General features: G+C 19.4%; 56 protein-coding genes, 1 tRNA gene and 1 other RNA gene (2 of these 58 cut by a window edge). 20 read left to right on the top strand and 38 right to left on the bottom strand.

The features are described 5' to 3' along the window. Positions 1-590: the final stretch of a molecular chaperone DnaK gene (gene dnaK / locus D9V81_RS00565; protein WP_158349380.1), read on the top strand. It extends 1,324 nt beyond the left edge of the window; only the last 590 of its 1,914 coding nucleotides appear in the window; its start codon lies beyond the left edge, outside the window; it ends in the stop codon at positions 588-590. Positions 591-685: 95 nt separating this feature from the next. Continuing rightward, a complete protein-coding gene (dnaJ, locus tag D9V81_RS00560) occupies positions 686-1,828 on the top strand; it encodes a molecular chaperone DnaJ (RefSeq protein WP_158349379.1) in 1,143 nt (380 codons plus the stop codon). Positions 1,829-1,916: 88 nt separating this feature from the next. Here the strand turns inward: dnaJ and rpsT are convergent, their stop codons facing one another. Further along, on the bottom strand, positions 1,917-2,180 hold the full coding sequence (gene rpsT, locus D9V81_RS00555; RefSeq protein WP_158349378.1) for a 30S ribosomal protein S20: 264 nt from the start codon (positions 2,178-2,180) through the stop codon (positions 1,917-1,919). Between the two features lie 179 nt (positions 2,181-2,359). On the opposite strand from rpsT, the gene ileS reads away from it, so the two are divergent. From ileS to carB, 5 genes are all read left to right on the top strand, one after another. Next, positions 2,360-5,161: an isoleucine--tRNA ligase gene (gene ileS, locus D9V81_RS00550; protein ID WP_158349377.1), complete on the top strand. Its 2,802-nt coding sequence runs from the start codon at positions 2,360-2,362 to the stop codon at positions 5,159-5,161. Next, positions 5,130-5,627: a signal peptidase II gene (gene lspA, locus D9V81_RS00545; protein WP_158349376.1), complete on the top strand. Its 498-nt coding sequence runs from the start codon at positions 5,130-5,132 to the stop codon at positions 5,625-5,627. Before ileS ends, lspA begins: the two co-directional genes overlap by 32 nt. 89 nt (positions 5,628-5,716) lie before the next feature. Further along, complete coding sequence (dapB, locus tag D9V81_RS00540) at positions 5,717-6,505, top strand: 4-hydroxy-tetrahydrodipicolinate reductase (RefSeq protein ID WP_158349375.1); 789 nt, start codon at positions 5,717-5,719, stop codon at positions 6,503-6,505. Between the two features lie 110 nt (positions 6,506-6,615). Next, positions 6,616-7,761 carry a glutamine-hydrolyzing carbamoyl-phosphate synthase small subunit gene (carA, locus tag D9V81_RS00535; RefSeq protein ID WP_158349374.1) on the top strand — a complete coding sequence of 382 codons (1,146 nt, stop codon included), beginning with the start codon at positions 6,616-6,618 and terminating at the stop codon, positions 7,759-7,761. 13 nt (positions 7,762-7,774) lie between these two features. Continuing rightward, positions 7,775-10,999 (top strand): carbamoyl-phosphate synthase large subunit, encoded by a 3,225-nt coding sequence (carB, locus tag D9V81_RS00530; protein WP_158349373.1) that lies wholly within the window; start codon positions 7,775-7,777, stop codon positions 10,997-10,999. Positions 11,000-11,051: 52 nt separating this feature from the next. On the opposite strand, the gene D9V81_RS00525 is transcribed toward carB, so the two are convergent. Further along, positions 11,052-11,867: a symmetrical bis(5'-nucleosyl)-tetraphosphatase gene (locus D9V81_RS00525; RefSeq protein ID WP_158349372.1), complete on the bottom strand. Its 816-nt coding sequence runs from the start codon at positions 11,865-11,867 to the stop codon at positions 11,052-11,054. A gap of 45 nt (positions 11,868-11,912) precedes the next feature. Continuing rightward, the gene (gene rsmA / locus D9V81_RS00520; RefSeq protein WP_158349371.1) at positions 11,913-12,716 is read right to left on the bottom strand and encodes a 16S rRNA (adenine(1518)-N(6)/adenine(1519)-N(6))-dimethyltransferase RsmA; all 804 of its coding nucleotides are present in this window, start codon (positions 12,714-12,716) and stop codon (positions 11,913-11,915) included. Between the two features lie 143 nt (positions 12,717-12,859). Here rsmA and D9V81_RS00515 point away from each other — a divergent pair, with 143 nt between their 5' ends. Next, a complete protein-coding gene (locus tag D9V81_RS00515; RefSeq protein WP_158349370.1) occupies positions 12,860-13,474 on the top strand; it encodes a DedA family protein in 615 nt (204 codons plus the stop codon). A gap of 103 nt (positions 13,475-13,577) precedes the next feature. Here the strand turns inward: D9V81_RS00515 and rplY are convergent, their stop codons facing one another. Continuing rightward, entirely contained in the window at positions 13,578-13,871 is a 294-nt protein-coding gene (gene rplY, locus D9V81_RS00510; protein ID WP_158349369.1) for a 50S ribosomal protein L25, read from the bottom strand. 189 nt (positions 13,872-14,060) lie between these two features. Between rplY and D9V81_RS00505 the strand changes: the two genes are divergently transcribed. Both D9V81_RS00505 and glyS read left to right on the top strand, forming a co-directional pair. Further along, positions 14,061-14,951, top strand: coding sequence for a glycine--tRNA ligase subunit alpha (locus D9V81_RS00505; protein ID WP_158349368.1), 891 nt, complete (start codon positions 14,061-14,063; stop codon positions 14,949-14,951). A gap of 25 nt (positions 14,952-14,976) precedes the next feature. Continuing rightward, positions 14,977-17,046, top strand: coding sequence for a glycine--tRNA ligase subunit beta (gene glyS / locus D9V81_RS00500; RefSeq protein WP_158349367.1), 2,070 nt, complete (start codon positions 14,977-14,979; stop codon positions 17,044-17,046). A gap of 3 nt (positions 17,047-17,049) precedes the next feature. On the opposite strand, the gene pheT is transcribed toward glyS, so the two are convergent. The 7 genes from pheT to D9V81_RS00465 all read right to left on the bottom strand — a co-directional run bounded on the left by pheT (position 17,050) and on the right by D9V81_RS00465 (position 24,836). After that, positions 17,050-19,425: a phenylalanine--tRNA ligase subunit beta gene (gene pheT / locus D9V81_RS00495; protein WP_158349366.1), complete on the bottom strand. Its 2,376-nt coding sequence runs from the start codon at positions 19,423-19,425 to the stop codon at positions 17,050-17,052. Continuing rightward, positions 19,425-20,444 carry a phenylalanine--tRNA ligase subunit alpha gene (gene pheS, locus D9V81_RS00490; RefSeq protein WP_261978187.1) on the bottom strand — a complete coding sequence of 340 codons (1,020 nt, stop codon included), beginning with the start codon at positions 20,442-20,444 and terminating at the stop codon, positions 19,425-19,427. Before pheS ends, pheT begins: the two co-directional genes overlap by 1 nt. Positions 20,445-20,532: 88 nt before the next feature. Beyond that, positions 20,533-20,889: a 50S ribosomal protein L20 gene (gene rplT, locus D9V81_RS00485; protein WP_158349365.1), complete on the bottom strand. Its 357-nt coding sequence runs from the start codon at positions 20,887-20,889 to the stop codon at positions 20,533-20,535. A 56-nt stretch (positions 20,890-20,945) separates the two neighbouring features. Beyond that, positions 20,946-21,143: a 50S ribosomal protein L35 gene (gene rpmI / locus D9V81_RS00480; protein ID WP_158349364.1), complete on the bottom strand. Its 198-nt coding sequence runs from the start codon at positions 21,141-21,143 to the stop codon at positions 20,946-20,948. Positions 21,144-21,177: 34 nt separating this feature from the next. Next, entirely contained in the window at positions 21,178-21,717 is a 540-nt protein-coding gene (infC, locus tag D9V81_RS00475) for a translation initiation factor IF-3 (protein ID WP_158349363.1), read from the bottom strand. A gap of 21 nt (positions 21,718-21,738) precedes the next feature. Beyond that, the gene (thrS, locus tag D9V81_RS00470; protein WP_158349362.1) at positions 21,739-23,652 is read right to left on the bottom strand and encodes a threonine--tRNA ligase; all 1,914 of its coding nucleotides are present in this window, start codon (positions 23,650-23,652) and stop codon (positions 21,739-21,741) included. Positions 23,653-23,789: 137 nt separating this feature from the next. Then, a complete protein-coding gene (locus tag D9V81_RS00465) occupies positions 23,790-24,836 on the bottom strand; it encodes a 3-deoxy-7-phosphoheptulonate synthase (protein WP_158349361.1) in 1,047 nt (348 codons plus the stop codon). A gap of 210 nt (positions 24,837-25,046) precedes the next feature. Here D9V81_RS00465 and D9V81_RS00460 point away from each other — a divergent pair, with 210 nt between their 5' ends. Continuing rightward, positions 25,047-25,430 (top strand): iron-sulfur cluster assembly accessory protein, encoded by a 384-nt coding sequence (locus D9V81_RS00460; RefSeq protein ID WP_158349360.1) that lies wholly within the window; start codon positions 25,047-25,049, stop codon positions 25,428-25,430. A gap of 2 nt (positions 25,431-25,432) precedes the next feature. On the opposite strand, the gene tyrS is transcribed toward D9V81_RS00460, so the two are convergent. Next, positions 25,433-26,695, bottom strand: coding sequence for a tyrosine--tRNA ligase (gene tyrS / locus D9V81_RS00455; protein WP_158349359.1), 1,263 nt, complete (start codon positions 26,693-26,695; stop codon positions 25,433-25,435). Between the two features lie 85 nt (positions 26,696-26,780). After that, complete coding sequence (locus D9V81_RS00450) at positions 26,781-27,401, bottom strand: riboflavin synthase subunit alpha (RefSeq protein ID WP_158349358.1); 621 nt, start codon at positions 27,399-27,401, stop codon at positions 26,781-26,783. A gap of 92 nt (positions 27,402-27,493) precedes the next feature. Between D9V81_RS00450 and D9V81_RS00445 the strand changes: the two genes are divergently transcribed. Together D9V81_RS00445 and tilS are read left to right on the top strand one after the other, a co-directional pair. Next, positions 27,494-27,567 (top strand) — tRNA-Val (locus tag D9V81_RS00445). 48 nt (positions 27,568-27,615) lie between these two features. Then, a complete protein-coding gene (gene tilS, locus D9V81_RS00440) occupies positions 27,616-28,911 on the top strand; it encodes a tRNA lysidine(34) synthetase TilS (RefSeq protein ID WP_158349357.1) in 1,296 nt (431 codons plus the stop codon). Here tilS and metG read toward each other — a convergent pair. The 11 genes from metG to smrB all read right to left on the bottom strand — a co-directional run bounded on the left by metG (position 28,906) and on the right by smrB (position 39,809). Further along, positions 28,906-30,513, bottom strand: coding sequence for a methionine--tRNA ligase (gene metG / locus D9V81_RS00435; RefSeq protein WP_158349356.1), 1,608 nt, complete (start codon positions 30,511-30,513; stop codon positions 28,906-28,908). The two genes, tilS and metG, sit on opposite strands and share 6 nt — an antisense overlap. A gap of 146 nt (positions 30,514-30,659) precedes the next feature. Further along, positions 30,660-32,060, bottom strand: coding sequence for a decarboxylating NADP(+)-dependent phosphogluconate dehydrogenase (gene gnd, locus D9V81_RS00430; RefSeq protein ID WP_158349355.1), 1,401 nt, complete (start codon positions 32,058-32,060; stop codon positions 30,660-30,662). Positions 32,061-32,127: 67 nt separating this feature from the next. After that, positions 32,128-32,739, bottom strand: a complete 612-nt coding sequence (gene hisIE / locus D9V81_RS00425) for a bifunctional phosphoribosyl-AMP cyclohydrolase/phosphoribosyl-ATP diphosphatase HisIE (protein ID WP_158349354.1) — start codon at positions 32,737-32,739, stop codon at positions 32,128-32,130. Further along, positions 32,736-33,509 carry an imidazole glycerol phosphate synthase subunit HisF gene (gene hisF, locus D9V81_RS00420; RefSeq protein WP_158349353.1) on the bottom strand — a complete coding sequence of 258 codons (774 nt, stop codon included), beginning with the start codon at positions 33,507-33,509 and terminating at the stop codon, positions 32,736-32,738. Before hisF ends, hisIE begins: the two co-directional genes overlap by 4 nt. Then, the gene (locus tag D9V81_RS00415; protein ID WP_158349352.1) at positions 33,473-34,225 is read right to left on the bottom strand and encodes a 1-(5-phosphoribosyl)-5-[(5-phosphoribosylamino)methylideneamino] imidazole-4-carboxamide isomerase; all 753 of its coding nucleotides are present in this window, start codon (positions 34,223-34,225) and stop codon (positions 33,473-33,475) included. The genes hisF and D9V81_RS00415 overlap by 37 nt, the downstream gene beginning before the upstream one ends. Before the next feature lie 4 nt (positions 34,226-34,229). Further along, positions 34,230-34,820, bottom strand: a complete 591-nt coding sequence (gene hisH, locus D9V81_RS00410; protein WP_158349351.1) for an imidazole glycerol phosphate synthase subunit HisH — start codon at positions 34,818-34,820, stop codon at positions 34,230-34,232. Further along, entirely contained in the window at positions 34,821-35,888 is a 1,068-nt protein-coding gene (hisB, locus tag D9V81_RS00405; protein ID WP_158349350.1) for a bifunctional histidinol-phosphatase/imidazoleglycerol-phosphate dehydratase HisB, read from the bottom strand. A 27-nt stretch (positions 35,889-35,915) separates the two neighbouring features. Then, positions 35,916-36,986, bottom strand: a complete 1,071-nt coding sequence (hisC, locus tag D9V81_RS00400) for a histidinol-phosphate transaminase (RefSeq protein ID WP_158349349.1) — start codon at positions 36,984-36,986, stop codon at positions 35,916-35,918. Further along, positions 36,976-38,289 carry a histidinol dehydrogenase gene (hisD, locus tag D9V81_RS00395; RefSeq protein ID WP_158349348.1) on the bottom strand — a complete coding sequence of 438 codons (1,314 nt, stop codon included), beginning with the start codon at positions 38,287-38,289 and terminating at the stop codon, positions 36,976-36,978. The genes hisC and hisD overlap by 11 nt, the downstream gene beginning before the upstream one ends. A 3-nt stretch (positions 38,290-38,292) precedes the next feature. Then, positions 38,293-39,192 (bottom strand): ATP phosphoribosyltransferase, encoded by a 900-nt coding sequence (hisG, locus tag D9V81_RS00390; RefSeq protein ID WP_158349347.1) that lies wholly within the window; start codon positions 39,190-39,192, stop codon positions 38,293-38,295. A gap of 80 nt (positions 39,193-39,272) precedes the next feature. Further along, the gene (gene smrB / locus D9V81_RS00385; RefSeq protein ID WP_158349346.1) at positions 39,273-39,809 is read right to left on the bottom strand and encodes an endonuclease SmrB; all 537 of its coding nucleotides are present in this window, start codon (positions 39,807-39,809) and stop codon (positions 39,273-39,275) included. 247 nt (positions 39,810-40,056) lie between these two features. On the opposite strand from smrB, the gene aroC reads away from it, so the two are divergent. Both aroC and dapA read left to right on the top strand, forming a co-directional pair. Continuing rightward, positions 40,057-41,142 carry a chorismate synthase gene (gene aroC / locus D9V81_RS00380; protein WP_158349345.1) on the top strand — a complete coding sequence of 362 codons (1,086 nt, stop codon included), beginning with the start codon at positions 40,057-40,059 and terminating at the stop codon, positions 41,140-41,142. Between the two features lie 115 nt (positions 41,143-41,257). Next, positions 41,258-42,139 (top strand): 4-hydroxy-tetrahydrodipicolinate synthase, encoded by an 882-nt coding sequence (gene dapA, locus D9V81_RS00375; RefSeq protein ID WP_158349344.1) that lies wholly within the window; start codon positions 41,258-41,260, stop codon positions 42,137-42,139. A gap of 60 nt (positions 42,140-42,199) precedes the next feature. On the opposite strand, the gene dapE is transcribed toward dapA, so the two are convergent. The 4 genes from dapE to D9V81_RS00355 all read right to left on the bottom strand — a co-directional run bounded on the left by dapE (position 42,200) and on the right by D9V81_RS00355 (position 47,682). After that, the gene (gene dapE, locus D9V81_RS00370) at positions 42,200-43,330 is read right to left on the bottom strand and encodes a succinyl-diaminopimelate desuccinylase (RefSeq protein ID WP_158349343.1); all 1,131 of its coding nucleotides are present in this window, start codon (positions 43,328-43,330) and stop codon (positions 42,200-42,202) included. 62 nt (positions 43,331-43,392) lie between these two features. After that, entirely contained in the window at positions 43,393-45,387 is a 1,995-nt protein-coding gene (gene tkt, locus D9V81_RS00365) for a transketolase (protein ID WP_158349342.1), read from the bottom strand. Between the two features lie 41 nt (positions 45,388-45,428). Then, positions 45,429-46,379 carry a transaldolase gene (gene tal, locus D9V81_RS00360; protein WP_158349341.1) on the bottom strand — a complete coding sequence of 317 codons (951 nt, stop codon included), beginning with the start codon at positions 46,377-46,379 and terminating at the stop codon, positions 45,429-45,431. Between the two features lie 118 nt (positions 46,380-46,497). Beyond that, the gene (locus tag D9V81_RS00355) at positions 46,498-47,682 is read right to left on the bottom strand and encodes a beta-ketoacyl synthase N-terminal-like domain-containing protein (RefSeq protein WP_158349340.1); all 1,185 of its coding nucleotides are present in this window, start codon (positions 47,680-47,682) and stop codon (positions 46,498-46,500) included. 136 nt (positions 47,683-47,818) lie between these two features. On the opposite strand from D9V81_RS00355, the gene rsmI reads away from it, so the two are divergent. The 5 genes from rsmI (at position 47,819) to rpmG (ending at position 50,099) form a co-directional block, all read left to right on the top strand. After that, positions 47,819-48,682: a 16S rRNA (cytidine(1402)-2'-O)-methyltransferase gene (gene rsmI / locus D9V81_RS00350; protein ID WP_158349339.1), complete on the top strand. Its 864-nt coding sequence runs from the start codon at positions 47,819-47,821 to the stop codon at positions 48,680-48,682. A gap of 22 nt (positions 48,683-48,704) precedes the next feature. Continuing rightward, an RNA gene (rnpB, locus tag D9V81_RS00345) (RNase P RNA component class A) lies at positions 48,705-49,066 on the top strand. A 77-nt stretch (positions 49,067-49,143) separates the two neighbouring features. Beyond that, complete coding sequence (gene ppa, locus D9V81_RS00340) at positions 49,144-49,668, top strand: inorganic diphosphatase (RefSeq protein WP_158349338.1); 525 nt, start codon at positions 49,144-49,146, stop codon at positions 49,666-49,668. Positions 49,669-49,698: 30 nt separating this feature from the next. Continuing rightward, entirely contained in the window at positions 49,699-49,908 is a 210-nt protein-coding gene (rpmB, locus tag D9V81_RS00335; protein ID WP_158349337.1) for a 50S ribosomal protein L28, read from the top strand. A 23-nt stretch (positions 49,909-49,931) separates the two neighbouring features. Beyond that, on the top strand, positions 49,932-50,099 hold the full coding sequence (rpmG, locus tag D9V81_RS00330; protein WP_158349336.1) for a 50S ribosomal protein L33: 168 nt from the start codon (positions 49,932-49,934) through the stop codon (positions 50,097-50,099). 72 nt (positions 50,100-50,171) lie between these two features. Here the strand turns inward: rpmG and D9V81_RS00325 are convergent, their stop codons facing one another. The 10 genes from D9V81_RS00325 to fliF all read right to left on the bottom strand — a co-directional run. Then, a complete protein-coding gene (locus D9V81_RS00325) occupies positions 50,172-50,939 on the bottom strand; it encodes a flagellar biosynthetic protein FliR (protein ID WP_158349335.1) in 768 nt (255 codons plus the stop codon). Next, positions 50,933-51,211, bottom strand: coding sequence for a flagellar biosynthetic protein FliQ (locus tag D9V81_RS00320; protein ID WP_158349334.1), 279 nt, complete (start codon positions 51,209-51,211; stop codon positions 50,933-50,935). The genes D9V81_RS00325 and D9V81_RS00320 overlap by 7 nt, the downstream gene beginning before the upstream one ends. Before the next feature lie 35 nt (positions 51,212-51,246). After that, on the bottom strand, positions 51,247-52,260 hold the full coding sequence (fliP, locus tag D9V81_RS02145; protein WP_187306089.1) for a flagellar type III secretion system pore protein FliP: 1,014 nt from the start codon (positions 52,258-52,260) through the stop codon (positions 51,247-51,249). Positions 52,261-52,325: 65 nt separating this feature from the next. Continuing rightward, positions 52,326-52,697, bottom strand: coding sequence for a FliM/FliN family flagellar motor switch protein (locus tag D9V81_RS00310; RefSeq protein ID WP_158349332.1), 372 nt, complete (start codon positions 52,695-52,697; stop codon positions 52,326-52,328). After that, positions 52,694-53,602, bottom strand: a complete 909-nt coding sequence (locus tag D9V81_RS00305; RefSeq protein WP_158349331.1) for a FliM/FliN family flagellar motor switch protein — start codon at positions 53,600-53,602, stop codon at positions 52,694-52,696. Before D9V81_RS00305 ends, D9V81_RS00310 begins: the two co-directional genes overlap by 4 nt. A gap of 27 nt (positions 53,603-53,629) precedes the next feature. Continuing rightward, a complete protein-coding gene (locus D9V81_RS00300) occupies positions 53,630-54,085 on the bottom strand; it encodes a flagellar FliJ family protein (RefSeq protein ID WP_158349330.1) in 456 nt (151 codons plus the stop codon). Between the two features lie 26 nt (positions 54,086-54,111). After that, a complete protein-coding gene (locus D9V81_RS00295) occupies positions 54,112-55,461 on the bottom strand; it encodes a FliI/YscN family ATPase (RefSeq protein ID WP_158349329.1) in 1,350 nt (449 codons plus the stop codon). Continuing rightward, positions 55,458-56,075, bottom strand: coding sequence for a FliH/SctL family protein (locus D9V81_RS00290; RefSeq protein WP_158349328.1), 618 nt, complete (start codon positions 56,073-56,075; stop codon positions 55,458-55,460). Before D9V81_RS00290 ends, D9V81_RS00295 begins: the two co-directional genes overlap by 4 nt. A gap of 4 nt (positions 56,076-56,079) precedes the next feature. Then, entirely contained in the window at positions 56,080-57,063 is a 984-nt protein-coding gene (locus tag D9V81_RS00285; protein ID WP_158349327.1) for a FliG C-terminal domain-containing protein, read from the bottom strand. Then, positions 57,060-57,671, bottom strand: partial view of a flagellar basal-body MS-ring/collar protein FliF gene (fliF, locus tag D9V81_RS00280; protein ID WP_187306088.1) — the final stretch only. The gene runs 855 nt beyond the window's last position; only the last 612 of its 1,467 coding nucleotides appear in the window; its start codon lies beyond the right edge, outside the window — the gene reads right to left on this strand; the stop codon is at positions 57,060-57,062. Before fliF ends, D9V81_RS00285 begins: the two co-directional genes overlap by 4 nt.

Here is a 57,671-nt window from a genome sequence, read left to right as displayed (position 1 = left end):
AAGGAGAAAGAAAAAAAGCTACTGATAATAAATCTCTAGGTCAATTTAATTTAGATGGAATTCAACCAGCTCCACGAGGAATACCTCAAATTGAAGTAACATTTGATATTGATGCTAATGGTATATTACATGTATCTGCAAAAGATAAAAAAACAGGTAAAGAACAAAAAATTACTATTCAAGCATCTTCTGGATTAAATGAAGAAGAAATTAAAAAAATGATATCAGATGCGGAAATTAATTCTGAATCTGATCGACAATTTGAAGAATTAATTAAAATTAAAAATCAAGGTGATCAAATTACACATAGCACAAAAAAACAATTAGAAGAAGTAAAAAATCAATTAAGCTCTGAAGAATATAAAACAATAAATTCAAAAATTAATGAATTAGAAAATGCTTTAAAAACAGATAATAAACCTGATATAGAAAATAAAATACAAGAATTAATAAAAACATCTTCAAAATTAATAGAATTATCACAAAAAAACGCACAACAAAAAGATGTAAATAAAAATACAACATCTGAAAAAAAAGAAGATAATGTAGTTGATGCAGAATATGAAGAAGTTAAAGAACCAAAAAAATAAATAAAATAATAAATTTTTAATTATATTATAAACACGGGCGTATAAAAATAATATCTTACGTCCGTTAAATCCTAGTAATATTTAGGAACAATAGAATGATAAAAAAAAATTATTATACAATTTTAGGAATTACAAAATCAGCGAATGATCGAGAAATAAAAAAATCATATAAAAAATTAGCAATGAAATATCATCCTGATCGAAATCAGGGTAATAAAAATGCAGAAAAAAAATTTAAAGAAATTAAAGAAGCATATGATATATTAATAGACCCTCAAAAAAGAGCAGCATATGATCAATATGGAAATGCTGCATTTGAACAAGGAGGATATTCTAATTATTCTTCTTTTGATACAAATTTTTCTAATAGTGCAGATTTTAGTGATATATTTGGAGATGTATTTGGAGATATTTTTGGAAATAATAAAAAACGTCAAAATCAAAGAGGATCAGACTTACAATATAATTTAGAATTAACACTTGAAGAGGCTGTTCGAGGAATAAATAAAGAAATATTAATTTCAAAATTACAAAAATGTAATTTTTGTTATGGCAGCGGTTCCAATTCTGGAGAAAAACCACAAAAATGTCATAATTGTAAAGGAAGTGGTCAAATACATATTAGACAAGGTTTTTTTTCCGTACAACAAACATGTTCTCATTGTTATGGAAAAGGTGAAATTATTGCAAATCCATGCTTACATTGTAAAAGTACTGGAAGAATAAAAAAACAAAAAAAAATATTAATAAAAATTCCAGCAGGAATTGATAGTAATGATAAAATTAAATTAAATAATGAAGGTGAAGCTGGAGAAAATAATGCTCCTTCAGGAGATTTATATATTAAGATTTTTGTTAAAAAACACCCTATTTTTCAAAGAAAAAAAAATGATTTATATTGTGAAATTCCTATCAATTTCTGTATAGCAACACTAGGTGGAGATATTAACGTACCAACTTTAGATGGTAAAATAAAATTAAAAATTCCTCCTGAAACACAATCAGGAAAATTATTTCGAATTAAAAATAAAGGTGTTAATTCTATTAGAACTTATCAAACCGGGGATTTATTATGTAGAGTTATGATAGAAACTCCAGTTAATTTAAATAATTATCAAAAAAAATTATTAAAAGAATTACAAAATAGTTTAAGTGAAAAAAATATAGAAAAAAGTAATCCAAAATCAAAAAAATTTTTTGAAGGAGTGAAAAAATTTTTTGATGATTTGACAAAATAAATTTTTATAATATTGCTTCATTTAAAATAAAAAATGAAGCAATATTTTTATAATAAAATATTATTTATATTATATATTAATAATAAAATTAATCTAAATTTTTTATTTTTAAATAAAATTTAGATTTATATCTAGCAGCTGTATTTTTATGTATTAAACCTTTTTGAGCAAATTTATCTAAATTAGATTGTAATTTTAACCAAATATTCTTTACTAATATTTTATTTTTCTCATTAATAGCTATAGAAATTTTTTTCATTAATCTACGAAGAATAGTTCTTCTACTAGAATTAATTTTTTTTAATTTTTGTGATTTAATAGCATATTTTTTAGAAGATTTAATATTTGACAATTAAAAAACTCCTATAATTTATATATTAAAAATATAAAAAATATTATTTAATAATATTTAAAAAAATTAATAAATTAAATTATTATAATAAAATATTTTATTATATCAAAAAAAATATAATAAATATAATATAATATTTTAAATTATAAATATTTAAATTTAAAAAACATTGGAATCAAATGAAATCATATAAACAAACTTTAAATTTACCAAAAACACAATTTCCTATGAAGGGAAATTTATCTCAAAAAGAACCAGAAATTTTAAAATATTGGGATAAAAAAAATATATATAAAATTATTCAAGAAAAAAAAGGAAAAAAAAAATTTTTAATACATGATGGGCCACCATATGCTAATGGAAATATCCATATTGGTCATGCCATGAATAAAATTTTAAAAGATATAATTATAAAATCAAAAACATTATCTGGATTTAATGTTCCATATATTCCTTTCTGGGATTGTCATGGATTACCCATTGAACATCAAATTGAAAAAAAAAATAAAAATATTATTATTAATAAAGAAAAATTTCGAAAAAAATGTAAAAAATATGTAATAGAACAAGTAAAAAAACAGAAAAATGATTTTATTAGATTAGGTATATTTGCTGATTGGAAAAATTCTCAATTAACTATAGATAAAAAATTAGAATTTAATGTATTAAATGTATTAAAAAAAATAATTAAAAAAAAATATTTATATAAAGGATTAAAACCTGTACATTGGTGTATGAAATGTCAATCGGCTTTAGCAGAAGCAGAAGTAGATTATCAAGATGAAAATACAAATTCCATTATTGTAATGTTTCAAGCTATACAAACAGAAAATTTAAAAAAAATATTTCCAATATTTAATGTAACGTCAAAAATTCATATCATTATTTGGACAACAACACCATGGAGTTTACCAGCCAATCGTGCAATTGCAGTAAATCCTAATATAAAATATCAATTAATTGAATATGAAAAAAATTATATTATTATAGCAAAAAAATTAGTTAAAAGTATTATGAATAAAATACAAATTAAAACATGGAATATTATTCAAACAATTATTGGAAAAAAATTAGAAAATTTAAAATTTATACATCCATTTTTAAATTTTCAAATACCAATTATATTATCTAAACATGTAAATTTAGATATGGGAACAGGAGCTGTACATATTGCACCAGATCATGGAGAAGACGATTATTTAATTAGTAAAAAATATAAAATTAAATTAACTAATATTATTGATTCAAAAGGATATTATAAAAATAATATACATAATGAACTAAATAATAAAAATATTTTTCAATGTAATAAAAATATTATTAAAATAATTAAAAATAATAAAAAATTATTATATAGTGATATTATTCAACATTCTTATCCTCATTGTTGGAGACATAAAACACCAATTATATATCGAGTTACAAAACAATGGTTTATTAAAATAGATGAAAAATTAAAAAAAAAAATAATTCATAAAATTAAAGAAATAAATTGGATACCTCAGTGGGGATATAAAAAAATGTATACCATGTTAAAAAATAGACCTGACTGGTGTATTTCAAGACAAAGAACATGGGGAATACCAATAATATTATTTACTCATAAAAAAACAGGAGAATTACATCCTAAAACTATTGAAATAATAAAAAAAATAAATAATATGATCAAAAAATCAGGATCAGAAATATGGTGGAAAATAGATAAAAAAAATATTTTAGGAAAAAATTATAAAGAATATAAAAAATCCAAAGATATATTAGATGTATGGTTTGAATCTGGATGTATAAATGAATTAAATATATATGATAAAAATAAAAATAATCAATATATTAACATGTATTTAGAAGGTACCGATCAATATCGGGGATGGTTCATGTCATCTTTAATTATTTCAATGATTGTAAATCAATCAGCACCATATCAAGAAATATTAACCCATGGATTTGCAATAGATCAAACAGGAAAAAAAATGTCTAAATCTATTGGTAATATAATTACACCAAATGAAATTATTAAAATATTTGGAGCTGATATTTTACGATTATGGGTTGCATCAACTAATTATTCTAATGATGTTATAATATCAAAAGATACATTTAAACAAATTACAGAACACTATCGTAGAATTAGAAATACTAGTAGATTTTTATTAAGTAATCTTTATGATTTTAATCCTAAAATTCATAAAATTAATTTTAATAATATGATCCTTTTAGATAAATGGATGATTGAAAATATCAAAAATTTACAAAATAAAATTATTCATTTATATGAAGAATATAAATTTCATGAAATAATAAAAAAAATTATTAAATTTTGTTCAATAAAATTAGGCTCATTTTACTTAGATATTATAAAAGATAGACAATATACAACACAAAAAAATAGCATTGCAAGAAGAAGTTGTCAAACTGTAATGTATTATATTATACATTCATTAGTAAGATGGATTACTCCAATTTTACCATTTACAGCACATGAAATTTGGCAATATATACCAAAAAAAAATCATAATCAATCAATTTTTATAAAAAATTGGTTTAAATTAAAATTTAATTATTTAAAAACTGAAATTATTCAAAAAAAAGATTGGAATACATTAAATAATATAAAATATGAAATAAATAAATTAATTGAAAAAGAAAAAAAAATAAAAAAAATAAATACATCTTTAGAAACAAAAATTATTTTTTATGCAAAAGATAATATATATCATTTATTAATAAAATTAAAAAAAGAATTAAAATTTATGTTATTAGTTTCTCAAACAAAAATTAAAAAATATAAATACGCTTTAAAAAATACTCATAATAGTATTATTCCTGGATTAAAAATATTAATAAAAAAATATTTAGGTATTAAATGTCCAAGATGTTGGCATTATTTTAATAAAATAAAAATTATTAATCAAGATAAAAATATATGTAATCGATGTAATAAAAATAATCATGAAAATGGGGAAAATCGTATATTTTTATAAAAAATTTTATATTATATTAATAATATTTACTATAGATACTTTAAGTAAATTTTTTATTATAAAATATTTTAAATTATATCAATATAAAAAAATATTTTTTATTATAAATATTTTTTATATAAGAAATTATGGTTTAATATTTAATATATTTAATATACAATATAAAAATTATAAATATTTATTTTTAATTTTAAATATAATATTAATATTATATTTTATAATACAAATTATTTATAATAATTCTTTAGGTTATAAATTAATACTAGGAGGAACTATTAGTAATATATTTGATAGATTATATCATAAATATATTATTGATTTTATAGATATTAATTTAAATAATTATCATATTATTATTTTTAATTTTGCAGATTTAATTATTTTATTTGGAATAATATTTATATTACTTAATTTTAAAATTAATCATAAAAAATATAAATTTTCAACAATTAATACTATTTTATAAATAAAATTTTTTCATTCAATTATTTATTTTTTAAAAATTAATTTTATTTTAAATAATTCAAAATACTTATTGTTTATTATACAAAAAATATGAAAAATATAATTAAAATAGCAATTACTGGAGCATATGGACGTATGGGTTCCAGTTTAATAAAAACAATACAAAAATATAAAAATATTAAATTAGCTTGTGTAATTGTAAAACAAAAAAAAAAAGATCTTTTTAATATAAAAGAAAAAAAAATTAAAATTTATGAAAATATAAAAGAAACAATAAATTTATTTGATATATTAATAGATTTTACGAATCCTGAATCAACATTAAAAAATTTAAAAATTTGTGCACAATATAATAAAAATATTGTTATTGGAACTACAGGTTTTAAAAAACAAGAATATGATATTATTAAAAAACATTCAAAAAAAATAAGTATTGTACTTTCTTCAAATTTTAGTATTGGAATTAATTTAATTTTTGAATTACTAAAACATACATCAAAAATTTTAAATGATTCTTATGATGTTGAAATTTTAGAATCACATCATAGAAATAAAATAGATTCTCCTTCAGGTACTGCTTTAAGTATAGGTAAAATTATTGCAAAAAATAAAAAATGGAATTTTGAAAAATGTAGTATATACAGAAAAAAAGAAATAACTAATATTAGAAAAAAAAATCAAATCGGATTTTCAATAATTCGAGGAGGAAATACAATTGGTAAACATAAAATTATGTTTTTAGGATCTGAAGAAAATATTGTAATATCTCATCAAGCAAATAGCCGAAATACATTTTCAGATGGTGCTATAAAAGCAGCTATATGGTTAAAAGATAAAAAACAAGGATTATTTAATATGAAACATGTTTTAAAAATATAAAAACAAAATTACACTTAAAAATATAATTTATAAAATTATAGATTATATTTTTATAATAAATAAATTAAAAAATATTAAAAATATAGTTATAAAAATAAATTTTATTCATTTTGGAGAAAAAATTGAAAGAACATGCATTTTTAATTTTAGAAGATAAAACTATTTTTAAAGGTATAAAAATTGGAAGAAAAGGAATTACTGTTGGTGAAATTGTATTTAATACTTCAATGACTGGATATCAAGAAATATTGACCGATCCTTCATATAACAATCAAATAATTACATTTACATATCCACATATTGGTAATACAGGAATTAATAATATAGATAATGAATCTAATAAAATACAAGTCAAAAGTGTAATTATTAATAATCTTGCTTTAATATCAAGCCATTATGAAAATAATATTACTTTATCTAAATATTTAAAAAATAATAATATTATAGGAATTATGAATATTGATACAAGAAAATTAACAAAAATAATCAGAAACAAAGGAATCCAATTTGGATGTATATTAAGTGATTCAAATATTAATATTAATACAGCATATAAATATATTAAAAAAAAAAAATATCAATTAACAGAAAATATAGTAAAAAAAATTAGTACACAAAATATTTATTCTTGGAAATCAAAAAACAATAAAAATTATATAATGAAATTTAATAAAAAAAAAACGTTATTTAATATTATTGTATATGATTTTGGAGTAAAAAAAAATATATTAGAATTACTTATTAAGTATGGATGTAAAATAACTATCATTCCAGCAGAAACATCAGCTGAAAAAGTAATATCATTAAAACCACATGGAATTGTATTATCTAACGGTCCAGGTGACCCTAGGTCATGTATTAAAATTATTAATAATATAAAAATATTATTAAAAACTAAAATACCAATTTTTGGAATTTGTTTAGGACATCAATTATTAGCATTATCGAATAATGCAAAAATTTTAAAAATGAAATTTGGACATCATGGAAGTAATCATCCAGTTCAAAATTTAAAAACAAAAAAAGTAATGATTACAAGTCAAAATCATAATTTTACTATTGATCCAATAAATTTACCAAAAAATATTAAAGTAACACATAAATCATTATTTGATAATACTATACAAGGAATAAAAATTATTAATACTAATGCTTTTGGTTTTCAAGGACATCCAGAAGCGAATCCAGGACCAAAAGACTCAGAAAAATTATTTAAAAAATTTATTAAAAATATAAAAAAAAATCAAAAAAAATAATATAGGAATAAAAATGCCAAAACGTACTGATATTAAATCTATTTTAATTATTGGAGCAGGTCCAATTATTATTGGACAAGCATGTGAATTTGATTATTCTGGAACTCAAGCATGTAAAGCATTAAAAGCAGAAGGTTATAAAATTATTTTAGTAAATTCTAATCCTGCAACAATCATGACTGATTCTGAATTAGCAGATTCTACATATATTGAACCAATTCATTGGAAAATTATTAAAAAAATAATTCAAAAAGAAAAACCAGATGCAATATTACCAACTATGGGAGGACAGGTTGCATTAAATTGTACATTAGAATTATATAAAAAAAATATTTTATCAGATTATAAAGTAAAAATTATAGGTGCTAGTATTGATGCTATTAAAAAATCAGAAGATAGAAATTTATTTAAAAAATCAATAGAAAAAATTGGATTACAAACAGCAAAATGTAAAATTGTTAATAATATTAAAGATGCATTAAAATTTTCTAAAAAAATTGGTTTTCCTTGTATTATTCGTCCATCATTTACAATGGGAGGAACAGGTGGAGGTATTGCATATAATTATGAAGAATTTCAAAAAATATGTAAGAAAGGATTTGACTTATCTCCACAACAAGAATTATTAATTGATGAATCTTTAATAGGTTGGAAAGAATATGAAATGGAAGTAGTTCGAGATTGTAATAATAATTGTATTATAGTATGTAGTATTGAAAATATTGATCCAATGGGAATACATACAGGTGATTCAATTACAGTAGCTCCAGCACAAACTTTAACTGATCAAGAATATCAAAATATGAGAAATGCATCTATAAAAATTTTAGAAGAAATTGGTGTAGAAACAGGAGGATCTAATGTACAATTTGCAATAAATCCTAAAAATGGACGTATGTTAGTTATCGAAATGAATCCTAGAGTTTCTCGATCATCAGCTTTAGCATCTAAAGCAACTGGATTTCCTATTGCTAAAATTGCAGCTAAACTTGCTATTGGTTATACTTTAAATGAATTAAAAAATGATATTACTAAATCAAATATTCCTGCTTCTTTTGAACCTACTATAGATTATGTTGTTACTAAAATACCAAGATTTAATTTTGAAAAATTTTTAGGTTGTAACGATCGATTAACTACTCAAATGAAATCTGTTGGTGAAGTCATGGCTATTGGGACAACATTTCAAGAATCTATACAAAAAGCAATGCATGGATTAGAAATAAATTCTAGTGGATTTGATTCAAAAATAAATATTAATAATACTAAAAGTATTAAAAAAATAAAATATGAATTAAAAAATCCTGGTTCAGATCGATTATGGTATATAGCAGATGCATTTAGAATGGGTAAATCTATAGAATATATACATAAATTAACATATATTGATCCATGGTTTTTAAAACATATTCAAGATATTATTAATATAGAAGAAAAGATTAAAAAAAAGAATATTTATAATATAAATTATGAATTTTTAAAAAAAATAAAAAAAAAAGGATTTTCAGATTTAAGAATTTCTATTTTAATGAATATTTCAGAAAATGATATTAGAATAATACGATATAATTTTAATTTACATCCTATATATAAAAGAATTGATACTTGTGCTGCAGAATTTCATACTGAAACAGCATATATGTATTCTACTTGGGGAGAAGAATGTGAATGTAAACCAAATAATAAAAATAATAAAATTATAATTTTAGGTGGAGGACCAAATCGTATTGGACAAGGAATAGAATTTGATTATTGTTGTGTACATGCTGCTCAAGCATTAAAAGAAGAAGGATTTGAAACTATTATGATAAATTGTAATCCTGAAACAGTTTCTACTGATTATGATACGTCTGATAGATTATATTTTGAACCTATTACATTAGAAAATATATTAGAAATTACTCATATCGAAAATCCATTAGGAGTAATTATACAATATGGTGGACAAACTCCATTAAAGTTAGCTAAAAAATTAAAAAAATTTAATGTACCAATTATTGGTACTGATCCTAATAATATTCATAAAGCAGAAGATAGATATCAATTTCAAGAAATTGTATCATCATTAGGATTAAAACAACCTAAAAATGCTACTATTAATACAATAAAATCAGCAATATTACAAGCAAATATTATTAAATATCCAATTATGGTAAGACCTTCTTATGTATTAGGTGGAAGATATATGAAAATTGTATATAATGAAAATCATTTAAAACAATATTTTCATGAAATATTAAAACCTTCTAAAGAAAACCCAATACTATTAGATCAATATTTAGAAAACGCAACAGAAATTGATGTTGATATTATTTGTGATTCAAAACATGTATTAATTGGAGGAATTATGGAACATATTGAACAAGCAGGAATTCATTCAGGAGATTCTTCATGTTCCTTACCAACATATACATTAGATAAAAATATAAAAAATAAAATTAAAAAACAAGTTAAAAAATTAGCTTTCTCTTTATCAATAAAAGGATTAATGAATATACAAATTGCTGTTCAAAAAGATCAAATATATATTCTTGAAGTTAATCCAAGAGCATCTCGAACTATTCCTTTTGTATCAAAGGCAACAGGAATACCATTAGCAAAAATTGCAGCTAAGGTTATGATAGGGAAAACATTAAAAAAACAAAAATATTATGATATTAAAAATAAAATATCATATTTTTCTGTTAAAGAAGCTATATTACCATTTAATAAATTTCCAGGAGTTGATCCAATTTTAGGTCCAGAGATGAAATCAACAGGAGAAATAATGGGTATTGGAAAAACATTTTATGATGCTTTTTCAAAAATAATGGCAAATATAAAAACAAAAATTCAAAAAAAAAATAGAATATTATTATCAATATCAAAAAAAGATAAAAAACATATTACTAACTTAACAGTATTATTAATACAATTAGGTTTTAAAATAGATACAACAGAAGAAACATATCATTACTTTAAAAATTATGGAATATTTTCTCGAATTATTAATAATATTAATGAAGGTAGACCAAATATTAAAGATCACTTAAAAAATAAAGAATATTCTTATATTATAGATACTACAAGTGAAAATAAAAATAATAAACATTATTCTCAAATTAGATCTATTGCATTAGAAAATAATATTCATTATGATACTACAATTAATGCTGCATTTGCTACAATTATGTCATTAAATATTAATCCATATGAAAAAATTATAAAATTACAAAAAATAAAAAATAAAATAATATAAATATGAAAAAAATAAATAATTTTTTTAAAAAACATTACACATAAATATTTTTTTATTTTTGTTTAAACCATTTTTTATCATCCCATCGAAATATACTTAAATATTTACCCCAACAACATCCACTATCTAAAAGTACAATATTTTTATATGTATTAATAATTCCAGTTAAAGATGCCCAATGACCAAAAAAAATAGAATATTTTTTATTGATAGAATTTTTAAAAAAAAACCAGGGTTTTAATTTTTTTAATTCAGATTTATAAGAAGGAGCATCTTTATAATTTAAATTTAATGATTTATCATAAGATAAATAACGCATTTTTGTAAATATATTAATACCAAATTTTAATTGATCAAATATATTTAATTTTTTATTCCATACAGTATAAGAATCAAAATTTATTATTTCTTTTAAAAAATTTAAAAAATTATGTGATGATAAATATAAATGTATTTTTTTTGAAAAATATTTTAATTCTTTTAAATTCCAATATGGATATATTCCAGCATGAGTAATAATAATTTTTTTATTTTTATCAATATAAAAAACAGGTTGTTTTCTTAACCAATCCATTAATTGATTTACATATTGAGATTTAAACAAATTATCTAAATTATCTTGTATATTATTCTTTTTAAAACCATAATATATTAATAATGCTTTTAAATCATGATTACCTAAAACTATTTTTATATTATTTCCTAAAGATTTTAAATATAACAAAACTTCTAAAGAATTTGGACCTCTTCCAATTAAATCACCAGCAACTAATAAAATATCATATTGAGAATTAAATTGAACTTTTTTTAATAAAAGTTCTAATTGTTTAAAACATCCATGAATATCACTAATTAAATATGTACTCATATTAAAATCCTTATTTTTTTTAAATAAAATATAAAATAATAAAAATTATTGCAAAGAATATAAAAAATCAGCAAGTTTACAATATTCATATATTGATACATTTTCTGCACGAATATTAGGATTAATATTTAAATTTAATAAAGAATTTTCATCACAAATACCCATTAAACTATTTTTTAACATTTTTCTACGTTTTTTAAAAGCTAAAAAAGTTATTTTTTTTAAAAAATTTATTTTATTTAATGGATATAATACTTTTAATTTTGGAGTCATTTTTATAAAACTAGAATTCACTTTTGGAATTGGAAAAAATGATTTTGAAAATATATTAAATCCTATATTAATATCATAATAACATTGAGTTATTATACTTAATCGACCATATAATTTATTTCCTGGTTTAGCAATTAATCGATCTGCTACTTCTTTTTGAATCATAAAATTAATATCCAAAATATACTTTTGAAATTGAATTAAATATAATATTAATTGTACAGAAATATTATAAGGTATATTTCCAAAAATTCTTAATATATTATTTTCCTGAATAAACAATTTTTGAAAATTAAAATGCATAACATTCATATTAAAAACAATTAATTTTTTATAAAAATCAAATTTTTTTAATAAAATTATTATATCTTTATCTAACTCAATAACAAATAATTTATCAACAAAATGACATATTGGTTTAGTTAATGCTGCTAATCCAGGACCAATTTCTATTAATGTATCTTTTTTTTTTGGATTAATAAAATTAATAATTTTATCTATTATATTTTTATCATGAAGAAAATTTTGTCCTAAATATTTTTTAGGAGTATATTTTTTTGATAAAATACAATGCATATATTTTTAAATACCAATTTTAAAATATAAAATAATATGTTATTATATAATAATTATTATAATAATATTTATAAATTAAAATAAATAAATCATATAATAATTAAAAAATTAAATAAAATATTCATTTATTAAAAAGAGAAATTATGAAGGCTTGGTTATCATATTTGTTGACACAGTTTTCATCACATCCTTTATTATTAGTAATTATAGTAACATTTTTAGAATCATTAGCATTATTAGGATTAGTATTACCAGGAATGGTTTTAATGGCAACAATAGGTACTCTTATTGGAAGTGGGAAATTATCACTTTATACAGCATGGATTGCTAGTATTATTACTTGTTCTTTAGGTGATTATTTATCATATTATATTGGATGGAAATTTAAAAACTGGATATATACAATAAACATATTTCAAAAAAATATTACTTTATTTAATAAAGTAAAAAAAATATTACATCAATATAGTATGATTACTATTTTTTTTGGAAAATTAATTGGACCAACTAGACCACTGATTCCTATGATGTCAGGAATGGTTGAAATACCAATAAAAAAATTTATATTACCAAGTTTTATGGGTTGTATAATATGGCCTATATTATATTTTTTACCAGGAATATTTACAGGAATATTAATAAATCATCCAGAATATATAAAAAAATGTTTTCCTTTATGGTTTTTAATACCTATTTTATTAAGTATAATAATAATTATTTTTATAGTATGGATAATATATAAAAAAAAAATAATATAAAAAATATTATTTTAAATTTTATTAATTATATAATTATTTTATTTATCGGTACGAAAATTTTTTCATATAAATTATTACGTACCGACAAAATTTTTATATAAAATTAATGTTTTTTATATAAAAAATCAATATGTAATATTTTTTTTTTAAAACAATGTCTTTGTACAGATTGTACAGAGACTAAATATTTTTTACCTAATATTCTTAACATTAAAGGGTCAGTATAAAATTTTTCATTTTCTTGAAGATTGAAAACAACATCATGATCCAAAGATATATGTAATATATTTTTTTTTAAACCATAAATAATACCAGGAATTTTATTATCAATTTTTCTTAATTTTCTACTAGCACTTTTTCCTATTTTTAAACGTTCTTCTCCATTAATTATAATCACACTCTACCTCAAATAAAAATATTTATATTTAATTAAAATTATATAATAAAATTTTTTTATAAAAATATCATTATATAATTTTAATTTAAAATATAAAAATATAATTAATTTTATTAATTATAATATAAAATATAATTAATAATAAAATAAATTAAATAAAATATTATTTTATAAATACAAATAATTATTATGAAAATAGAAAATATTTTAACATGTTGTGATTTAATTGAAAAATTAAAAAAATTTTGGTCAAAATATGGTTGCATAATTATACAACCAATTGATATACCAGTAGGTGCAGGTACATTTCATCAATGTACTTTTTTTAGATCTATTGATCCTAAACCATTACGAATGGCATATTTACAACATTCTAGAAGACCAACAGATGGAAGATATGGAAATAATCCTAATAGATTACAACAATATTATCAATTTCAAGTAATTATGAAACCAGCACCACATAATATTCAAAAAATATATTTAAAATCATTAAATGAAATTAATATAAATATACAATTAAATGATATACGTTTTATAGAAGATGATTGGGAAAATCCTACATTAGGTGCTTGGGGAATTGGATGGGAAGTATGGTTAAACGGAATAGAAATTACACAATTTACATATTTTCAAAAAATGGGATCATTAAAATGTAATCCAATTTCTGTAGAAATAACATATGGATTAGAAAGAATTGCTATGAATATTCAAAATAAAAATAATATATATGATATTATTTGGGATAAAAATAAAAAATTTACAATTTACTATAAAGATTTATTTCAAAATAATGAAATTCAGCAATCATTATATAATTTTCAAAATTCAAATATTGAAATTTTAAAAATATTATTTAACCAACATTTATTTGAGGCAAAAAGATTAATATCATTAAAAAATCCTTTAATAATACCCTCTTATGAACATATTTTATATGCAACACATAATTTTAATTTATTAGATTCAAGACAAATTATTTCTAGTACAGAACGACAAAAATATATTTTAAATATTAGATCTATAATAACAAAAATTGCAAAAAAATATTATCAAAATGAAAAAAATACATTATTATAAAAAAAAGGATAATATATAATAAAATATGAATTATAAAACATGTTTAGTAGAATTAAATATTGAAGAAATTCCATCAAAACAAATAAGAAATATTGCAAATCAATTTTATGAAAATATTAAATTTCAACTTGAAAAATATAAAATTCATTTTTATAAAATAAATATATTTGATACTCCAAGAAGAATTGCAATTATAATCAAAAAATTAAACACATCATTAATTATAAAAAAAAAAAAATATCGAGGACCTTCAATTAAAGAATCTTTTGATATTCATGGTAAAATAACTACTCCAGCATTGAAATGGTTAAAAAAATTTAATATTAATTTAAAAGATACAACAATATTAAGTAATAAGAAAGGAAAATGGTTATTATATGAAAATATAAAAAATACCATATCTATAAAAAATATTTTATTAAAAATTATTACTTTTACTATTAAAAATATATATACATCAAAAAAAATGAAATGGAATCAATATGATATACAATTTATTCGACCAATTCGAAATATTATTATATTAATAGATAATAAATTAATTAAATTTAATCAATTTGGAATTCCTTCTAAAAAATATTTATATGGAAATATATTTACAAAATTTAAAAAAATTAAAATTAAACATGCAAAAGAATATGAAAATTTATTATATAAAAAAGGTAAAGTAATATCAAAATTTAATATTAGAAAAAAAAAAATTAAATATCAAATTCAAAAAAAAATATTTAAAATAAAAGGTAAAATTCAATACTGTAAAAATTTATTAGAAGAAATTACTTGTTTAGTAGAATGGCCAAAAATATTATTAGCAAAATTTGAAAAAAGTTTTTTAAATATTCCACAAGAAATAATAATATATATTATGAAATCAATACAAAAATATTTTCCAATATATAATATATATAATAATAAATTAACTAATTATTTTATTATTGTCGCTAATAATAATTCTAAAAATAATGAAAAAATTATATTAGATAATGAATTTATTTTAAACTCTAAATTTTCAGATATAATCTTTTTTATGAAACAAGATTATAAAATAAAATTAAAAGAATATTTTCCACTATTAAAAAAAATTATTTTTCATGAAAAATTAGGAACTATGTTAGAAAAATCAGAAAGAATAATTTATTTAATAAAATATGTTTCAAAATATACAAAATCTAACTTAAAAGAATCATTAAAAGCAGCTTATTTATCAAAATGTGATCTTAATACTTATATGGCATATGAATTTCCAGAATTAAAAGGTATTATTGGTATGTATTATGCCTTAAAAGATAATGAATCAAAAGATATTGCTTTATCAATAAAAGAACAATATAAACCTAATTTTTCAAATGATACATTACCTTCAAATATATTAAGTTGTACTTTGGCTATTACTGAAAAAATTGATACTATAGTTGGATTATTTTTAATTAATAAAATCCCTAAAAATAATAAAGATCCATTTTTTTTAAGAAGATTAACAATTGGAATAATACGAATTATAATAGAAAAAAAAATTAATATTAATATTTACAAAATTATTAAAAAATCAATTAATACTTATTATTTTTTATATCCTAAAAAAGAAATTTTAAAAAAAATTATAAAATTTATAAAAGATCGATTATATATTTGGTATAAAAAAAAATATGAAATAAATGTTATTAAATCAGTTTTTTCATGTCATAAAAATAATTTATTAAACATAGATATATTATTAAAAACTATTCATAAAATAAAAAATAATATAAATTTTCAAAATACAATTATTACATATAAAAGAATATTTAATTTACTTAAAAAAATAAAAATTAATGAAAAAAATAATCATTTAAATTATCAATTAATTCAAAATGAAGAAGAAAAACAATTATTTATAAATATGAACAATAACGATTGTATGTTAAAAATATTAAATAAAAAAAGAAAATATAAACAAGCATTTAAATTATTATTTCAATTTAATAAATTTATAAATAATTTTTTAAATAAAAATTCTATTAAATATACTTCTCAAGAAATTCAAAAAAATAGAATTACATTATTATTAAAAATTAAACATATATTTCTAATAATTATTAATCTTATTAAAATATAAAAATTACATTCTTAAAATAGCATGAAATTTATAATATATTTTTTTAACACAATCATTAATCATATAATCAATTTCTATATCTTTAAATGTTTTATACATACTTTGAAAAATAAAAGTTAAAGTAACACTTTTTTTTCCTTTTACGATAGGATTTCCTGTATATATATCAATTATATAAATTTTAACTATTTCTGAAATAAACTGTTTTTTACAAAATAAAATTATATCTTCAACTAATATTTTCTCATCAATAATAATTGAAATATCTCTTTTACTATATGGAAATTCAGATACTTTATTTATTAAATTTAATCTTTTAAAATGTATTTTATACCAAAATATTTCAAATAAAAAAGTTGAATAATTTATATTAAAATAATTTAATAAAAATGGATCTAATTCACCCATGTAACCAATAAATATATTATTAAAAAAAATTTCAACACTATTACTAATATGTAAACCTGATATAATTGATTTTTTAAATTTAATACTTTTTAAATAACCTATAGAATCAAAAATTGATTCTACATGACCTTTTAAATCATAAAAATCAAATTTTTTTGCAGAAACATCCCAGTGATATTTATAATTTAAATTTCCAATAATTCCTGAAAAATACAAATTTTGTTTAACAAATTTTTTTTTTTGTTTAATAGGAAAAAAACATAAACCACTTTCAAATAAACAAACTTCTTCATATTGACGATTTTGATGATATAATAAATTTTTAATTAATCCAGGCCAAAGTGAAATTCTCATACAAGACATATCTTTTGATATAGGATTTTGTAAAAATAAAAATTTTTTATTTGGATAAATTACTTTTTGAATATCAGGATCAATAAAACTATAATTAATTACTTCATAATATCCTAAATCAACTAATGTATATTTCACTCTTTTTAAATAATTTTCTAAAATATCATCTTTAACAAAATTATTATAAGTGATTAAAGGAGTAGATATAATTTTATCATATTGATATATTCTCATTATATCAGATAATATATCTTCTTCAAATAACAAATCAGATCTCCAAGATGGAGGAATAATAATCCAGAAATCTTTCTTTCTAAAAAAAGTATATCCTATTTTCTTTAAAATATTTTCAATAAAATAATAACAAATATTAAATCCTATAATTTTTATTATATTTTTATAATATAATTTTATTTCTCTATTTATATATTTAAAATATTTTTCTGATTGAATATTAGTAATATTACTAGTATAACCACCACAAATTTTTAAAAATAAATATGTTGCATATTCAATAACTTTAAGTTGATTTTCCGGATCAACAAAATAATCATTTAATTTTATTTTATTATTAATTTTAAATTGATAAATAGAATTATTTAAAATATTAGGATCAATAAAAAATGAACCAAGAAATAAATTATTTTCATTAATATTTATAGGAAACAAATTATAATCTATATTACCCAATAATGATAAAATTTTATTTTTATTTTTTAAAATTAATATTTTATCATTTAAATAAATATCTTTATTATTCTTTAAAATTATATGAGATTTTAAAAAACATACATTGATATTATCAAAATCATTTAAAAAACTAAACGTATATAAAGATTGTCCTAATTCTATAAATATATAATTAATAATATCAACAACAATATTAACATTATTAATATGATATTTTCTTAATTTTTCTTTAATCCATATTGGAGTTTTTGTTTTTAAATTAATATTTTTAATAATTCTACCAAAACAGTTATAATTTATATTTTTATTTATCAAAATTTTAATATCTTTTTTAAAATTAATTGGTATTTTAATATTTTTTAATTTAGGAAATTCTAAATTATTTAAAATAGCTACTTCTCTAGCAATTCCAAAAGCACCAAATGTATCAGTTCTATTAAAAGTCGTATTAATTTTAATTATTTTATCTTTATAAAAATTAAAATCTTTTAACTCTATTCCAATTGGAGCAAAAAAAGGTAATTTAATAATTTTATTTATTTTATTAAATATTCCTATATCATGAAATGTGCATAATTTACCTTCAGATATTATTCCTTTAATATTTAATGATATAATTTTTTTATTATAAATAATTTCTGAACCAATACAAGCAACTAATACTTTTATATTTTTTTGAATATAATTTTTATTATTTATGATATTTATTATTTTTTTTCCAATATTAACCTTTAAAACTAATAAATTATCATTATATGGATGTATTTTAAATGAAATAACTTCACCAATAAAAATATTTTTAAAATTATTAATATTAAGTTTAATTTCTTCAACTTCTAATCCAGAATTAGTAATTTGTTCACAAATCACCTCAATAGATAATTTTGTATCAATCCAATTTCTTAAAGAATGTTCACTTAATTTCATTAAAAATACCTATTTTTTTTAAATTGTTTTAAAAATCGTAAATCATTTTTTAAAAATAAACGTAAATCATTTATTCCATAATATAACATAATCATTCTTTCTACTCCCATACCAAATGCAAAACCAGAATATATATTAATATCAATATTAAATCGTTTTAAAATATTAGGATGAACCATACCACATCCTAATATTTCTAACCAAGTATTATTTTCATCCATAACATCTACTTCAGAAGATAATATAGTAAAAGGAAAATAAGAAGATCGAAATCTTATTTTCATTTTTTTATTAAAAAAAATATCTAAAAATATATTAATAATCCATTTTAAGTGTGAAAAATTAATATTTTTATCAATTATTAAACCCTCAATTTGATAAAACATTGGACTATGAGTTTGATCATAATCTTTACGATATACTTTTCCAGGAACAATAATTTTAATTGGTAATTTTTTTTTTTTTATTTCATGAATTTGCATATTTGAAGTTTGAGTTCTTAATAAAAAATCTGAATTAAACCAAAAAGTATCCTGCATATTACGAGCAGGATGAGAAATAGGTATATTTAAAGCATCAAAATTATAATATTGATGCTCTATTTCAAATCCATTTTTTATAATATTAAAACCAAATTTAGAAAATATTGATTCAATATAATAAATAAAACTTGTAATAGGATGAATAGCACCTAATTTTTTTTTACGTCCTGGCAAAGATATATCTATTTGTTTAAAACGATTTTTTTTATTTATCTCTAAATTATCAAATTTTATTCTTTCATTATCAAAAATATTTTTAATATATTTTTTTACATAATTAATTTTTTTTAAAAAATATTTACGTTTTTCTAATTCTAAAATCTTAAATTCTTTAATATAATTTGAAATTAAACCCTTTTTTCCAAGATATTTAATTTTTAAAATATTTAATTGATTTTTTGTTTTAATAAGTTTTAATTCTAATTCAAAATTTTTTAAAAATTGAATTTTATCAAAATAAATTTTTAATTTATTCAAAATTATACCTAAATATTTTATCTAATAAAAGCTCCCAAAAAAAGGAAGCTTATATTAAAATATATTTTTATATTAAAAAATAAAAAAATTATTTTATACTATTTTTTATATTTTTTACTAAAAAAGAAAAAGAATTATTATCCATAATAGCTAAATTTGATAATATTTTACGATTAATTTGAATATTATTTTTTTTTAAACCAAATATAAAATTACTATATGAAATATCATGTAAACGAACAGCAGCATTAATACGAGAAATCCATAATTTTCTAAATTGTCTTTTTTTTTGTCTTCTATCACGATATGCATATTGTCCAGATTTAATTACAGCTTGTTTTGCAACACGATAAACACGTGATCGAGCTCCATAATATCCTTTTGCTTGTTTCAAAATTTTTTTATGTTTTTTATGAGCAACTACACCCCGTTTTACACGAGCCATTTCAACCTCTTAATAAAAATATTTCATATCATTATAATAATTATATGAATAATAAATTAAATATATGGAAAAAAAAATCGAACATGATTTTTATCTGATTTTGAAACTAAATTTTTTGATCTAAGATGTCTTTTTCGATGAGATGTTTTTTTAGTTAAAATATGTCTTAAATTAGATTTTTTTTTTTTAAATTCTCCAGAAGATGTACTTCTAAAACGTTTTACAGCACTTTTTAATGTCTTCATTTTAGGCATAAAATTACCATATAAATTAAAAAATGATAAAAAATTATTTTTTTTTAGGAGATAAAATCATAATCATTTGACGACCTTCAATTTTTAAAGGGAATGATTCTACAAATGATATAATACTTAAATCATCCCGAATTCTTTTCAACATTACAATTCCAAGATTTTTATACGCCATTTCTCTTCCTCGGAATCTTAAAGTAATTTTTACTTTATGTCCCTGCATTAAAAATCGATTTAAATGTTTTAATTTAACTTGATAATCCCCTATATCAGTATTAGGTCGAAACTTAACTTCTTTAATTTGTATAATTTTTTGTTTTTTTTTTTGTTCTTTAAGATTTTTACTTTTTTTATATAAAAATTTTCCATAATCCATTATACGACATACTATAGGATTTGCATTAGGACTAATTTCTACTAAATCTAATTTTAGTTTTTTTGCATATTGTAAGCCTTGATTTAAATTTACAATTCCAATTAATTCATTATTTACACCAATTAATCTAATTTCATTTGATTTAATTTCATCGTTAATACGATTATGTTTAATTGAATAAATACGTTTACTATATTTAATACTTTATTCCTCCAAAAAAAATTATAAAATATGGTATTTTATTTCATATTTTATTTTTCTTATAAAATTATCAATACTCATAATTTTAGTAACATTATTATTTCTATTACGTACACTAACTTTTTTAATATTAATTTCTTTATCTCCACAAATTAATATATATGGAATTTTTAAAATAATATATTTTCTTATTTTAGAATTAATTTTTTCATTTTTTATATCATATTTTACTCTAATATTTAATTGAAATAATTTCTTAAATAAATTTATAACATATTGATTATGATTACTATTTACATTAATAATGATAACCTGAATAGGAGATAACCAAACTGGTAAATTACCTGAATATTCTTCTAATAAAATTCCAATAAATCGTTCTATTGAACCTAATATTGCACGATGAATCATAATTGGCATTTTACGATTATTATTTTTATCAATATAATATGATCCAAAACGATCTGGTAAATAAAAATCAAGTTGTATTGTTCCACATTGCCATAATCTATTTAAACAATCTTCTAAGATAAATTCAATTTTTGGTCCATAAAATGCACCCTCACCTTTTTGACATTTAAAAATAATATTGCTATCAATTAATGCATTTTTTAAACTTAATTCTGCTTTATCCCAAATAATATTACTTCCAATTCGTTTTCTAGGACGAGTTGAAAACTTTACATGAATATTTTTAAATCCAAAAATCTTATAAGAATCCATAATTATTTTAATACAATTCATAATTTCAGATTGAACTTGATATTCAGTACAAAATATATGTGCATCATCTTGTGTAAAACTATTTAATCTAAGTAAACCATATAATGAACCAGATGTTTCATTACGATGACAAATGCCAAATTCTGCTATACGTAATGGAAGATCTTTATATGATCGTAAATATTTATTAAATATTTTTATATGCGCAGGACAATTCATTGGTTTAATACAATATATTTGATTTTCAGATTTTGTAAAAAATATTGAAGAATAAAAATTTTCTAAATGACCACTTTGTTTCCATAATGATTGATTTAACATAAATGGCGTTTTTACTTCTTCATAATTCCATTTTCTTAATTGAACACGAATAAAATTTTCTAACTCTCTAAATATAATAGATCCATTGTGATGCCAAAATATCATACCTGGAGATTCTTTTTCTTTATGATATAAATTCATTTTTTTATTAAGATTTCTATGATCTTTTTTCATTGTAATTTTTAATTTATTTAAATCACTTAACATCATTTCTTTATTTAACCATACCTGACCATAAATACGTTGAAATATTGTATTTAAACTACCATATTCTCGAGATATTATTTTAATATTTTTTAATTTAAAATGTAAACAAAAATTTATATTAGGAATTTGGGGTCCTAAATATATATCTAAAAAATTTTCATGTAAATAAATAGGTACATATTTATTATTAAAAAATTTTTTCTTGATATAATATAATTTATATAATTCATTTTGAGATAAAAATATATTTTTTAATTCAGAAAATAAAATATTATTAAATATAATATTATATTTTTTTTTAATTAATTTTTTCATCACATTTTCTAAAATTATAATATCATGTTTATTTAATTTATAATTAAGATCAATATCACAATAAAATATATTTTTATTAATATTACCAATTCCAAGTTTTGATGTTTTCCATACTTTTTTTAATGAATAAGATAATAATTGCATACATGAATAAGAAAATAAATTAATTGATCTAATATCATATTTAGTTAAAATATCAATATGACAATTTTTATTTATATGAAAATTTATATCAACAAATTTTCCATTAATAATCGATCCAACAACAAATTTAGAAAATCCTATTTTAATATCCTCTACTACTTTTACTAATGAAATTGCATTTTTATATATTTTTTTTTTTCCATTAGGTAATGTAATAATAGGCATTATAAACCCTTTTAAAAAAAATTAAACATATTTTATTAATTATATAAGAATATTGTAATACATTTTAAATTAAATATATATTATTAAATTAATAATAAAAAAACAAAAAACACCAGTCATTTTGACTGGTCTTTTACTTATAAACGATAATTAATAGCTTTAGCTAACTGTTCAAGAATTAATTTAGTATCTTCCCACCCTAAACATGGATCAGTAATGGATTTACCATATATTAAATCTTTTTTAGGAACAACATTTTGAGATCCTTCTTTTAAAAAACTTTCAATCATAACACCAGAAATATTTTTTGTACCATCTATAATTTGTTTACAAATTGAATCAGCAACATGACATTGCATTTTATGTTGTTTTAAACAATTTCCATGACTAAAATCAATCATTAAATATTCAGGTAATTGAAATTTTTTTAATTTTTTTACTGCTTTTTTAATATCATAAGCATGATAATTAGGATTTTTTCCACCTCGCATAATAATATGCGCAAAGGGATTTCCACTAGTATAATTAATAGTCATTTGACCATCTTTATTTGGTGCAAAAAATACATGCTTTGATTGAGCAGCACGAATTGCATCAATAGCAATATTAATATTACCATCTGTTCCATTTTTAAAACCCACTGGACAAGAAAGAGAAGATGCCATTTCCCTATGAATTTGACTCTCAGTAGTTCTTGCGCCAATTGCACCCCAACTAATTAAATCTGCTATAAATTGACCAATAACAATATCTAAAAATTCTGTAGCAGCTGGCATACCTATTTTATTAATATCTAAAAGTAATTTACGTGCTACAGAAAGTCCATGATTAACTTTAAAACTATTATCAAGATCAGGATCAGAAATTAATCCTTTCCACCCAACTACAGTTCTAGGTTTTTCAAAATATGTACGCATAATAATTTCAAGTTGAAAAGAATATTTTTTACGTAATGTATATAATTGACTTGCATATTCTACAGCAGCATCTGGATCATGTACTGAACAAGGACCAATTATAACTAATAAACGTTTATCTTTACCAGTAAGAATATTAGCAATATGATTTCTTGTTAATATAACATTATCAATAATATTTGATGTTAAAGGATAACGTTTTGCTAAATCCGAAGGAGTAACCAAGGGATCAATATGTAATGTACGAAGTTCATCTGTTTTTTTCATATAAATTTCCTTATTTTAATTTAATATTTATTTTAAAATTAATAAATATTAATATATTTAAATATATATAATGAAATTGAATAATTATTTTAATAAAAATACTTTAAAATAAAAAATATTTATATTAAAAAATATATTTTTGATATAAAAATAATTTTTTGATACAATAAATACAAATTAAAATATAATATTTAATATATTTAATAACATATGAATTCTAAAAAATGGATTGGAATAAAATTAACTAAATTAGCGCAAAAATATTTTACAAACTTAATACATAAAAATAAAAATACTATAGGAATAAAAATTAATATAAAAAAATCTGGATGTGCAGGATTTAAATATAATTTATTATTAATTAATATTAATAATCAAAAAGAAATAAATAAATCTTATATATATATAAAAAATAATATTAAAATATATATTCCAATAACAGATATGCCATTCATAGATGGTACAATAATAGATTTTATTACAACTGATGGAATTAATATGAATATTCAATTTAATAATCCACAAATTAATGAATATTGTGGATGTGGAAGTAGTTTTTATATTAAAAATGTAAATAAAATTAATAAAATTTAATTTTACCAACATAATAATAAATGATTTTTTTTTCCTTTTGATAATATAGTAAATTTTTCAAATAATTTATCTGAATTTAAAAACTTATAATTTGGATTTTTTTCTTTACGATTATTAATTTTAATTGCATTATTTAAAATTAAACGATGAGCATCACTACGTGATAATGACAATTTTGAATTTACCAATACTTGCTTTAAATCTTCTAATTCAGATACTTTAATACTAAACATACCATCTTGTTTTAGTTGATAAAAATCTGATTTCTTTAAATTAAAAATATTTCCATAAAATAAATTTTCAGTAATTCTTTTAGCAGCATGTAATTTTTTTTTTCCATGAACAATATTTGTAATATAATCCGCAAGAATTAATTTAACATTTCGAATATTAGTATTAGAATTCTTTATTTCATTAATTTTAGATAAACTAAAAAAAGTAAATAATTTTAAAAATTTATATACTTGATTATCATTGATATTTAACCAAAATTGATAAAAAGAATAAGGACTAGTACGTTTACTATTTAACCAAATAGTTTTATTATTTTCTGTTTTTCCAAATTTAATTCCATTTTCTTGAATTAATAAAGGTACAGTCAATCCAAATACTTGCTTATGATGTATTTTACGTATTAAATCAATTCCAGAAACAATATTTCCCCATTGATCAGATCCACCAATTTGTAAAATTACTTTATATTTTTGATATAATTGTAAAAAATCATATGCTTGAAGTAAACTATATGAAAATTCTGTAAATGATATACCTTTTTCAATTCTATTAATTCTATTTTTAACAGATTTTTTATTAATCATAGTATTAATAGAAAATAATTTTCCAATATTTCTTAAAAATGGAATTATTTTTATCTCTTTAAACCAATCATAATTATTTAAAATAATTGGCGAATTTAAATTATTTTGTTTAAAAAATTTTTTAATTTGATTAATAATATCTTGAGTCCAAAATAAAAAATTATTTGAAATATTAATTAAACGTTCTTCTTTTTTAAATGAAGGATCTCCAATTAAACTAGTAGCATATCCTACTAAAATAAATAATTTATGTCCATAATGTTGAAACCATTGTAAACAAAATAATGGTAAAAGATGACCCACATGTAAACTATTTGATGTAGGATCAAATCCACAATATACAGAAATATAAGAATGATTAATATTTTTTTTTAAATCTGATATATTACTAATCTTAGAAATGAATCCTCGTAATTCTAATTCATCTAATAAATTATTTTTATTCATAAAATATTATATAACCTAATGTATAAAAAAAATAAAATATATATTTTATTAACATCATTTAAATTTATATTAAATGTTATTATATTTATTTTTTTAATGTATTTATATTAATATATGATTCTAATTTATCAATAATAATTTGTGTATAATAATCTATTTCTATATTTACAATATCACCTATATTTTTTAATTTTATATTTGTAGACATTATTGTTTCTGGAATAAAAGATATATAAAAACCATTTTTTAATACATTACCTATAGTTAAACTAATACCATCAATTGAAATAAACCCTTTAAAAAAAATATATTTCATTATTTTAGAATCATTCACTTGAAAAAAAATTTTTTTATTATTATCAGAATTCATAATATTTAATATTTTTGCTGTACCGATAATATGCCCTAAAATAAAATGACCACCAATTTCATCCCCATATTTTAATGATCGTTCAATATTAATTTGAGAACCAATTTTTAATAAAGAAAAATTAGTTTTTTTTAAAGTTTCTTCTATAATATCAAAATATACATTACAATTTTTAATTTTTGAAACTGTTAAACAACATCCATTATTTGAAATGGAAGCGCCAACTTTTAAATTTTTAATTAAACAAACTGGAAATTGTGTTTTTAAAGTTAAAAAATTTTTTTTTTTTAAAATAGATAATACAATAGAAATCCCATGTACAATACCAGTAAACATAAAAACCTTATATAAATAAATAAAAAAATAATTATAAAATTATAATATATATGATATATTATAATATATAAAATATATTATTTTAAAAATTTACGTTCGTAACTCAGTTGGTTAGAGTATCATCATGACATGATGAAAGTCAGTGGTTCGAATCCACTCGAACGTAAAAATAAATTATAATAATTTATATTAATTAAATAATAGGAAACTACATTTGATTAGTAATTTTATTAAAAAAATTAAAAAAAATCAAAAAATTTTAGTTGCTTATAGTGGAGGATTAGATTCAACAGTTTTATTATATCAATTGATTCCATTTATAATAAAAAAACCATTTTTACAAATTCGAGCTATTCATATTAATCACCAAATAAATCCTGAATCAGAAAAATGGATGAAACATTGTAAAAAAATATGTAAAAAATTTTTAATTACATTAATAATAAAAAAAATTAATATAAAAAAAAAAAATAATTTTCAAGAAAATGCAAGAAAATTACGATATCAAATTATTAAAAAAAATATGATTAAAAATGAAATATTAGTAACAGGACATCATCTTAATGATCAATGTGAAACATTATTTTTATCTTTAAAAAGAAGTAAAGGAGTTTATGGATTATCTGGAATACCTTATATTAATTCTGTAAATAAAAATAAAATTATTATACGTCCATTATTAAAAATTTACAAAACAAAAATAAAAAATTGGGCTATAAAAAATAATATACATTGGATTAATGATAATAGTAACCTAAACAACAAATATGATCGAAATTTTATTAGAAATAAGATAATTAATAAGATTCAAAAAAAATGGCCATATTTTATACAAAATTGCACTAGAAGTATGAAATTCTGTTATCAACAAGAAATATCCATAAATTATTTTTTAGAAAAAATTATTTTTAAAAATACATTATTTAATGATTCTATAAAAATAAAAATATTTTATAAATATCCTCAAGAAATTCAAAAATTATTAATAAGAAAATGGTTATTTATAAATACAAATCAAAAAATTTCTTATAAAGAAAATAAAAATATTTATAATAAAATGATTGTATTAAAAAATAATATTAATCAAAAAATAAATATTAAAAATATTACAATACAAAAATATAAAAAAAAAATTTTTTATATTCCAAAATATAAAAATATAAAAAATAAAATTATATTTTGGTATAATTATCAAAAGCCCTTAAAATTACCTGAAAAAATGGGATTTCTTATTCAAGATCAATATGGAACATTATTACCAAAACCTAAAAAATTAGATTTAATTAATATACGATTTCAATTAGATAAAAAAGTTTATTTAAATAATAAAAATATAAAAAAAAAAAATATTTTTCAAGAAAATAAAATTTTACCATGGAATAGAAATCGTATACCATTTTTATTTTATAATAATAAATTAATTTCTATATTAGGAATGCAAAATATAGATAATATAAAATCACATACTATTAAAACATGGAGAATATCTTGGATAAATTTGATTTCATAAAAAATTATGAATACTATTTAAATCAATTCTTTTATATAAACATTTAAAAACAGAAATTTTATGACATAATAATGGTGTATAAATATCATTCCAATTTAAAGAAGTTAATAAAAATTTTTCTGTTTTTTTTGATAAATTAGGAACAATTGGTGTAATATAAATCATAATTAATCTAAATAAATTAATACCCATAGAACAAATTTCTTGTAATTTATTATTATTATTTTTAATAATAATTGTCCATGGTTTTTTATTATTAAAATATTGATTTGCAATATCTGATAATTTTATTATTTCTTTTATTACCATATTAAATTCCATATTTTCAAAAAAATATTTTATTTTATTTGAAACTTTTAAAAATATTTCATATAATTCTATATTTTCTAATTTTGATGATAACATATTATCAAAATATTTATTTAAAAAACTTGAACTACGAGATGCTAAATTAACAATTTTATTTACAATATCTGAATTTATTTTATTAGAAAAATCTTTTAAATTAAATTCAATATCTTCAATACTTGAAGATAATTTAGAAGCATAATAATATCTTAAACTATCTGAATCAAAATACTTTAACCATTTTTTTACCGTAATTACAGATCCCTGGGATTTAGAAATTTTAGAACCTTGAATAGTAACATGTCCATGTACAATAATTTTAGTAGGTTTTCTAAAATTAATACCTTCTAAAATTGCTGGCCAAAATAAAGAATGAAAGTATATAATATCTTTTCCAATAAATTGATATAATTTTGTATTAGAATTTAAATTCCAAAATTCATTAAAATTAAATAATTTATTTTTTTTACATAAATCTTTACACGTACTAATATAAGCAATAGGTGCATCTAACCAAACATAAAAATATTTTTCTAAAAAATCAGGTATTTTAAATCCAAAATATGGTTTATCTCTAGATATATTCCAAGATTTTAAATCTTTATTAAACCATTCTTTCATTTTATTTAAAATACTTTTATTTAAAACTCCAGTTTGCATCCATTGATATAATTTATTTTGTACAATTGATAAATTTAAAAATATATGCCAAGAATTACGTATTATTGGTTTAGTATTTGAAATATTTGATATTGGATTAATTAATTCAATTGCTTTATAAACAGATCCACATACTGAACAATTATCTCCATATTGATTTTTTGAATAACATTTTGGACAAGTACCTTTAATAAATCGATCAGGTAAAAAAATTTTTTCTTTTATATCGTATAATTGAATAGTTTTTTTTAATTGAATTAAATTATTTAATTTAAGTTTATAATATATTTTTTTTACAAAATTTAAATTCTCTACATGATGTGTAGAAGAATAATTATCATAAGAAATATTAAAACACCGTAAATCGTATATATGTTGTTTAAAAATATTAGATATTAATTTTCTTGGAGAAATATTTAATTCTTTTGATTTTAATAAAATTGCTGTACCATGAGAATCATCAGAACAAATAAAAAAAATATTATAACCTAACATTTTTTTATAACGAACCCATATATCAGCTTGAATATGTTCTAAAATATGACCTATATGTATAGGACCATTTGCATAAGGAAATGCACAAGTAACTAAAATTTTTTTTTTAAATTCATAATTTTAATGAAAATTAGTAAATTATTATTAAATTATATCATAATTATTTTAATTTTTTAAATAGACTAATATTTATTATAAAATATTTTTTTTATTAATCTATTTAAAATCATAAATATAATTTTTAATTATTCTATCCAATTAGTATGATAAATACCTTCTTTATCATATCTTTTATAAGTATGTGCACCAAAATAATCTCTTTGTGCTTGTATTAAATTAGCTGAAGATTCTTTTGTTCTATAACCATCATAATATGTAATTGCAGAAGAAAAAGCAGGAATTGAAATACCTTGTTTGATTACATAGGATACAATTTCACGTAATGAAGAATGATATTTATTAGAAATATCTTGAAAATATGGAGAAAATAATAAATTAATTATAATATCATCATATTTATATATATCAACTATCTTATTTAAACAAGCTGCTTGAATGATACAACCTGAACGAAAAATTTTTGCAATATTACCACATTTTAAATTCCAAAAATATTTTTTAGAAGCACTTCCTAACTGTGAAAATCCTTGAGAATAAGATATAATTTTTCCTAAATATAATGCTTGTCTTAATTTTTCTATAAAATCTTCTTGATTATGAATAATTGAATTAATTTTTGGACCAGATAATATTTTTGAAGCTAAAGTTCTTTGTGATTTTAAAGATGATAAATATCTAGAAAAAACAGAATTAGTAATAATAGTTAATGATTCTTCTAAATCTAAAGCATTTTTACAAGTCCATTTACCTGTACCTTTATTTACTGCTGAATCTAAAATACAATCAATTAAATCATGTTTACCATCTTTTTTTAAAAGAATATTTTTAGTAATTTCAATTAAATAACTTTTTAATTCACCTTTATTCCAAAAACTAAAAATATTTGAAATTTCTTCATTATTTAAATTTAAAATATTTTTTAATATTGAATAAGTTTCTGAAATTAATTGCATATCAGCATATTCAATACCATTATGAACCATTTTTACATAATGCCCAGATCCATCTGGACCAATATAAGATACACAATCTTCATTATCAAATTTTGATGATATAGATTTTAAAATTGGTTTAATAATATTATATACTACTTTTTTTCCCCCAGGCATAATAGATGGTCCAGTTAATGCTCCATATTCACCTCCAGAAATACCTGCACCAATAAAATTGATATTATCTTTTAATAATTCATGATATCTTCTAATAGTATCTTTATAAAAAGAATTACCTCCATCAATAATAATATCGCCAGAATTTAAATATGGAATAAGAGAAGAAATAACATTATCTACAGAAGATCCTGATTGAACCATTAAAAAAATACATCGGGGTTTTTTCAAAGAATTTAAAAAATCTTTAATAAAAAAAAATGGAAATATTGTTTTTTTAGGATTATTATAAACTACATCTTTAGTTTTTTTTACAGTACGATTAAAAATTGAAACATTATAACCATGATTTGCAATATTTAATGCTAAATTACGGCCCATGACCGCCATGCCAATTACCCCAATATCATTATTCATATAACATAACTCCTAAAAAATTTTTTAAATTTTTTATATATATAAATATATAAAAATAAAATTTATTTTATTTTTTTTTTCTTCTGATATTTAAATTATTAATTATATCATTAAAATTTATATTTTGATTATGTAATAATACTAAAAGATGATATATTAAATCTGAAGATTCATTAATAATATTTTCTTTATTTTTATTAATAGCAGCAATTACTATTTCAATAGCTTCTTCTCCAACCTTTTGAGCAATTCTATTAATACCTAATTTATGTAAATTAGAAGTATATGATTTTTCTAAAAAAATATTTTTTTTTCTTTTAATTATTTTTTCTAAATAAAAAAAATTTGTATAATATGTTTTATTTCCATTAAAACAACTAATATTTTCTAAATGACATGTTTTACCTATTGGATTAACTAATATTAATATGCTATCTTGATCACAATCCAAAATAAGATCTATTACTTTTAAAAAATTTCCAGAAGTTTCACCTTTTGTCCATAATCTTTTTTTTGTTCTTGAATAAAATGTAACTATTTTGTTTTTTTGAGTTAAATTTAAAGCTTCAATATTCATATATCCATGCATTAAAATTTCTGAAGAAAAAATATTTTGTATAATACACGGAATTAATCCATTTACTTTTTTCCAATTTATATGTAATATTTTTTTTATCATATTCTAATTTTAATTCCTTTTTTAATTAAAAATTTTTTTAATTGTTGAATATTAAAAATATTTTTATGAAATACTGTTGCAGCTAATGCACCTTCTACATTTACATTTTTAAAAACATGATAAAAATCATCCATAATACCAGCACCTCCAGATGCTATCAATGGAACATGACAATTTTTTTTGATATATTTTAATTGTTTTAAATCATAACCTTGACAAATACCATCTTGATTCATCATATTTAATACAATTTCTCCAGCACCTTTTTTTTGAACTTCCTTAACCCATGAAATAGTATCCCAAATCGTTTTTTTTGTAGATTTTGAACACCCTGTATATTGATACACTAAGTATTTTTTAGTATTTTTATCAAACCAAGAATCTATACCTACTACAATACATTGAGATCCAAATTTATCAGCAATACGAGTAATTAAATTTGGATCATTAATTGCTGGAGAATTAATAGATATTTTATCTGCTCCAGAAGATAAAATTTCCTGAACATCATTAAGATTCTTAATACCCCCAGCAACACAAAATGGAATATCAATTACTTCTGCAATTTGATATATCCATTTTTTATTAACTAAATTATTATTAGTAGATGCACTTATATCATAAAAAACCAATTCATCTGCACCATCTTGAACATATTTTTTTGCAAGTTCAATAATATTTCCTACAATAATATGATTTCGAAATTGAACTCCTTTAACAACAAATCCATTTTTTACATCGAGGCAAGGGATGATTCTTTTTGCCAACATTTTATTGCCTCCATAATATTGAATTTTTTTTCTAATAAACTTTTTCCAATAATAATATCGTGAATACCTATTTTTTTTAGTTGAATAATATCATTTACACTAGAAATACCTCCAGAAGATTGAAAATAAAAATTAGGAAATGAATTAATAAGATTACGATATAATTTAAAATTTGGTCCTAATAAGGTCCCATCTCTAGATATATCTGTACATAATATATACTTAATTCCTAAATATGATAATTTTTTTAAAATATCTTCTAAACAAATATTAGTATTTTCTTTCCATCCATTAATAAATACATTATTAACATTATTAATAATATTTATATCTAAAGCAATAACAATATATTCACTTCCATAATATTTAATCCAATTCTTTATTTTATTTTTTTTATTAAAAATTGCTGATCCAATAACTACTCTTTTTGCTCCATTTAATAAAAAATATTCTATATCTTTTTCAGAACGAATACCACCAGCAATTTGTATTTTATTTTTAAAATAACTAAGTATATTATAAAAAACTTGATTTTTTTTCTCAAAAGGATTTCGAGCAGAATTAAGATCAACTATATGAACCATATTAATACCATAAAATAAATATTTTTCTATTAAATCATATACATTATAATTATAATATTGTACTAAATCATAATTTCCTTGATATAATCGAACTATTTTATTATTTAAAATATCTATTGCTGGAATAATCATAAATTTACATCTCTAAAAAATTTAATAATAACTTCGAACCTAATAAACCAGATTTCTCTGGATGAAATTGTACACCAAAAAAATTATTTTTTTGAATCGCAGAACTAAAATATACATTATAAAAAGAATTAGCAATTGTATATTCATTAATTGGAAACGCATAACTATGAATAAAATAAAACCATGAACCTGAATTAATATCTTTAAATAATGGATTTGATTTAGTAATAGTAATTTGATTCCAACCTGTATGAGGTAATGGTAATTCTTTAGAGTCTAATAATTGTACTGGAACATCAATAATTCCAATCATTTTAACACCATGAGATTCAGAACTAAATGATGATAATAATTGCATTCCTAAACATATACCAAGGGTTGGACAAGAAATATTTTTAATTACATTAATTAATTTTTTTTTAGATAATTGTGTAATAATTTCTGATGCACTACCTACTCCAGGAATTAATAATTTATCAGCATGAGAAATAATATTTACATCACTACTTATAATTGGATGATAACCTAATTTTTTAATAGATAATTTTACAGATAACAAATTAGAACAATTTGTATCTAAAATTACTATATTCATTTATAATATTCCTTTTGAAGTAGGTAAAATATTACTTGAAATTTTAATTGCTTTACCTAAAGCTTTACCAAAAGATTTAAATAAAGCTTCAATTTTATGATGATCATTTAAACCCATACTAATTAAATGTATTGTACTTTTCATAGAATAAGATAATGATCTAAAAAAATGTTCAACCATATCTGTATTGAAATCTCCAACAAATTGTCGATTAAATTTACTAATAAATTTTAAATATGATCTACCAGAAAAATCTAATAAACAATATGCTGAACTTTCATCCATAGGAACATGAAAACCAAATCTATTAATTCCTAATTTATTTCCTAAACATTTTAAAATTACATGACCTAAAACAATACCAGTATCTTCTATAATATGATGATCATCAACTTCGATATCACCTTTTACAAAAATATTCATAACAATATTACTATGAATAGCAATTTGATCCAACATATGATTAAAAAAATAAATTCCAGTATTAATTGTATTTTTTCCTACTTGATCTAACCATAGTTCTACTTTTATTTTTGTTTCTAAAGTATTACGAATTTTTTTAAAATATCTATTTTTTTTAGCAATAATATTATAAATATGATTCCAATTTGTATAATATTTATTATATAAAATTCCTGAAATTCCCATATTGTTTGCTAATTCTAAATCTGTTTCACGATCTCCAATAACATAACTATTTTTTTTATCTAAAGAATTTCGAATAATCCATGAATCAACTAATTCAGTTTTAGGTTTTCTACAATTACAATTATCTTTTAAAAAATGAGGACATATTAATATATGTTCAAAAAATATACCCTGTGAATAAAAAACATCAACCATACATTTATGGGGTACAATAAATGAATTATATGAAAATGTCTCAGTATATAATCCATCTTGATTTGTTACCATAACTAATTTAAAATTTAATGCAATCAATTTTTTTAAAGTTAAAATAACAAATGGTTCAAAGATTAATTTTTCAATTTTATCAACTTGAAGATTATCTGTAGGTTCATGAATTAAAGTACCATCTCGATCAATAAATAATATTTTTTCTTGCACAATAAAATATTCCTTAAGGTAATAATATTAATTTAATGATATATTTTTCAAAGCATTTATTAAACATAAACATTCTTTTTTCGTACCAATAGATATTCTAATATGATTTTTTAATGTCATTTCGTGATCTTGTTGTCTTAAAATTATACCCTGATTCCATAATATATGAAATACATCTTTTGCATTAAAAAAATGCACTAATAAATAATTCGTTTCACTATAAAAAATATGTTTAATTAAATTATTTTTTTTTAACTGATTTAATAACCATATTTTATTATTATTTAATTTTAAAACTTTATTTTTCATATTTAAAATTTCAGTTTTACTTAATGCTTGTATTGCAATATTTATTGAAGGAATAGGTAAAGGATAAGGTGCAATTACTTTTTTTAATAATTTTATTATATCTGAATGTGCTAATGTAAATCCACAACGAATACCAGCTAAACCAAAAGCTTTTGATAATGTTCTTAAAATAACTAAATTTGAAAAACGTTTTAATAAAAAAATAATACTTTTATTAATACAAAATTCAATATATGCTTCATCAATAACAACTATTACTTTTCCAAGAGTTAACTTTAATATATTAATAATAATATCTACATTAATAATATTACCAGTAGGATTATTTGGAGAACATATATATATTATTTTTGTTTTAAAAAGATATTTTTTTATTTTTAATAAATCTAAAAAAATATTATCAATCATTGGAATAGATATATTTTTAATACCATAAATTTCTGCAATTTTAGAATACATTCCATAAGTAGGAGGAAAAGTCATAATACTATCTTTACCTGGAATACAAAAAACTCTCATTAATAATTCAATTGCTTCATCAGATCCACGACTTACTAATATATTTTTTATAGAAATATTTGAATAAATAGAATATCGTAAAATTAATTCTTTTGGTTGACAATCAGGATAACGATTTAATTTTATATTATTTAAATTAAACATACTTGATTCAGGAAATTCATTAGCATTTAACCAAATATTACCATTACCTCCAATTTTTCTTGCTGATTTATATGCTTTTAAAAAAACAATATCTTTTCGAGATATTTTTTTTATATTACTTTCCATATTTATCCTTAATAGAATTACAACGTACTATAACAGCATTTGCATGAGCATCCATTTTTTCTGATAAAGATAATATTTTAACAACATTAGCAATATTTTTTAAACCAAATGGTGTTAATTCTTGAATAGTTATTTTTTTTTGAAAATCCGTTATACTTAATCCTGAAGCAAAAACAGAATTACCATGAGTTGGTAAAACATGATTTGTACCTGAAGCATAATCTCCAACAGATTCAGGTGACCATTTTCCCAAAAATATAGAACCAGCATTGATGATATCTTTAACTATATTTCTTGAATATTTTGATTGAATAATTAAATGCTCAGGAGCATAAATATTAGATATTTGAGTACATACTAATAAATTTGTTGTTAATATAAATTTACTATTCTTTAAAGATTCAAAAATAATATCTTTTCTAGATAAATTATGTATTTGCTGATTTACTTGAAATATAGTTTGTTTTAATATAGAAATATTATCAGATAAAACAATTACTTGTGAATCATGACCATGTTCAGATTGAGATAATATATCTGATGCAATAAAAATAGGATCAGAAGTTTCATCTGCAATAATTAATAACTCTGAAGGACCAGCAATCATATCAATAGAAACATTTAATGATGATTTATTTAATTGTCGTTTAGCTTCAGTAACATACATATTACCAGGACCAAATATTTTATTAACTTTTGGTACTGTTTCAGTTCCAAATCCAAGAGCAGCAATAGCTTGAGCACCTCCAACTTCAAAAACATTTTTTATATTACATATTTTTGATATATATAAAATTTCATTTGTTATAGGTGGAGGTGAACATAATACAATATTTTTACAACCTGCAATATGAGCTGGTACTGCTAACATCAATGCAGTAGATAATAATGGTGCAGATCCTGCAGGTACATATAATCCAACTGATTCTATTGGAATAGTAATTTGCTGACAACGTATACCAACTGCAGTATGAATATCTAAAGATTTACATTTTTGATTTTGATGAAATAATTGAATATTTTTTTTTGCAGTTAAAATTGCATTTTTTAAATCATTTTTTAAAAAATATGATGAATTATTAATTTTATCTTTTGAAACTTTAATTTGTTTTAAATTAATATTATCAAATTTTTTATTATATTTTAATATAGCATCATCTCCAAAATTTTTTACATTATTTAAAATATTTTTAACTTTTTTTTTAAAATTATCTAATTTAGTAATTTTTGGTCTTAATAATATATTTTTTTTTTGTAATTCATTTAAATCATTCCAAAAAATTATTTCATTATATAATAACATATTTTATTCCATCATTTTTTCAATTGGTAAAACTAAAATTGAACTAGCACCTAAAATTTTTAATTTTTCCATAGTTTCCCAAAATAATGTTTCACTACTAACCATATGAATTGCTACTTTATCTGTTTCTCCTGCTAATTTAGATACTGTTGGATGTTCTGCTCCATGTAATAATGATATAACAGATTGTAATTTAGAATATGGAGCATGTAACATAATATATTTAGATTCCCTAGCTTTAATTACACCCTGAATTCTTGTCATAAGTTTATTAATTAATATTTTTTTAATATCCGAAACATCTCCTGTTCGTGATACTAAACAAGCAGTAGAAGAATAAATTACTTCAACTTCTTTTAAACCATTAGCTTCTAAAGTTGCACCTGTTGAAACTAAATCACATATAGCATCAGATAAACCGGCACTGGGTGCAACTTCTACAGAACCATTTAATATAAAAAAATTAAAATTAATTTTTTTTTGATCTAAATATTTTTTTAATAAATAGGGATAAGAAGTTGCAATTCTAAAATTATTTAATGATTTTAAATTTATATATTTTTGACTAATAGGTATTGATAAAGATAATCTACATGATCCAAAATCTAAACGTTGTAAAATAGTATATAATATTTTTTTTGGATCAATATTTCTTCTTAAAGATTCTTCTTCTATAACATTTTTACCAATAATACCTAAATCTACCACTTGATCCATTACTAAACCTGGAATATCATCATCTCGAACTCTTACAACATCAATAGGCATATTTTCAGAAAATGAAATTAATTGTTGTTGTTTTAAATTAATTTTTATACCACACTTAGTCAATAATTTAATAGATTCTTGACTTAAACGACCAGATTTTTGAATAGCAATACGTAACCGATTTTTATTCAACATTAATTTACCTTTGATAACATACTTAAAAATTTTAATATAATTTTTTTTTAAAATATTTTTAAAAATATAAAATTTTTACTTTAATAATGATTATTATAATCTATCAAAACATATAATGTTGTATTTTTTTTAAATTTCTTTTTTAATTGACAAAAAGAAAGAACATTAGGATGATTTGATAACCAAATAGGAATTTGATTTTTTAATATATTTTTTCCATGACCATGTATTACTGAAAAACAAAATATTTTTTGTTCACAACATAAAATAATAATTTTTCCTAATTCTTTTTTTGATTGTAATTGATTTAAACCATGAAGATCTAAAGTAATCTCAGGAATATAAACTTTATTTTTTAATTTTATTAATTCATGATTTAAAGAATTCTCTCGAACATATGATACAGAATTTTTTTTAATAATATTTTTATAAGAATTAGTATTAAAAAATTGTATATGTGCATCTTGATTACAAATATTTCTTTTTTCAATATTTTTTTGATATAATTTATAAGGTTTACTATGAAATACAGTATCTTGTTTCATTTTTTTTACATCTTTTAATTCTTTATAAAAACAGGATAAATCATCAAGAATAGGATTTTTTTTTTTTTTCATAAAATTTATTCCAAAAAAATTATTATATATTTAAATTAATATTATTAATTATAAAAAAAATATAATTATTAAAAAAATATTTTTTAAATAATTATTATTAATAATAACAAATTTATAAATATTTTATAAAAATCAAATTAATATAATTAAAAATTTAACATAATAAATTATAAATTCAATTAAAAATTATATAAATTGATATCATTTAGTATCAATATAATTATTAAAACATATTTGGAGATTTATTATGCCTGGAAATACAATTGGTCATATTTTTAGAGTACATACTTTTGGAGAATCACATGGAGTATCTTTAGGTTGTATTATAGATGGTATGCCACCTGGAATAAAAATATCAAAAAAATATATACAAAACGAATTAAATCGAAGAAAACCTGGAACTTCACAATATACTACACAACGTCGTGAAATGGATAAAATAAATATTTTATCCGGTGTATTTAATGGAATAACAACAGGAACAAGTATAGGATTAACAATTGATAATATAGATCAAAGATCACAAGATTATAATAATTTAAAAAATATATTTCGACCAGGTCATGCTGATTATACATATTATAAAAAATATAAAGTTAGAGATCATAGAGGAGGTGGAAGATCTTCAGCTCGAGAAACAGCAATGAGAGTAGCAGCAGGAGCATTTGCTAAACAATATTTAAAAAATATATATAATATTAAAATTAGAGGTTATTTATCTCAATTAGGTTCTATTAAATGTAAATTAAAATCTTGGAATATAATTAATAAAAATCCTTTTTTTTGTCCAGATATTAATAAAATAGAAATTTTAAAAAATAAAATTAAAGAATTAAAAAAAAATAAAAATTCTATAGGTGCTGAAATTACAATTATTTGTAATAATGTACCATCAGGATTAGGAGAGCCAGTATTTGATCGATTAGATGCAGATTTAGCACATGCATTAATGAGTATTAATGCAGTTAAGGGTATTGAAATAGGAGATGGATTTTCTGTTATTAATCAATTAGGTAGTGAAAATAGAGATGAAATATCAAAAACAGGATTTTTAAGTAATCACTCTGGAGGAATATTAGGAGGCATTAGTAATGGAGAACCTATTATTGCAAAAATTGCATTAAAACCAACTTCTAGTATTAATATCCCAATTAATACAATTAATAAAAATAATGAAAATGTCAATATACAAATTAAAGGTAGGCATGATCCTTGTGTAGGTATTCGAGCAGTTCCAATAGCAGAAGCTATGACTGCAATTATTATTATGGATCATTTATTACGATTTCAATCCCAATGTGGAAAAATAACACAAATATCTAACAAAAAATAAATTTTTATATAATCAATTTATAATATTATACTACTAATCAATTTAGTAGTATAAAAAAAATATATTATAAAATATTAATAATATAATATATTATTAATTATATTGGAGAAAATATATGTTCAAAGGAAGTATTGTTGCAATTATTACACCAATGAACGAACAAGGAAAAATTTGTAAAAAAAGTTTAAAAAAACTTGTTCAATACCATATTAAAAATAATACTAAAGCCATTGTTTCTGTTGGAACAACAGGAGAATCTGCAACATTAAACCAAGAAGAACATAAATCTGTTGTATTACAAACAATAGAATTTGCAGAAGGTAAAATACCAATTATTGCGGGAACAGGTGCTAATTCAACAACAGAAGCTGTTTTATTAACAAAAAAATTAGAAAATTCAGGTATTGCTGGTTGTTTAAGTGTAGTTCCATATTATAATAAACCTACTCAAGATGGTTTATATCAACACTTTAAAGCAATTTCAGAAAGTACAGATATTCCACAAATATTATATAATGTTCCTAGTAGAACTGGTTGTGATATAAAACCAAAAACTATAATTAAATTATCAAAATTAAAAAATATTATAGGAATTAAAGAAGCTACTGGAGATCTTACAAGAATACATCAAATTAAACAATATGTAAAAAATAATTTTTTAATAATTAGTGGAGATGATATTACTGCTTTAGATTTTATGCAATTAGGAGGAGATGGTGTAATATCTGTAACAGCAAATATAGCTGCCAAGGAAATGTCTAAAATGTGTGAATTAGCTTTAAAAAATAATTTTCATAATGCAAGAATTATTAATGAAAAATTAATTCCAATACATCAAGCATTATTTTTAGAACCAAATCCAATACCTATAAAATGGGCAACATGGAAATTAGGAATGATTAAAAATCAAAAATTAAGATTACCATTAACACCATTATCATATAATTCACAGTTAATATTACATAATGCTTTAATAAAATCTAATATAAAATTTTAATTATTTAATATTTCAAAAAAATTCACAGAGTATCATTTTGGTACTCTGAAAAAATAAAAACTATATTAATATATTTTTAATAATATCTTGATACATTAAACTTAATAATTGTAAATCTTTCATTTCAACACATTCATTAATTTTATGTATAGTATTATTTTTTGGGCCTAATTCTATAATTTCGTTACTAATTTTTTTTATAAATCTTCCATCAGATATTCCACCATCTGTGGATAAATTAATATTAATATAATTATGTTTTTTAATTGCATTTTTTGTTATTTTTATTAAATAATGAGATTTAGTTAAAAAGGGTTCTCCAGATAATCGCCAAATAATTTTATATTTTAAATTAAACATATTTAATAAAAAATATACTTTTGATTTAATTTGATTAATTGTGATATCTGTTCCAAATCTAAAATTAAAATTAATACTCAATTCTCCAGGAATAATATTTTCACTATTATTTGTAGAATTAATATTTGATATTTGCATATTTGTTGGTATAAAATGTTTATTACCAGAAGTCCAAACTACTTTAATTAATTTTTTTAAAAATGGAATAACATTATGAATTGGATTATCAGCAAATTGAGGATATGCTATATGACCTTGAATACCAAAAATAGATAAATGAGCATGTAATGAACCCCTTCTACCAATTTTTATAGTATCACCAATATTTTTAAAACTTGTGGGTTCTCCAATAATACAATAATTAATATAATCATTAATTGAATTTAAATATTCTATAATACGAATAGTACCATCTTTTGCAATTGATTCTTCATCTGATGTAATTAAAAATGATAATCTTCCTGAATAATTTTTTTTATTTAAAATTATAAACCTTTCAGCAGCTATAATCATAGCTGCTAATGATCCTTTCATATCAGATGAACCTCTACCAAATAAAAATCCATTTTTTAATATTGGAGAAAATGGTAAATATTTCCAACACTTTATATTTCCAGGTGGAACAACATCTGTATGTCCAGCAAAAGATAATGTTAATCCTTGACCTTTATAAGCCCATAAATTATTCGTATTTTTATTTTTAAAAAGCATTATATTGAAACCTATTATCAATAATCTTCGAGCAATAATATTTTGACAGGAATAATCAAAAGGACTAATAGATGGTATAGAAATTAACTCTTTTGCTAAAAAAAAAATTGGACAATACATAATTTTACTCAATTATTTAAAATGAAATATTAAATAAATTTTATTTTATATTAAAATATATATTATTCTAATAATTGTTTTGCAATTTTAATAATATTATCTACTGTAAAACCAAATTTTTCAAATAAATCAATTGCAGGAGCAGATTCACCAAATTTATCAATTCCAATAATTTTTCCATCAAAACCGACATATTTATACCAAAAATTTGAATGACTAGCTTCAATTACAATACGTTTTTTAATATTATCAGGTAAAACAGATAATTTATAATTAGAATCTTGATGATCAAAAACATCAGTAGATGGCATAGAAACCACTCTAACACCATATCCTAAATCATGAATTTTACGAGCAGCTAATAATGTTAATTGTACTTCAGATCCAGTAGAAATTAAAATAATGTCAATATTTTTACCAAAATCATTTAAAATATATCCTCCACGAATAATATTATTAATTACAACTTTATTACGTGATAATTGTGATAAATTTTGACGAGATAATACTAGAGCAGTAGGACCTTGATAACGTTCTATTGCAAATTTCCAAGCAATGATTGTTTCTAAATTATCACTAGGTCTCCAAACACTCATATTTGGTATAGAACGTAAATGAGATAATTGTTCAATAGGTTGATGTGTAGGACCATCTTCTCCTAATCCAATTGAATCATGTGTATATAACATGATTTGTCTTATTTTCATTAATGAAGACATACGAACTGCATTTTTAGCATAATCTAAAAATACTAAAAAGGTTGCTGTATAAGGAATAAATCCACCATGTTGAGATATTCCATTAGCAATACTAGTCATTCCGAATTCACGAACACCATAATGAATATAATTACCTGATTGTTTTTTATTAATTGAAATAGAACCAGACCACATAGTTAAATTACTTGGAGCTAAATCTGCAGAACCACCTAATAATTCAGGTAATATTTTTCCAAAATATTCTAATATATTCTGAGAAGATTGACGAGTCGCAATAGATTTATTATTAATATTATTATTATTAATTAATTTTAATATTTTATCTGACCAATTTGATGGTAATAATCCAGACATTCGACGAATATATTCATTTGATAATTTCGGATAATCTATTTTATATTTTGAAAATAAAACATTCCATTTATCTTCTATTTTTTTTCCAATTTTACAAAAATTCCAATGATGATAAATTTCATCTGGAATATAAAATGGAGGATATTTCCAATTTAATTTTTTTTTTGTTAATATAATTTCTTGTATTCCTAAAGGAGATCCATGAACTTCAGCTGTACCAGACTTATTAGGAGAACCAAAACCAATAGTAGTATTAAATATGATAATAGAAGGTTTATCAGTAATATTTTTAGCACAATTCATAGCGTTTAAAATAGCATTTGAATTATGTCCATCTACATTATTAATAACATGCCAATTATATGATTGAAAACGTTTTTCTGTATCATCATTAAACCAATCACAAACATTACCATCAATTGAAATTTTATTATTATCATACATTAAAATTAATTTTCCAAGTTTCCAAGTTCCAGCTAAAGAACATGCTTCATGAGAAATACCTTCCATTAAACAACCATCGCCTGCAAATACCCAAGTATAATGATCTACAATATTATATTTTGGTCGATTAAAATATGATGCAAGTATTTTTTCTGCAATAGCCATACCTACAGCAGAAGCTAATCCTTGTCCTAAAGGACCAGTTGTAATTTCTACTCCTGGAGTAGAATCAATTTCTGGATGACCAGGAGTTTTAGAATATAATTTTCTAAAATTTTTTAAATCATCTATTGATATATCATATCCAGTTAAATGTAATACACTATATAACAACATTGATGCATGTCCATTGGATAAAATAACACGATCTCTATTATCCCAATATGGATTATTTGGATTATATTTTAAAAAACTTCTCCATAAAACTTCAGCTATATCTGCCATACCCATAGGAGCTCCAGGATGTCCAGAATTCGCTTCTTGAATTGCATCAATACTTAAAACTCGAATTGCATTAGCTAATTCTTGTCTAGAGCACACAATTACATTCCTATGTATTAGATTAAAAGATTAAAGTTATTTTAAAAAAATGAATATAATATTTTTTCTAATTTTTCTTGATCATTACTAAATTGACGTATTCCTTCTGATAATTTTTCTACAGCCATTCTATCTTGATTATGTTCCCATCTAAATTCAGATTCATTTAAAATATATTTTGGTTTTTTAATAATAGTTTCAGGAATTAATTTTCTTATAACTTTTCCAACATTATTTTTTAATTGTTTAAGAAAAATAGGAGAAATAGTTAAATAATCACAACCAGATAACTCTAAAATTTGTTCAATATTACGAAAACTAGCACCCATAATAATAGTCTTATACCCATATTGTTTATAATATTTATATATTTTTTTTAATGATACAACCCCAGGATCAGTACTAGAATTATAATTTTTTATTAATTTATTTTGATAATACCAATCATAAATTCGACCAACAAATGGAGAAATTAAAAACACATTAGATTCAGCGCAAGCTTTTGCTTGTGCAAAAGAAAATAATAATGTTAAATTACAATGAATATCATCTTTTTGTAATTCTTTTGCTGCTTGAATACATTCCCAAGTAGATGCTAATTTAATTAATATTCTTGATCTAGATATTCCTAAATCTTCATACATATTAATAATTTTTTTAGCTTTTAAAATACATAATTCTGTATTAAAAGAAAGTCTTGAATCAATTTCACTTGATACTTTACCAGGTATATATTTTAAAATTTCTTTACCAATATTAACTAAAATTTTATCACTTGCATGTGTAATTTTATCCTTTATAAAATTTCCAATTTTTTTTCCATAATTAACAGCATCTATAATCAAATTATGATATGCTGATATATTCATAGTTTGAAGAATTAAAGAAGGATTTGTTGTAGCATCAATTGGTTCGTATTTTTTAATTTCATTAACATCTCCAGTATCTGCAACAATTGTTGTAATTTTTTTTAATTCATTCAATTGATTCATTGTTATCCTTTTATATTTTAATATCATTAATTAAAAAATAAAATATTATATTAATAATATAAAATAATACATTTTAAAAAAAAATTCAACTATAATTTCATTATATAAAATTTAAAAATTAATAATATTTTTTTAATATTATAGAAACATTAACTCCACCAAATCCACAACTATTTGACATAGAAGAAATTATATTATATTTTTTTAAATTACAAACAATATTCATATTTTTTGCAAATGGTTCTAAATTTTTAATATTAATACTTGGAGCAATAAAATTATTATTCATCATTAAAATAGTATAAATAATTTCTTGAACACCAGAGGCACCTAAACCATGACCAGTAAGAGATTTTGTAGAAGAAATATATGGAATAAAATTTTTAAAAACTTTTTTTATAGATTTTAATTCTACTAAATCACCTAATTTTGTTGATGTACCATGAGTATTAATATAATCAATAATAATATTTCCTGAACCTTTCATAGCTATTTTCATCGCTTTAATTAATCCTAATCCAGAAGAACGAATCATATTATTTCCATCTGAAGTAGAACCACAACTAAGAATTTCAGCATAAATATTAGCGTTTCTTGATAATGCATGTTCTAATTCTTCAAGTACGATTATTCCAGAACCACCAGATATAACAAATCCATCTCTATTAATATCATATGGACGAGAAGATATTTTAGGATTATTATTATATTTTACTGATAATGAATTAATTAAATCAAATTGATATGCTAATTCACAACTTAATTCTTCTGCACCTCCAGCAAACATAATATCTTGTTTTCCAGATTTAATTAATTCAAAAGCATGATAAATACAATTTGACGAAGTTGCACAAGCAGAACTAATTGAATAACTAATTCCAAAAATATGATAATAAGTTGATAAACATGCAGAAATATTAGACATCATATTTTGAATTAAAAAATAAGGATTTTTTTTTAAAAATAAATTATTAAAAAAAAAATTACATCCAACACCTGTAATAATTCCAACTCGATAATTTTTTTGATATATATTTTTTTTTAATTGAGAATCCTTAATTGCTTGTTTCATAGAATAATAAGAATAAATTGATGCAGGATTCATAAATTTTAAAATAGAACGATTAATTTTTATATTATTTAATTTAATTTTTCCCCAAACATGACTTTTTAAACCAAATCTTTTCATTTCTTTAGAAAAAGTAATACCTGAAGTTACATTTTTTAAAGATGATAATACTTGTTTTTTATTATTACCAATACTTGAAATAATTCCTAAACCAGTAATAACAACTCTTTTCACTAAAATATTTCCTAATTATTTATTTTTTAATTTAATGAAATATACAAAAAATTTATATTTATTAATATTAATATAATTATAATCTAATATATAAAATATTATTATTTATTGATTTTAAATAATATAAATATATAAAATGAATGATACTAATATAAAAAAATATAAAATATTATATATTGTTTCAACTCCTATTGGAAATATGAAAGATATTACATATCGAGCAGTTAATATTTTAAAAACAGTCAAATTAATAGCAGCAGAAAATATTCAATATACAAAAAATTTATTAAATTATTTTAATATTAATACAAAAATTATTTCTTTAAATAAATATAATGAAAATAAATTCATTAAAAAAATTATTATTTTATTAAAAAAAATAGATATTGCTTTAGTATCTGATGCTGGAACACCTACAATAAGTGATCCAGGTCATCAATTAGTTCATAAATGTCATAAAAAAAATATTACTGTCATACCAATTCCTGGACCATGCGCTATTATCGCAGCACTTAGTGCATCAGGAATATTTAGTAATAAATTTTGTTATAAAGGATTTTTTCCAAAAAAAACTAATCAAAGAAAAAAATGTTTATTAAAAATAAAAAATAATGCAACAACGATAGTATTTTATGAATCTTGTCATAGAATTATAAGTAGTATACAAGATATCATTATTTACTTAGGTTCAAATCGAAAAATAGTATTAGCAAAAGAAATAACAAAAAAGTGGGAAAAAATAAAATATGATACATCAAGAAATATATTATCCTGGTTACAAGATAATCCATTAAGACAGAAAGGAGAAATGGTAATTATTATTAAAGGTAAAAAAAAAAAAGAAAAAAAAATATGCTCTAATATTCATAATACTTTATCAATTTTATTAACAAAAATTAAAATAAAAACAGCAATAAAATTAACTTCATTAATTTATAAAATTAAAAAAAATAAATTATATGATTACACTATAAAAAATTTTAAAAATGACAAAAAATAAAAAATAAATTATAATAATTTTATAAGTTGACCAAGCAGTCGCTATTTAATTTGTTAATTAAATAGAGGAAAGTCCGGGCTCCAAGAGCAAGAGTGCCAGATAACATCTGGGCAGAATATTTTTTCTGACGAATAGTGCAACAGAAAATATACCGCTAAATAATATTTTAATAATATTAAATAGTAAGGGTGAAAAGGCGTGTTAAAAGCACACCGCATATTTAGTAATAAATATGGCAATGTAAACTCCACTCGGAGCAAGGTTAAATAGAATTTAAAATACTGCTCGTATAAATTCAGGTAAACCGCTTGAACCAATAAGTGATTATTGGTCTAGATAAATGACTGCATAAAACAGAACCCGGCTTATAGGTCAACTTAAAAATTTATTTAAAAATATAAAATATCAAATAAATAAATATTAAATCTCATACAATTATTAAATATAAATATGGAAAAAATATGAATTTACAAAATATTAAATCAGGAGAAAATATTCCTCATGATATATATGTAATTATTGAAATACCATATCAAACACATTCTATAAAATATGAAATTAATAAACAAACGCAAATTCTTTTTGTTGATCGTTTTATACCAACATCTATGTTTTATCCATGTAATTATGGATATATCAATAAAACATTATCTAATGATGGCGATCCATTAGATGTATTAATTCCAATTCCATATAAATTACAACATTCTTCTGTCATTCAATGTAAACCTATTGGGATATTAAAAATGATTGATGAATCAGGAGAAGATTCTAAAATAATTGCTGTACCTCATGATAATATTTCTATAGATTATAAAGATATTAAAGATATTCAAGATTTATCTATTAATGTCAAAAATAAAATTATACATTTTTTTCAACATTATAAAGATTTAGAAAAAAATAAATGGGTTAAAATTATTGGATTCGAAAATGCCAAATCTGCAAAATTAGAAATAAAAAAATGCATAAAAAATTTTATATAAAATAAAATTTTATCATTTAATAGGAAAAATATGGCCAAAATATGTATTATTACAAAAAAAAAACCAATGTTTGGAAATAATCGATCTCATGCACTTAATGCTACAAAAAAAAAATTTATTCCAAATTTACAATATCGCAAATTATGGATTCCAAATAAAAAAAAATTCATTAAAATACGAATTTCAAATAAAGGAATGAGAATAATTGAAAAAAAAGGAATTGAAAAATTTTTTAATTAAAAAATTTAAACTTGGAAACATAAATGGCTAAAAGCTCAAGAGAAAAAATTAAACTTATATCTTCTTCTGGAACAAAACATTATTATACTACGACAAAAAATAAAAGATCTAATCAAAAAAAAATACAATTAAAAAAATATGATCCTATTATTAAAAAACATGTATTATATAATGAAATAAAAATTAAATAAATATATCAATAATATTATAATAAAATATACTATATCTTTTTATATTTTTTATATAAAAAGGTATAGTGTGTTTTAAAAAAACATATTATCAAATATATTAATTAAATAATTTAAAAGAATATTTAAAGAATAAAAAAAAATCGAATTTGAAAAAAATAAAAATAATAAACTAATAAAAAAAAATAATGAAAAATTGTTAAATAAAAAAAACATATTTGATGATGATTGAAATAAAATTCCAATTAATATATTTAATAAAAATAATAAAATCATAATAGGAAAAATTAGTATTATTCCACTTAAAAAAGAAGAATTTATAATTTTTATAAAAGATATTAAAATATTATTAAAATTAATATGATTAATAGGAAATAAATAAAAACTTTTTAAAATAAAAAAAATAATCCAAAGATGACCATTAAAAAATAAAAAAATTAATAATAAAAATATATTAAAAATTTTTGAAAAAATTGAAACATTAAAATTTAAATTAGAATCAAAATAATTTGAAAAAGATAAACCAACTTGAAAACTTAAAATTTCACCAGATATAATAACAAAAAAAAATATTAATTTTAAAAAAAAACCAATAATTATACCAATAATAATTTGTTCTATTAAAATAATTAAACCAATATATGATAAAATATTAATTTTTATATAAGGTATATTTAAAATAATAAATATACTTAATAAAAAAGAAAATATAAATCTTATTTTTTTATTAAATATTTTATCTCCAAAAAATGGAGAAAAATGTAATATTGAAAATATTCTAAAAATAATAAAAAAAAAATTATTTAATAAAATAAATATATTATAATGATAAATATTTAACATAAATCAAAAATTGAATATGATATATTTTTAAAAATATATTCCATATAATTAATAATTATATTTAAAAACCATGTACCAAAAAATGTAAATATTAAAAATACAACTATTAATTTTGGAATAAAAGATAATGTTTGTTCATTAATTTGAAATAATGTTTGAAATACTCCAATAATTATTCCAATGAATAAAACAGATAATAAAAATGGAAATGATATAAAAAATAAAACTTTTAACGATTCATAAAATAATGTTGTTAAAAATGTAGATTTCATAAATATCCTAATAAATTAAAAAAATATAAAAAATTTTAATAAAAACTATTTACTAAAGATGAAAAAATTAATTTCCATCCATCTACCATAACAAATAATATTAATTTAATTGGTAATGAAATACTATTTGGAGAAATCATCATCATACCTAATGAAATTAATATACTAGAAACAAATAAATCAATAATTAAAAATGGAATAAATATAGTAAATCCAATTTGACAAGCAGTTTTCAATTCACTAGTAATAAATGATGGTAATAATATTTGTATTGGAATAAAATTTTGATTTTCAATTAATGGAATATTTGATAATTTAGAAAATGCTAATAAATCAGAATGACGTGTTTGATGAAGCATAAAATCATGAATAGGTTTATATGCTTTAAAAAAAGCTTCATCAAATTGAATTTTATTTAAATATAATGGTAAATATGCTTCATGATATATTTTATAAAATATTGGATTCATAATACAAAAAGTTAAAAAACATGATATCACTATTAATAATTGATTTGGAGGAATAGAAGGAATTCCTAATGCATTTCTTAATAAAGTTAAAACAATGATAATTCGAGTAAAACTTGTAGTCATTAAAATAATTACTGATAATAATGCTAAAAAAAATGTAAATATAAACATTTGAATAGAAAAAGACCAATTATAAATATTATTTAAAAAAATATGTTTAGTTAATTCAGAAAATTCAGTTGCATAGGCATTAGGACTATAAAAAAAAAATAATAAAAAACAACATATATTTAATATGATTTTATTTAAAAAAGTAAATTTAAAATTTGATTGTTCTATTTTGATTTGATGATTAATATCATTATTAGTAAAAGGAATAGTATATAAAACATTCATATTATTTAATGTTATTCCTAATACTAATTTAACTCCTTGAACATCCAAAATAATAATTTTATTATTAGTATCTAATTTAATTTGATTAATAACTTTTATTAAAGAATTATTATAATTATTTGTTAAAAAACTAATATTTCTAATTAACCAAATTATTAAAAATAATAAAATAAAAAATTTCATAAAAAAGAAAATATCTTTATATAAGATATGTTGATAGAATAAATCAAATATAATTTTCATATTATTTAATAATTATGTTGAATAATTTGAGTGATCCGAATTCCATATTTTTCTTTCAATTGAACCAATTCTCCTTTTGCAATTATAGTATTATTTAAAATAATATCTAACATTTCATTATTTGATTTATTTAAATTAAGTATTGTTCCTGGTTTTATATTTAATAAATCTTTAATTTTTATTTTTATTATTCCTATTTGAATAATAATATCTAATAAAATATCATCTAATATATTTTCTTGAAAATTAAATTTATTACAATTATTTAATTTATTTTTATTTTTTGTATTTAAATTTAATAAATTATCTTTTGATTCGTGAATTTTATAAGAATTATTATTTACATTATTTATATTATTTTTTATATTATTAATCATATTTTTTTATTCTTTATATTTAATTTATTAATTAATAAGTTTTTTTTAACATATAATACTAATTTATTATTATTAGAATAATATTTTCCATAAAAAATTGGTATATAATTTTCTGTATATATTGTTACTATATTTGGTTTTTTAATTTCTAAAATATCACCAATTTTTAAATTTTTAATATATTTAGATAATATAGATATTTTTTCTAATTGAACTACGCAATTTAATTCTGAATTACAAATATTATTTAATAAATAATTATTTTTACTATAAATAGATTTTTCTTCATTAATTTTAAAAAAATCTTTATATTGATTAATTATTATAAATAATAATATGTCAGGAATCTGAATAATAAAAATAAATTTTGTATTTTTATATTTGCATAAAAATTCAGTATTTAAATATAATTTATATTTATTTTTTATAAAAAAATTAAAATTATTTTTTATATCAATAAAATATTTATTACAAAAAATATTACATTTTTTTAAAATATTATTATATAATTTAATAAAAATATTCATTAATTTATTTATAATATAAATTTTAGAAGAAATTAATACATTATAATTTTTATAATAAAAAATATTTTTATTAATACCAAATATTAATTCACTTAAATAATTAATAAAAGAAATAGAAAAAAAAATAAAAATAAAACAATCGATATTTATTAATGATATAGTATTTAAAATATGTAAATTATCATTATTTATATTTAAATTAATTGTTAAATTATTTTTAATAATATTAATTTTAAATTTTTTTTTAGTAATTTTTAATAATTCATCTTCTAATAAAATAATAAATTTTTTATAAATTTTTTGAAAAATTTTTACATATTTAATATCGTGATCATTAATATCTTTATAAATAAAAAATTTTTCATTATATTTTTTCATTTAAAATACCAATTGAAAATTAAAAAATTATTTATTTTTATTAAAAAATATATTTTTCAATAAAAATATTTGATAATATTGATTATTATATTTTTTATTTAAAATATTTTTTTTTTTTTTATTTACATTTATTATTTTATCATATAATATATTCCATATTTTTAATTTTTTATTTAATTTTTTCCATAAAAATAATTTATTTTTAATATCATTATTATATTTTAATATTTTATTTTTTAATTTAAGAATATAATCTTCTAAATAATATAAAAATTGATAAAAATTTTTTATTTTAAAAAAAGAAAATTCTAAAATAAATTTTTTAGTAAAATTTTTTATATAATAATTGTAATATTTAATTATTTTATATAATTGATTTTTTTTTTTATTTTTTTTATTTTTAATATTATATAATATAAAAGTTAATTGTTCTAATTTTAATTTTGTAATATTTTTTAATATTGCAATATTTTTTTTTAACATAATGATTACAGTAAATAAAATAAAAATTAAATAATTTTATTTAATTCAGAAATTGATTTTAAATATGAACTAGACTCAAATATATCTTGTTTTAAAAAACATATAATTTGATTCCATTTTTCAATTGCTTCATCTAAAATTTTATTACTACCATGAATATAAGCACCAATATTAATTAAATCTTGATTTTTTTGATATACAGATATTAATTGTTTTAAATAACGAGATTTTTCATAATTTTTTTTAGAAATAATATTAAACATTACACGACTAATCGATAATTCAATATCAATCGCAGGATAATGACCAGATTCTGCATATAATTTAGATAATATAATATGACCGTCTAATATTGATTTAGATATTTCTAAAATTAAATCATTTTCTTCATATTCTAATAAAATTGTAAAAAATGTTGTAATTGAACCAGAATCTTTACTAGAATTACTAGCACGTTCAATAAAATTTGATAACTTTGAAAAAATAGAAGATGGATAACCTTGATTTAATGGAATTTCACCTAACGAAATTGATATCTCACGTTCTGACATAGCATATCGAGTTAATGAATCAAAAATCAACAATACATCTTTATTTTTATCTCGAAAATACTCAGCAATACACATTGCATACATAGAACCTTGTATTTTTAATATAGGTGAGGCATTAATAGGAACAACTATTATTATAGAACGATATAAATTTTTTAAACCTAATGAATTATTTAAAAATTCTTGAACTTCACGTCCACGTTCTCCAATTAATGCAATTACTATAATATCTGCTTTTGAATATTTAGAAATCATTCCAAGTAAAATGCTTTTTCCATATCCAGATTGTGAACATAATCCAATTTTTTGACCTTTTCCTAATGTTAATAATGCATTAATTGATCGAATACCAACATCAAAAATTTCATTAATAGGTTTTTTATTTAATGGATTAATATAATCACCACTTAATGTATATAACCAATCTTTATTTAATAAAGGTTTATAATCTAATGGTTTCCCTTGACCATCTAACACTCGACCAAGTAATTGAAATCCTATAGGCCATTTTTGAAAAATATGCTTTTTAATATCTTTTGAAAAAATAAAAGAATTTGGAGGAATAAAACATACATCTTTAAAAGATGTTAAAAATGTTTTTTCTTTTAAAAAACCTATTACAATACATTCTATATAATTTATTTGATTATTTTTTTTAATTTCTATAATACATAATGAATGTATTGGTAATTTTAATCCAGTTGCTTCAATTATAGAACCTCGCAAACCAATAACATGACCATAATATATAATATTTGGAATATCATCTATTTTTTTATTAAATATATTAATTTGATCATACCAATTATTTAATCGTTTATTCATAAATCTTCCTTATTACAAAATAAACGATATAATTCTTTCCACTTTGTTAATGCAGTTGAATCTATTGTTTCATTTTCTAAATTAATAATACATTCACCAGAATTTATATTATTATTATATTTTATAATATAATTATATTTATAAAATAATTTTTTAAAATACTTATTAAAAATATCTTTATCATTTTTACTTATCTGAAAAATAATATTTTTAGATAAAATTTTTTTTGAAATTATTTTTTTTATTTTTTTTACTATTTCTTTTTCATTTAATTTAATTGGATAATTTAAGCATTTTAATGATATTTTTAAAACCATCTTTAATAATTTATTAACAATAATAGTATCTAAATTTTTAAATGCAAAATCAAATGATTTTAATAATTTTTTCATTTTGTTTTTTATAATACATTTTTCATTATAAAAATAAAATTCTTCTTTTTTCAATTGTAATTTATAACCTTCTTTAATACCAATTTTAAAACCTTTTTCAAAATAAATGTTTAATAAAGAAATATTATTTTTATCTTGTTTAAAATAATTATCTTGAATATTATTTTTAATATTTTTTGGATACCACTTTTTCCAATTATTTAATATATTTTTATTAGACATAAAATTAACTCAAATTCATCATTGATATTTCTTTTTTTTTTAATAATACACGTATCTTTGATACAATAAAATTTTTAGCATTTATTACATTATCATAAGATATGTATCTATCTTTATCAGATTCTAAAATTATTATATTATCTTTTAATTTAGGACAATGTTTAAAAAATTTATATTTTATAGATTTTTTAGCATGATATAAAGAAATTAATATTTTATATTCATCAATATTTTTTATTAAAAAAATAATACTCTCATCAGTTAATTTAACAATATCTTCAAAAGAAAATATTTTATAAAATATTTTTTTTCCAATTTTATTATCATGTTTATAAATATTATCAATAATATTATGATTGTTATTAAAATTATTAGTATTTAAAATATCAATAGCTGTTATTAAACTTTTTTTATTATAAGAAATCCTCTTATATTTTATTAAAATAATATCAATAATATCAATTAATATAGAAAACTCATATTCTTTTAATTGTGAAAATTTAGAAATTAAATATATAATTTTAGATTGTTGTTGGTTTTCAAAAAAAGAAATTACATTTGATGCAGTTTTTGAATCTAAAAAAAATAATATTGAAGTTATAACATGAGAATGTTCATTTTTTAATAAAGAATATAAATTTTTATCAGAAATATGTTTTAATTTTTTTATTTTTTTTAAGAAAATTTTTTTTTTAGATATTTTATTTAAAAAATTATCTAAATTTTTATTATATAAAATTTTAGATTTAATTTTATTTAAATATGAATTATTATCTAATAAAACATATTTTGAAATATTTTCATATTGCAGTATAAATTCATTAAAAATCGTATTTATATCACTCTGAGATACTAAATTAATATTTATTATAGAAGAAATAATTTTTTTTATTTCATATTTATTAAAATATTTAAATATTTTAATTGCTTCTTTTGAATTAAGTAGCATTAATAATATTGCGCTTTTATCTGCACCATTAAAAATCATTTTTTTTTATTTATCCAATTTTTAATAATCATTGCAATTAATTTAGGATTATTCTTTGAAATATATAAAATTTTATTCATTAATTTATCATTTTTATATATCGTTTTTATATTATCTTTAAAATTTATTAAATTAATATCTTTATTCATATTATCTAAATTAATTTTTTTATTATTAATATTTATTTTATAGTTTTTATTATTAATATTATTATTTCTTAAAATAAAAAAATAAATAAACTGTATAAAAAATAAAAACAAAATAATATATAATAAATATTTTCGAAATAAATTAAAATAATATATTAAAAAAAAATCATTAACTATTATTTTAGAATTATTAATAAGTTGTAAATTTATTATTTGAATATTTTTTATATTAAAATTTTCATATTTTAAATAATCTATAATTATTTTTTTAACATTATTTATTTGAGTATTATTTATAGGAATTATTTTATTTGTTTGATTTTTTAAATCATTGATTAATATTAATACTGAAATTGTTTTTTTTGAATTAGAAGATTCATAAATTAAATGATTTGATTTATTTAAAAAAACAGAATTAAAAAAATTATTAATATTTTTTACAATAAAATTATTATAATG

Source organism: Buchnera aphidicola (Therioaphis trifolii), assembly GCF_005080705.1.
In the GTDB taxonomy this organism is placed as follows: Bacteria; Pseudomonadota; Gammaproteobacteria; order Enterobacterales; family Enterobacteriaceae; genus Buchnera_L; species Buchnera_L aphidicola_X.
The sequence above is the reverse complement of the archived record's forward strand: the minus strand, read 5'-3'. Positions and strand labels throughout refer to the sequence as shown.

Excerpts from the sequence above, each read along its gene's own strand:
- dapA (WP_158349344.1), top strand. The coding sequence starts at position 41,258 with ATGTTCAAAGGAAGTATTGTTGCAATTATTACACCAATGAACGAACAA.
- ppa (WP_158349338.1), top strand. The coding sequence starts at position 49,144 with ATGAATTTACAAAATATTAAATCAGGAGAAAATATTCCTCATGATATA.
- D9V81_RS00515 (WP_158349370.1), top strand. The coding sequence starts at position 12,860 with ATGAAGGCTTGGTTATCATATTTGTTGACACAGTTTTCATCACATCCT.
- D9V81_RS00320 (WP_158349334.1), bottom strand. The coding sequence starts at position 51,211 with ATGAAATCTACATTTTTAACAACATTATTTTATGAATCGTTAAAAGTT.
- dapB (WP_158349375.1), top strand. The coding sequence starts at position 5,717 with ATGAAAAATATAATTAAAATAGCAATTACTGGAGCATATGGACGTATG.
- D9V81_RS00465 (WP_158349361.1), bottom strand. The coding sequence starts at position 24,836 with ATGAAAAAAACAGATGAACTTCGTACATTACATATTGATCCCTTGGTT.
- dapE (WP_158349343.1), bottom strand. The coding sequence starts at position 43,330 with ATGTATTGTCCAATTTTTTTTTTAGCAAAAGAGTTAATTTCTATACCA.
- hisD (WP_158349348.1), bottom strand. The coding sequence starts at position 38,289 with ATGTTATTATATAATGAAATAATTTTTTGGAATGATTTAAATGAATTA.
- rsmI (WP_158349339.1), top strand. The coding sequence starts at position 47,819 with ATGAATGATACTAATATAAAAAAATATAAAATATTATATATTGTTTCA.
- D9V81_RS00300 (WP_158349330.1), bottom strand. The coding sequence starts at position 54,085 with ATGTTAAAAAAAAATATTGCAATATTAAAAAATATTACAAAATTAAAA.
- D9V81_RS00305 (WP_158349331.1), bottom strand. The coding sequence starts at position 53,602 with ATGAAAAAATATAATGAAAAATTTTTTATTTATAAAGATATTAATGAT.
- D9V81_RS00415 (WP_158349352.1), bottom strand. The coding sequence starts at position 34,225 with ATGATTATTCCAGCAATAGATATTTTAAATAATAAAATAGTTCGATTA.
- hisH (WP_158349351.1), bottom strand. The coding sequence starts at position 34,820 with ATGAATATAGTAATTTTAGATACAAATTGTTCTAATTTGTTATCTGTA.
- gnd (WP_158349355.1), bottom strand. The coding sequence starts at position 32,060 with ATGAATAATGATATTGGGGTAATTGGCATGGCGGTCATGGGCCGTAAT.
- rpmB (WP_158349337.1), top strand. The coding sequence starts at position 49,699 with ATGGCCAAAATATGTATTATTACAAAAAAAAAACCAATGTTTGGAAAT.
- aroC (WP_158349345.1), top strand. The coding sequence starts at position 40,057 with ATGCCTGGAAATACAATTGGTCATATTTTTAGAGTACATACTTTTGGA.
- D9V81_RS00310 (WP_158349332.1), bottom strand. The coding sequence starts at position 52,697 with ATGATTAATAATATAAAAAATAATATAAATAATGTAAATAATAATTCT.
- D9V81_RS00295 (WP_158349329.1), bottom strand. The coding sequence starts at position 55,461 with ATGAATAAACGATTAAATAATTGGTATGATCAAATTAATATATTTAAT.
- hisC (WP_158349349.1), bottom strand. The coding sequence starts at position 36,986 with ATGGAAAGTAATATAAAAAAAATATCTCGAAAAGATATTGTTTTTTTA.
- dnaJ (WP_158349379.1), top strand. The coding sequence starts at position 686 with ATGATAAAAAAAAATTATTATACAATTTTAGGAATTACAAAATCAGCG.
- ileS (WP_158349377.1), top strand. The coding sequence starts at position 2,360 with ATGAAATCATATAAACAAACTTTAAATTTACCAAAAACACAATTTCCT.
- hisG (WP_158349347.1), bottom strand. The coding sequence starts at position 39,192 with ATGTTGAATAAAAATCGGTTACGTATTGCTATTCAAAAATCTGGTCGT.
- rplT (WP_158349365.1), bottom strand. The coding sequence starts at position 20,889 with ATGGCTCGTGTAAAACGGGGTGTAGTTGCTCATAAAAAACATAAAAAA.
- rpmI (WP_158349364.1), bottom strand. The coding sequence starts at position 21,143 with ATGCCTAAAATGAAGACATTAAAAAGTGCTGTAAAACGTTTTAGAAGT.
- tyrS (WP_158349359.1), bottom strand. The coding sequence starts at position 26,695 with ATGAATAAAAATAATTTATTAGATGAATTAGAATTACGAGGATTCATT.
- thrS (WP_158349362.1), bottom strand. The coding sequence starts at position 23,652 with ATGCCTATTATTACATTACCTAATGGAAAAAAAAAAATATATAAAAAT.
- D9V81_RS00505 (WP_158349368.1), top strand. The coding sequence starts at position 14,061 with ATGAAAATAGAAAATATTTTAACATGTTGTGATTTAATTGAAAAATTA.
- D9V81_RS00285 (WP_158349327.1), bottom strand. The coding sequence starts at position 57,063 with ATGATTTTTAATGGTGCAGATAAAAGCGCAATATTATTAATGCTACTT.
- smrB (WP_158349346.1), bottom strand. The coding sequence starts at position 39,809 with ATGAAAAAAAAAAAAAATCCTATTCTTGATGATTTATCCTGTTTTTAT.
- rpmG (WP_158349336.1), top strand. The coding sequence starts at position 49,932 with ATGGCTAAAAGCTCAAGAGAAAAAATTAAACTTATATCTTCTTCTGGA.
- carB (WP_158349373.1), top strand. The coding sequence starts at position 7,775 with ATGCCAAAACGTACTGATATTAAATCTATTTTAATTATTGGAGCAGGT.
- lspA (WP_158349376.1), top strand. The coding sequence starts at position 5,130 with ATGAAAATGGGGAAAATCGTATATTTTTATAAAAAATTTTATATTATA.
- D9V81_RS00525 (WP_158349372.1), bottom strand. The coding sequence starts at position 11,867 with ATGAGTACATATTTAATTAGTGATATTCATGGATGTTTTAAACAATTA.
- fliP (WP_187306089.1), bottom strand. The coding sequence starts at position 52,260 with ATGAAATTTTTTATTTTATTATTTTTAATAATTTGGTTAATTAGAAAT.
- hisF (WP_158349353.1), bottom strand. The coding sequence starts at position 33,509 with ATGTTGGCAAAAAGAATCATCCCTTGCCTCGATGTAAAAAATGGATTT.
- tal (WP_158349341.1), bottom strand. The coding sequence starts at position 46,379 with ATGAATCAATTGAATGAATTAAAAAAAATTACAACAATTGTTGCAGAT.
- D9V81_RS00325 (WP_158349335.1), bottom strand. The coding sequence starts at position 50,939 with ATGTTAAATATTTATCATTATAATATATTTATTTTATTAAATAATTTT.
- pheT (WP_158349366.1), bottom strand. The coding sequence starts at position 19,425 with ATGAAATTAAGTGAACATTCTTTAAGAAATTGGATTGATACAAAATTA.
- D9V81_RS00290 (WP_158349328.1), bottom strand. The coding sequence starts at position 56,075 with ATGTCTAATAAAAATATATTAAATAATTGGAAAAAGTGGTATCCAAAA.
- hisIE (WP_158349354.1), bottom strand. The coding sequence starts at position 32,739 with ATGATAAAAAAAATATTACATATAAATTGGAAAAAAGTAAATGGATTA.
- D9V81_RS00450 (WP_158349358.1), bottom strand. The coding sequence starts at position 27,401 with ATGTTTACTGGTATTGTACATGGGATTTCTATTGTATTATCTATTTTA.
- glyS (WP_158349367.1), top strand. The coding sequence starts at position 14,977 with ATGAATTATAAAACATGTTTAGTAGAATTAAATATTGAAGAAATTCCA.
- D9V81_RS00460 (WP_158349360.1), top strand. The coding sequence starts at position 25,047 with ATGAATTCTAAAAAATGGATTGGAATAAAATTAACTAAATTAGCGCAA.
- rsmA (WP_158349371.1), bottom strand. The coding sequence starts at position 12,716 with ATGCATTGTATTTTATCAAAAAAATATACTCCTAAAAAATATTTAGGA.